The organism is Pseudomonas sp. A25(2017) (genome assembly GCF_002001065.1).
GTDB lineage: Bacteria > Pseudomonadota > Gammaproteobacteria > Pseudomonadales > Pseudomonadaceae > Aquipseudomonas > Aquipseudomonas kilonensis.
On record NZ_MUOA01000121.1, the window covers coordinates 111,955 to 167,607 of the forward strand.

The window sequence follows — 55,653 nt, forward strand, 5'->3', positions numbered from 1 at the left end:
GGGGCGGGTGGCGGTGGGGACCATGGCATTACCTTTGATGGGGGGAGGGCATAAAGCGGTGTCGCACAGTCTGGTCTGCGCTGCGTCGGGGCGGTGTGAATGTTGGGTGAAAAACTCGTCAATGCCCGCGCAGTCCTGTTCCTTGGCTCACTCGACTTATGTGGGAGCGGGCTTGCTCGCGAAAGCGTCGGTACATTCAACATTGATGGCGGCTGGGCCACCGCATTCGCGAGCAAGCCCGCTCCCACATAAGCATGTGCTGTCACAGCGGATACAACCCTAGCCGTGAGCCAGACTTGGCCGTAAGCTGCGCGGGCCAAGATGGCCGTTAACTGTGTACGCAGAGGTGCCCATGCGAATTCTATTGGTCGAAGACAACCGCGACATCCTGGCCAACCTGGCCGATTACCTGGAGCTCAAGGGCTACACCGTCGATTGTGCCCAGGACGGTTTGTCAGGATTGCACCTGGCCGCGACCGAACACTACGACCTGATCGTGCTCGACATCATGCTGCCGGGCATCGACGGCTATACCTTGTGCCAGCGCCTGCGCGAAGACGCCCGGCGCGATACGCCGGTGATCATGCTCACCGCCCGGGATCAGTTGGACGATCGTCTGCAGGGCTTCAAGTCCGGGGCCGATGACTACCTGATCAAACCGTTTGCCCTGTCAGAACTGGCCGCGCGGATCGAAGCCGTGATGCGTCGGGCCCAGGGCGGTGGCCGCCGAGCCTTGCAGGTCGGCGATCTGAGCTACGACCTCGATACCCTGGAAGTGACGCGTGAAGGCAAGCTGCTCAAGCTCAACCCCGTAGGCCTCAAGCTGCTGGCGGTATTGATGCAGAAAAGCCCTCACGTGTTGCGCCGCGAAATCCTTGAAGAGGCGTTGTGGGGCGATGATTGCCCGGACAGCGACAGCCTGCGCAGTCACGTCCATCAATTGCGCCAGGTGATCGACAAACCGTTCGACAAACCGTTGCTGCACACCGTACACGGCGTCGGCTATCGCCTGGCCGAGGGCCGCGATGGAGTTTAAGCAGAGCCTTGCCCAACGGATCATCATCGCCTTTGCGCTGATGAGCGCATTGGTGGCTGGCGCATTCGCCATGGGCATCGTGGCGACGGTCCATCTGGTGGAAGAGAAACTGATTTCCGCCGGGCTTGGCGGCGATCTGCAACGCTTGCTGCTGATGGACAGTGTCTCGGACTGGAACCACCGGCCGGAACCCGACCAACTGTTTTATTTCAGCGGCGGCCCTGGTGACTTCGAGTTGCCCAAGGACCTGCGCCATCTGGAGCGTGGTTTCCACGAGGTGTTTCGCGGGCAGTTGTCCTATCACGCCATGGTCGAGATCGTTGATGGGCGGCACTACGTGTTGCTGCAGGACCAGAGTGACTTCGAGGAGCGCGAGCGGGTACTGTTCGCCGTGGTGTTGGTGGGCTTTGTGCTCAGCCTGGCACTGGCGGTATTTTTGGGCTGGGTCCTGGCACGCCGGGTGATGGCGCCAGTGGTCCGCCTGGCGCGGCAAGTGCGCCATCGCGACCAGCTCCTGGGTCTGGCTCCTCCGCTGGCCCCGGATTATGCCGCCGATGAAGTGGGTGAACTGGCCGTGGCATTCGACGCCACATTGGGGCGCTTGCGCCAGGCCTTGACCCGCGAGCGTTTGTTTACCAGCGACGTGAGCCACGAGTTGCGCACACCGTTGATGGTCCTGGCGACCTCCTGTGAGTTGTTGCTGGGAAATCCGGCACTGGACCCGCGCGGACGTACCCAGGTCGAGCGCATCAATCGAGCCAGTGAAGAGATGCGCGAGTTGGTGCAGACCTTCCTGATGCTCGCCAGGGCCGAACGCGAAGACAACGGCATGTCGCCTCGGCTGCCCCTGGGGCTGGTGGCCGAGAACCTCCTCGGCGTGTGGCGCGTGCCCATCGAATCCAAAGGCCTGACGCTGATCTTCGATCCCGGGCAAACCGTCGACACCCTGTATAACGCCACGTTCCTGACTGCCGTGATGGGCAATTTGCTACGCAACGCCCTGCACTACACCGATCAGGGGTTCATCCGCCTTTCGCTGACCGCCACCGGTTTCGTGGTCGAGGACAGTGGCGTAGGCATTCCCGAGGAGAAGCGCGAGGCGATGTTCGAGCCGTTCGTGCGCGGCAGTGAAAAGCGCGGCGAGGGATTGGGATTGGGGTTGTCCCTGGTGCAGCGCATTTGCGAGAACCAGGGCTGGACAGTGAGCCTCAGTACGATGGAGCCCAACGGTTGCCATTTCGAGGTGGAACTGAACCCAAGGGGCTAAGCGTAGGTATGGAAAAGTCTTTTAAACAATAGGGCATTTACGTGACGTTGTTTTCACAAAGACATGACATCCCGTTTCATAAAGTGGGGCCGATCATTCATGGAGCCTCTGGAGAAGTGTCGCCGGCGCCTGACTGCCCGGTGGGCGGCCTCCCATGACATGAAACAGCTGCGGCGCCATTCGTCGTTCAGCGATGTTGATTGGAAAAAACTCGTCTACTTTTATGAGGCGGCGTTTGGCAGCGCTATCAAGGGTTTATAGCGATGAAACTAGAAATTGCTAGAGGTTTGTTTTTAGTCGGAGCCCTGGCAGTTGCATCGATGGCGGTGGCTGTGTGGGAACAGCCGCGCTCGCAGATCCTCAGTGCTTCGAATGCTGATGCGCATTGTCCTTTGCCCCGCGTGGCAAAGACCAGCGAGGCGATCCAACCGAACGATGATCTGCTGCTGTTCATGTTCAGCCTGTCCCAGGGGATGAGGCCGCAAAGTTAAAGCCCTGAAACCAAGATAAAGGTCTCCCTTGTGCGAGGCCTTTATTATTTTGGTGGACTGTCAAATCAACCATTGTGGCGAGGGGATCTATCCCCGTTGGATTGTGGGAGCAAAGCTTGCTCGCGAAACGGCCGCCCCGATTCCTGGAAGACCGCACCGCCTTCATCGCGGGCAAGCCTTGCTCCCACACTATCCCTCGCCACAGGTGTCTATTTCAGGCCTTGTCCGGCTTGGCCAGCAGCGTGTAGACGCAAGGCAGCACGAACAACGTGAACAAGGTGCCAATCGACATCCCGGTTGCGATCACCATGCCGATGTCGAAGCGGCTCACCGCCCCGGCGCCTGTGGCGAAGATGAGCGGCACCATGCCGAACACCATCGCCGCAGTGGTCATCAGCACTGGCCGCAGACGAATCGACGCGGCTTGTTCCACCGCTTCACGCGGTGTCAGGTTCTGTTCCCTGCGCAACTGGTTGGCGAACTCGACAATCAGGATCCCGTGCTTGCTGATCAGGCCAATCAGCGTCACCAGGCCCACCTGGGTATAGATGTTCATGCTCGACCAGCCGAGGAACAGCGGGATCAAGGCTCCGCAAATGGACAGCGGCACGGTCACCAGGATCACCAGCGGGTCCCGGAAGCTTTCGAACTGCGCGGCCAGCACCAGGAAGATGATCGCCAGGGCCAGGGCAAAGGTCACCCACAACGCACTGCCTTCCTGTACGAACTGGCGCGAAGCCCCTGCATAATCGAAGGCGAACCCCACCGGCGCTTCCTCGCGGGCGATCTGGCGGACGGTCTCGATGGCCTCGCCCATGCTCACGATAGGGAAGCCCGAGATCGTCACCGCATTGAGCTGCTGGAACTGGTTCAGTTGTCGTGGTCGCGCCCGGTCGCTGACCTTGATCAGGGTCGATAGCGGTAGCGATTCACCCTTGGCATTTTTTACGTAGTAGTTGTTCAACCAGTCCGGGTTGTCCCGGAAGGGACGTTCGACCTGGGCAATGACCTTGTAGCTGCGTCCCTCGAGGGTGAAGCGGTTGATCTCGGCTTCACCCAGCAGTGTTGCCAGGGTACCGCCCAGGTCCTGCATCGAAACGCCCATCTGGGCGGCCTTGGCGCGATCGATATCCACCACGACTTCGGGCTTGTCGAACGCCAGGTCAATGTCCATGAAGGCGAACTTGCCGGATTCCAATGCGCGCTTTTTGACCCGGTCGGCAACCTCCAGCAGCGTCGCATAATCCTTCGGCGAGTTGATGACGAACGCAAATGGCAAGCCTTCGCCGGTGCCCGGCAGCGAGGGCAGGTTGAAACCGAAGATCTGCAAGCCAGGCACGCTTTCCAGCTTGGCCTGGACCTCTGGCAGGATTTCCATCTGGGTGCGGCTGCGTTCGTTCCAGGGCTTGAGCAGGAAGCCACCGATGCCCGACTGCACGCCGTTGTAGCCGTTGATCTGGAACGAGGAGTAGTACTCCGGGAACTCCTTGAAGATGGTAATGAAGTGATCGGTGTACGTGTTCAGGTAGTCGAGGTTGGTGGGTTGCGGAGCGGTGGCCATCATGAAGATGATGCCCTGGTCTTCGTCGGGAGCCAGTTCGGACTTGGTGAACATGATCAACACCGGGATCAGCAGCAGCACGATCACCGCGAACACCAGGACCACCGGCCGGGTATTGAGCGTGCCGTGAAGCATGCGCTGGTAACGGCGCTTCAAGCGTTCGAACACCATGTCCAGCCGATGGGCCAGCCCCGAGGGGTTCTCATCGTGGCGCAGGAGCAGGGCGCACATCATCGGTGACAAGGTCAGGGCGACGATCCCGGAGATCACCACCGCCCCGGCCAGGGTCAATGCGAACTCCTTGAACAAAGCGCCCGTCAGGCCCTCGAGCAGACCGATCGGCGCGTACACCGCCGCCAGGGTGATGGTCATCGAGACCACCGGCATGGCGATTTCCCGGGCACCTTCTATCGCCGCATCGAACGGGGTCTTGCCTTCCTCGATGTGCCGGTGAATGTTCTCCACCACCACAATGGCGTCGTCCACCACCAGACCGATGGCGAGCACCATGGCCAGCAGGGTCAGGAGGTTCATCGAGTAGCCCATCAACTGCATGAAGAACATCACGCCGATCATCGACAGCGGGATGGTCACCACCGGGATGACCACCGAACGCAGGGCACCGAGGAACAGGAACACCACGACAATGACAATCAGCACCGCCTCGAACAGGGTTTTCACCACTTCGTCGATGGAGGCCTGGATGAACAGGGTGGCGTCGTAGGCGATCTCGGCCTTGAGGTTGGTCGGGAGCTGGGCCTCCATGTCCGGCATGATCTTGCGCACTTCCTTGATCACATCCAGCGGGTTCGCACCGGGCGTGGCCTTGATCCCGATGTACACCGAGGGCGTGCCACCAAAGGAGCTGATGGTGTCGTAGTTCTCGGCGCCCATTTCCACGCGAGCCACGTCCCGCAGCAACACGCGGCTGTCGCCGTCGGTCTTGAGCGGGATCGCGCCGAAGGCCTCGGCGGACTTGAGTTCGGTGTTGGCGTTGATGCTGGTGACGACGTATTCGCCTTTCACTTCACCGGCAGCGGAGAGGAAGTTGTGCTGGCGTACGGCGTTGGTCACGTCGGCGGCAGTCAGGCCGAAACCGGCGAGCTTGACCGGGTCCAGCCACAGGCGCATGGCGAAGACCTGGTTGCCGAGGATCTCCGCCTCAGCCATGCCTGGCAGGGTCGCCAGTTTGGGCTGGATCACCCGTGACAGGTAGTCGGTGATCTGCGGGTTGTTCAGTTCCTTGCTGAAGAAGCTGATGTACATCAGTGCCGAGGCATCGGCGGCTTCGCGGCTGAGGACCGGGTCCTCGGCGTCCTGGGGCAGTTGGTTCTTGACCTCGTTGGCCTTGGCCAGCAGTTCGGTAAAAAGCCGGTCGCTGTTGGAGCCGATGCGGGCATAGACCGAAATCACCGAGAAATTCTGGCGGCTGACCGAGGTCATGTAGTCGATGCCCTCGGCACTGGCCAGGCTCTGCTGCATCGGCTGGGTGATGTAGCCCTGGATGGTCTCGGCGTTGGCCCCGGGGTAGGCGGTGGTCACCGTGATCAGGGCGTTCTCCATTTGCGGATACTGGCGCAGGGGCAGCTTGCTCCAGGCCTGGAAGCCCAGCAGCACGATCAACAGGCTGACCACGGTGGCGAGCACCGGACGGCGGATGAATGGATCGGTAAAGGCCATGGGGGTTCCTTGATCAGTCCGCGCGCGGCGGGCTGTTCTGTTCGGTCAGGGTCTTGTCGTCGCTGATGGCGATCGGCGTACCGTTATCGAGCTTGAGCTGGCCGGCGGTCACGACTTGCTCGCCGCTCTGCACGCCTTTGGTAACCAATACCTGCCCGTCGCGGCGCTCGCCGGTTTCTACGAAACGCCGTTCGGCGATCAGGACCGGCTGGCCCTTGTCGCCTTTCTCGACATTGCCGTCGGTGCCTTTCTTTTGGGTCACCACGTACATGGAGTTGCCGTAGAGCGTGTAGGTCACGGCGCTTTCCGGCACGACGATTCCGTCGGCCACGTCCGGCAGGATCACCTCCAGGTTGGCGAACATGCCTGGCAGCAGCTTGCCGTCGGGGTTGGCCAGGGTGGCACGTACCAATACGTTGCGGGTGCTGTCTTCGACCTTGGGGTTGATCGCGCTGATGGTGGCGACGAAGTTCTGCCCGGGGTAGGCCGAGACGCTGACGTTGACCGGCTGGGCAACGGCGAGCCTGGGCACGGTTTGTTCAGGGACGTAGAAGTCCACGTAAAGGCTGCTGAGGTCCTGCAGGGTGGCGATCACCGTGCCGCTGGCCAGGTAGTCGCCGACATCCACCTGGCGAATGCCGATGGTGCCGCTGAACGGCGCCAGGATGTGTTTCTTGGCCAGCGAAGCCTTGAGCTGATTGACCGTGGCCTGGTTCTTTTTCAGTTGCGCCGAGAGCCGGTCGAACTCGCCCTTGGAGATCGCCTGGCTGCCCACCAGTTGTCGGCCGCGACCAAAATCCAGTTGCGACAGGCCAAGGTCGGCCTCGGCGGTTGCCAGCAGGGCGCTTTCGACTTCGCTGTCCAGTTGCAGGAGCGGCTGGCCAGCCTTGACCTTCTGCCCGGACTGGAACTGCAGCTTCTGCACGGTCCCGGCGATTTCCAGGCTCAGGTCCACGCCTTGCAGCGCCTTGAGGCTGCCAACGGTGGGCAGGCGAGCTTGCCAGGGTTGCCGGGCGGCCGTGGCCACGGCCACGCTGACCGGTGGTTTGGGTGCAGAAAACATCTGGATCTGCTGGTAGACGGAGAAGGCCTTGTAGCCGGCGAGCAACAGCACCACCAGCAGGACAACACCCAACATGATCAGCATGCGGCGTCGCAGCATGTTCCACTTCCTTGGAAAAGAGCTGAGAGAAAATACAGATAGGCGGGCACATTACCCTGAGTGTGCGGGCTATTCCAGATGCTGGCGGGCTGGAGGTGCGTGGGATTTTTCCGAAAAATCAGGGCGCTCGGCCCCGAGGGGCTTCGCTCCCTGGCTCAGGCCAGATGCAAATGGTTGTCCCAGAGCCCTGCCGGCAGATCCAGAGGCTTTGCAACCAGTTGTGTCTGTCGGCAATCGTAATAGCGGCAACGCCCTTGGCCCGACGTCACGACAAAACCGTCGGCCACCGCGCCCACGCCGGCACAGTCCGGCAGCGGCGCATCCAGGCGGACTTCGCCACTGTCCAGGTCCCAGATGAAGAAGCGATTGCCACGGGGGGCGGTCAGGGCCACCAGGCGCAGGTCGCTGTGCACGGCGACGCTGGCGGTGTAGTGCCCCATGGCCTGCAATTGCTCTTCAGGCACTGGGAACGCCTGGAACGGCTGCCCCGGCCGCTTGATCGCCAGCAGTTGCGACGACTCGTGGGCAGCGCCCATGAACTGCTGGCCGGAGACGATGGTGCCGTCGCTGGCGATGCCCAGGTGGCGCACGCTGTTCATCGATTGGGCGAGGGTTTCCTTGCTCAGCAGGGTGCCATCGCGCTGCATCAGCACCAGACTCGGCTCCATGGCGTCGAGGTTCATTTCGACCCGGCTTTCGGCCTCGGTGCGAATGCCGCCGTTGGCGACCACCAGCGTTTCGCCATCGGGCATCCATGACACCTGGTGCGGACCGATGCCATGGGTGGACATCTCGCCGCTGTGTACCAGTCGTTCGCCTTCGAAACGGTACACGCCCAACAGGCCGCGTCCCGGGTCGGTGGTGTCGTTCTCGGTGGCGTACAGCCATTCGCCGCTTTTGTGGATCACCGCGTGGCCGTAGAAATGCCGGTTCGGCAACGAAGTGATGGTTTGCAGCAGCGTCCCGTCGCGCAGGTCGATCAGGTAGCTTTCGGTACCTGGACGACGGGCGACGAACAGCGCAATCGGCTGTGTCGGATGATTGATGATGTCATGGCAACGCTGGCCGACCTGGGTGGCGAACACCCGCGTGCCGTCCAGCCGATAGCCGACGGCGTAGTGCTTGCCGTCGCCATCGTCCCGTGCCGAAAGCAGGAGTGGGTGCTTGTCCTTTTGCTTGAACAGCGTCCAGCCGCCCAGGGTGACGGCGCCGAGCAGCAAGCTGCCCAGTGCCAGAACCTGACGTCGAAACATGATCAGTCACCGTCGTTGGCATTGAAGCCCAGTTGAATGCCCAGCGCCTTGGCCAATTCGCCTTCGTGCAGGCGATGGACGACGTTGAGGCTGTCATACAAATCGTTGAGTTGCTGGCGCCCGGCATCGTCGTTGAGCATTTCGGTCAGCGAGCGCTGGCTGCTGGCGAACAATTTCAACGAGGCATCGTAGGCGGCATCGATCTTGTCGGCCAGTGGCTTCTGGTCGCTTGGCAGCAAGCCGCGCAGGCCCTTGTTGTCCACGCCCGCCCAGACGGTCCTGGCCGCGCTCAGGCTGGCCTCCAGGCCTTGCAACGACGACTGGCTGCGCCAGGCATCGGCCTGGAACGGTTGGGGCACGCCTTTGCTCTGGCGGCCCATCGGTGTGCCGAGCTTTTTCTTCAGCGTGTCCAGGGCGGTGACTTGGACACGCAGCAGGTCAGCGATGGCCTCGTGGGAATCGGCGTAGCGCTGGTTGGGGAATTTGCTCATCTGGGCGAGCATGCCGTCGTTGGTGTTCCAGCCCGACAGGATCTCTTCGGCCAGTTGCTTCTGGCGTTCGCCGATGGCGGTGAGCAGCGGGCAGTACTTGGCTTTTTGCGCACTGTCGGCCATGTCGATCCTGGCGTCGAACAGCAGGTATTCGTAGGCCGAGAGGCCCTGGACCACGACGCTGGACTTGGCCAGGCCGGCGGCGTCGATCTGTGGCTGGCTATTGACCAGTTGCTCGACTTGACGGCCCACCAGGTTTTTCTTGTCCGGCCAGAACTGCACCTGCCAGGCGCGGTTGCCCTCGGCCAGTGGGCCGATCAGCAGCGGCTGCAGCTCGGCCCAGGCTCTTTGCGCCTTGAGAAAATCGGCGCGGGCGGTTTCCAGGTTTTCCTTGCCTTGGCAGAACGCCAGGGCGCTGGTCGCCAGTTGCCGGTCGGCATCCACCCAGCGGCTGTAGGTCGGCAGGATCACTTGCTTGGCGATGGCGGCCGAGGTAACGGCTTGCGGATCCTGGGGCGAACAGGCGCCAAGGGCGATGGCGGCGAGGCTGGTGAACAACAGCTTGGGACGGAACATGTTGTGCTCCCACTTCTGGAAAAGGTGTTTAAAGGGAATTCAGGAAGGCCAGCAACGCAGCGCGCTGTTCGACATTGAACGATAAGACCTGTCGCTGCGCCGCTTGTGCTTCGCCGCCATGCCACAGCACGGCTTCGAGCAGGTTGCGGGCCCGACCGTCATGCAGGAACTGGGTGTGGCCGTTGACGGTTTCGGTCAGGCCTATGCCCCACAGCGGCGGGGTTCGCCAGTCACGGCCGCTGGCCTTGAATTCGCTGCGGTTGTCCGCCAGGCCTTCGCCCATGTCGTGTAACAGCAGGTCGGTGTAAGGGCGGATGACCTGGTTCGCCAACTCTGGTTCGGCGGCGTTGGCGGCGGTGGTGTATTTCGGTGTGTGGCAGGACTGGCAACCGGCCTGGAAAAACAGATTCTTGCCCGCCAGTACCTGGGGTGAATTCACCTCGCGACGGGCCGGTACGGCGAGGTTGCGGCTATAGAACAGCACCAGTCGCAGGATGTTGTCGCTGACTTCCGGTTCGCCGTCCGGGCCATTACCGCTGGGGGCGCGCTGGCAATCGAGCTGGGTCTGGGTGCAGTCGTCAAAGGGCCGCAGGCTTGTTGTCAGGCCCATGTCACCGGAGAACGCGTGGACATTCTGTTGGTTGAGGTTGGGCTGCCCGGCCTTCCAGCCGAAGCGTCCCAGGACGGTTTTTTGCTGGGCATCGTCCCAGACCTGGTTGGGACGCCCGGCAATGCCATTTTTCTCCCGGGCCTGGGCCTCGGCGTTTGCCAGGATGGCTTCGTCAGGGATGGCTTCGAGCAGTCCCAGGCCGATCATCGGCGGGGCGACGCGGGCGGAAAAGCGCGTGTCCGGGTGCATCGGTCCATAGGCCAGTTGGGTGATCTGCAGGTTCGGCTTGCGCAGTTCCACGACGGTACCGTCCTTGAAACGCACCGGGACCGATGTGTAATCAACCCGCACCTTGGCTTCGGGGGCGACGCCGGGCACGGACATGTCCTGCAACTGCCCGCCGTAAACCGGTTCCGGCACGACTCCCAATTGCTCGATGACCTTGGCGTAAGGCGGCGCGTCGGGGATCGACAGGCGTACCAGCATCGATACCGCGGTGCTCGCGTCCGGCGCGGGCGGGTGGCCGCGACCGTCCTTGATGTGGCAGTTCTGGCAGGCGTTGGTGTTGAACAAAGGCCCGAGGCCGTCGCGGGCGGTGGTGGTCGAGGGAGCGATCACCCAGGGGCTGCGGAAAAAACTGTTGCCGACGCTGAAATCCACGCGCCGTGAGGGCGGCAGGTTGGCCGAGGGCAGGGAAAAGGCGTTCTGATCCGTCTTGCGTACCGTCGCAGCGCCACCGGAACGGGCTTCACCGGGTTCGGCCTGGGTAAAACGCGGGGCATCATCGCAGGCGCTCAGGCCCAGGGCCATGAACAGCGCACATAAACGAAGAGGCAACGACGGCATCGGGCGTCCTGGGAGATGAGTGAAAACGAGGGCGCAAAGTCTAACAGGGCGGGGCAGTTTGAATAAGAGGAATTATCGTTTGGTTTGATGAGAGCTGCTTTGATCAGAGGGCCACTCAAGGATGGTCTGACCCATTGTGGCGAGGGGATTTAGCGAAACGTCGCACCGCCCCGCTGGGGTGCGGAGCGCCCCCAAATGTGTCTGCCACCGCGGTGTATCAGATAAAACCAGGGGGCTGCTGCGCAGCCCAGCGGGGATAAATCCCCTCGCCACAGGGGGTATTTGCAACGCTTACGGTTGGACGACAGCCCCCGGCACCAACGGCAACTCCAGCGTCGCGATGAACCCGCCGCCAGGATGATTACCCAGCACCAGCGTGCCGCCATGGCGTTCGGCGGCACGGCGTGCGATGGCCAGGCCCAGTCCGTGACCGGCGGCGGTCTGGCCGGGGGCGCGGTAGAACGGCTCGGCCAATTGCCCCAGGTGTTCGGCCTCCACGCCAGGCCCGTGGTCGCGCACGCTGATCATGATCCGTTCGCCCTGGCGCGCCGCGCGCATTTCGATCGATTGCCCGGCCGGATTGAAGCGCTGGGCGTTGCGCAGCAGGTTGTCCACCGCTCGCTCGATCATGGTTGGCCAGCCCTTGAGGGTCAGGTCCGCCTCGGTTTCGAGCTGCACGGTTTGTTCCGGTGAGGCCAGTTGCGCATCTTTTTGCAGGGTGACCAGCAAGCCGTTGAGTTCCACCTCTTCGGCGCTGGCGTTGTCGGCATCGACCCGGGCCAACACCAGGATTTCGCTGATCAGTGCTTCCAGGCGATCGCATTCGCGGGTCAGGCGCGGCCAGAGCTTCTCACGCTCCTCAGGACTGGCCCGTTCAGCCAATGCCAGGGCAATGCGCAGCCGGGCCAGGGGCGAGCGCAGTTCGTGGGAGACGTCGCGCAGCAGTTGTCGCTGGCTGGTGATCAAGCTTTGCAGGCGCGCGCCCATGCGGTTGAAGTCAGTGGCCAGTACGCCGAACTCATCCCGCCGGTTGGCCAGCTTGGCGAGGCTGTTCTGCTGATAGGTGGCCTGGCCCAGGTCATGCACCGCGCCGCGCAGGCGACTCAGCGGGCGGGTGATGGACAGCGTCACCAACAGGCTGAACAAGGTCAGCACCACCAGCGCGATCCCCAGCGCACTGAGGGGCCAGAGCAGGCTGTCGCGGTGCCAGGCGTCCAGTTCGGGATGGGGGATGCGGTAGATGAACAGGTAGGTGTCGCCGGTTTTGGCGCTGGTGAATTCGTCGGTCAGGCGTCGCCAGGGCAGGCGTCGGTCGTTGTTGTTCTGCCGGGCCTCGAAGGCCGCGGCGCGATGGGGGAAGGTGCCGCGCACCACCGGGTCGCCGCTTTCATTGAACACCTGGACGTCGACGTGGTACTGACGCTTGCGCTGTTGCAGGATGTCCTGGGCGGCGTCCTCGCCCTGGCTTTCGTAGGTTTGCGTCCACTCTTCGGGCAGGGTGTTGAGGCCCGGGTGGCGGCTGAGGATCCAGGCGTCCTGGTTGAGCATGTGGCCCATCAAGAGTGAAAGCCCTGCAACCAGAGCGATGGCCAGCCAGAAACTGGCCAGGATGCGCCAGAACAATGAACGCACGGTAAATCCTCGAAAACAAAGAAAGCCCAACGGCGACTTGCCGTTGGGCTAGGGGCTTCAGTGCATTATTGCGCTTTTTGCGGCTGTTGCGCTTTCCAGGCCTTGAACTCAGCCCACTCGGCGCGACGCTCGGCCTGTTTCTTCTGGATCGCGTCGAACTCTTTCTGCTGTTCAGGCTTCAGCAGCCCGCGGATCTGGGCATCGATCTTCTGATGCCGGGCTTGCATTTCGTCCTGCATGGCTTTCTGGTCGGCTGGCAACAGCTTGGCCAGGTACTTGTCTACCAGCTCGCGTTGTTCGTGGCGCTGTTCGCCCATGATCCGGCGAATCTGCTGGCGCTGTTCGCGGCTCAGGTCCAGTTGGCTGTACGGGCCTTTGTCGTGCATCTGGCCGCCGTGGCGTGGGCCGTCCATTGGTCCCATCGGGCCGGCGCCTTCGGGCATGGCCATGGCGACGGTCGGCAGGGCGGCAGCGAACATCAGAGCGATAAGGGTCTTGCGCATGGTGTGTCTCCTTGTCTCATTCCCGGTCAGTTCCGGATGAGTGCAGATTACGGAGATCAAGGTCAGCGGCGGTCAGGGGAGGGTAAAGCTTGGGTAAAGACGGTTTGGTGCGGACCTGACAAATCTGCAGGGCCGAACACTAAACCCTGTGGGAGCAAGGCTTGCCCGCGATGAAGATAACGCGGTCTCTGAGGGAACCGAGGCGCCTGCATCGCGAGCAAGCTTTGCTCCCACAGCCCAGCGGGGCGGCGCCACAAGGGATCAGTGTCGTGCTTAGAGGCTGTAGTAATAGCCCCGGCTACGCAGCGCCACGATGCGCGGGCGGCCGTCGGGGTGGGGGCCGATTTTCTTGCGCAGGTTGCTCACGTGCATATCGAGGCTGCGGTCGTACAGGGTCAGCTTGCGGCCCAGGGCGATCTGCGCCAGTTCCTGCTTGTCCAGCGGTTCGCCCGGCTGCTTGAGCAACGCTTCGAGCAGGCGGCTTTCGGAAACGGTGAGGGTCTGTTCCTGTTCATCGATGCTGACCACGCCACGCACCGGGCTGAAAGTCAGGTCACCCAGCTCGATCTGGCTGGACACCGCCGTCGGGTGGCTGCGGCGTAGCACGGCGCGCAGGCGGGCGGTCAGTTCGCGGGGGTCGCAGGGCTTGGCCAGGTAGTCATCGGCGCCCAGTTCCAGGCCGAGGATACGGTCCAGCGGTTCTCCCCGGGCCGACAGCATCAGCACCGGCAGCTCCGGGTGATCGTTGCGCAATTGCTTGAGCAGTTCCAGGCCACTGCCGTCGGGCAGCATCACGTCCAGTACCACGGCTGCCGGGGAGGTTTCGGCCAGGGCCTTGCGGGCACTTTGGCCATCGTGACAGGCCCGGACCTGAAAACCTTCCTGGCTCAACCAGCTTACGAGGAGCTCACACAGCTCCTGGTCATCGTCTATCAGTAACAGCTCGCTCATGACTCACTCAATTTAGCCATTGCCGACGTTGTCTACGTCCACCGCTGGCAAAGATACCGCACAGCAGGGCCAATAGCGCTACCCCGGCACCAATGACAAACCATTGCTGTTGATCGGTCAACAGGCGTGGCAGCGGGCTTGCCTGGGCTTCCTTGAGTTGCAGCTTCAGTCGCTGGTTTTCCTGGCGCAGCCTGGCCAGCAATGCGCTCTCGCGTGCACTGTCAGCGCTTTGCAATTGCTTGCTCAGTTCTTCACGCTGGCGTTCGCTGTCTTTCAAGCGTTGCTGCAGTTCGGCGATCTGGCCACCGGCGCTCAGGGACAAGGGCGCCGAATGACTGCCCTCGGTGCTCTCCTGGCCATGGGCGGGTGCCCCGATCGTCAACGTGACCAATAACAGGCACAACGGACCTTTGCGCATTGCAACTCCTGAATTCCAATCGAGATTAGACAGGTTGTCGGCAGGCAAATGAGAAAGATGAGCAACTGGGGGCAATGAGCCCTGAAGGCTCATCGCGCCAGGGGGATTTACGGCATGACTTGCTTGAATGGCTTGACCACGACATTGGCATAGACGCCGGCCACAACGAACGGGTCGGCCTCGGCCCACTGCTGCGCAGCGGCCAGGGAGTCGAACTCGACCACCATCAGGCTGCCACTGAAACCCGCGGCGCCCGGGTCATTGCTGTCCACCGCCGGATGCGGGCCGGCCAGCACTACGCGGCCTTCGTCCTGGAGTTTTTGCAGGCGCTCCAGGTGCGCGGGACGAGCGGCCTGGCGTTTTTCCAGGGAGTTGGCGACGTCGGTAGCAATGATTGCGTAGAGCATGTCAGTCCTCGGTTTTTGGCGTGGTGGGGTCGGCATCATGCAGATGACGGGACAGGTAGATACCCTGGCCAATCAGGAACAACAGCGTCATGCCCAGGCTACCGAAGACCTTGAAGTCGACCCAGTACTCCTGGAACGTGAACGCAACGAACAGGTTGGCGGCGCCGCAGAACAGGAAAAACGCGATCCAGGCGATGTTCAACCGGGTCCAGATCAGTTCCGGCAGGTTGATGGCATGGCCCATGATGCGCTTGATCAGCAGGCGGTCACCGATGAAGTGGCTGCCGATGAAAGCGAGGGCGAACAGCCAGTTGACCACCGGGGCCTTCCATTTGAGGAAGGTTTCGCTGTGGAAGGCCAGGGTCAGGCTGCCGAACACGAGGCAGGCGATCAGGGTCAGCCACTGGCTCTTCTCCAGCTTGCGCTGGGACACGAACAGTGCGCCGTAGACCACCAGGGAGCTGATGATCAGCACTGCCGTGGCGCTGTAAATACCGCCTACAGTCAAGGAATGACCGGCGAAGTCGACGGCCCGGGGATCAAGTTTGTAGACGATGAAAAACAGCAGGAGCGGGATGAAGTCGATGAATTGTTTCACAGTGGCAGCCAGAAGCAGGATGTGGCGGCATAATAACAAACATCCTTGGCCGCGATAGGGCCAGCTGATTTGAGGTAACAAACTCTCGTGAATGTTGATTTGCACTGCCATAGCACGGCCTCCGATGGCGCCCTGGCGCCTGCGGTTCTGGTGGCGCGGGCGTTCGAGCACGGCGTGCGAGTCCTGGCCCTGACCGATCACGACACCCTCGAAGGCCTCGACGAGGCCCGCAGTGCCGCCACGGCGCTGGGCATGCAGCTGGTCAATGGGGTCGAGCTGTCCTGTACCTGGGGCGGGGCGACCATCCATGTGCTGGGCTACGGCTTTGATGTGAATGCGCCGGCGTTGGTCCAGGCCATTGCACAACTGCGCGACGGGCGCTGGCTGCGTTCCGAAGAGATCAGCCGCAAGCTGGCCCTCAAGGGCATGCCCGGTGCGCTGGACGGCGCGCGGCAGATCCAGCAGGCACTGGGCGACAGTGGCAACGCACCGGCTCGGCCACACTTTGCCGACTGGATGGTGCGCGAAGGGTTCGTCAAGGACCGCGCCGAAGCGTTCCGCAAATGGCTGGGGGCCGGCAAGCTGGGGGACGTCAAGCAGCACTGGCCAACGCTGGAAGAAACCGTCGGCACCCTGCGGGCTGCTGGCGCCTGGGTCAGCCTGGCACATCCATGGCACTATGACTTCACTCGCAGCAAGCGCCGCCGTCTGGTCGCCGACTATATTCAAGCGGGGGGCCATGCCATTGAGGTGGTCAACGGCCATCAGCCTGCCGAGCAGGTTGGCAGCCTGGCGATCCTGGCCCGTGAGTTCGGCCTGCTGGTCACCGCCGGCAGTGATTTCCATGGCCCTGGGGGCTGGTCCGAGATCGGCGAATACCGCCCGTTGCCGGAAGATCTGCCACCACTCTGGTGTAGATTCAAACATGATCCCGTTACCGCCGCCGTCTGAACAGGTAGAACACGTGAGTCAATTTTTCCAGATTCATCCGGAAAACCCGCAAGCGCGCCTGATCAAACAGGCCGTGGAGATCATTCGTGGCGGTGGCGTGGTGGTCTATCCCACCGACTCGTCCTACGCCATCGGTTGCCAGATCGGCGACAAGAATGCCGTGGAGCGTGTCAGACGCCTGCGTCAACTGGACGACAAGCACAACTTCGCGCTCATCTGCAGCGACCTGTCGCAGTTGGGCCTGTTCGCCAAGATCGACACCGGCACCTTCCGCCTGCTCAAGGCGCATTCACCGGGGCCGTACACCTTCATTCTCAATGCCACGCGGGAAGTCCCGCGGCTGTTGCTGCACCCGAAAAAACGCACCATCGGCCTGCGGGTGCCGAGCCATCCCATTGCCCTGGCGCTGCTGGCGGAACTGGGTGAGCCGCTGATGAGCGTGACGCTGATCATGCCCGGCGAGACCGATCCGCTGACCGATCCCTATGAAATGCGCCAGATCCTCGAGCATCAGGTGGACCTGATCATCGACGGCGGTTTCGGCGGCATGTCGGCGTCTACGGTGATCAATCTGGCCGATGGCGAGCCCCAGGTGGTGCGCGTCGGTTGTGGCGATCCGACGCCGTTCATGGTCGAGGCCTGAATGTCCGCCGTGGAAACCGCCGTGGACAGTGCAGACAGCCAGGCCGGCGCACAGCAGGAGTTGCCGTTCGCCATGGTCTATGGCCAGGCGGTCATGGAAATGCCCCTGGACCTGTACATTCCGCCCGATGCGCTGGAAGTGTTTCTCGAAGCCTTCGAGGGTCCGCTTGACCTGCTGCTGTACCTGATCCGCAAACAGAACATCAACATCCTCGACATCCCCGTGGCGGAAATCACCCGCCAGTACATGGGCTACGTCGAGTTGATGCAGTCGGTGCGCCTGGAACTGGCGGCCGAGTACCTGGTGATGGCGGCCATGCTCGCCGAGATCAAATCGCGGATGTTGCTGCCGCGCTCGGCGGAGGTCGAACAGGAAGAAGACGATCCGCGGGCCGAGCTGATCCGACGCTTGCAGGAGTACGAACGCTTCAAGGCCGCAGCCGAAGGCCTCGATGGTTTGAACCGGGTCGGGCGCGACGTGGTGGTGCCCAAGCTCGATGCCCCCGAGGCACGGGCGCGCAAGTTGCTGCCGGATGTGAGCCTGGAAGAGTTGCTGATGTCCATGGCCGAGGTCCTGCGCCGGGGCGATATGTTTGAAAGTCACCAGGTTAGCCGCGAAGCGTTGTCCACCCGCGAGCGCATGAGCGATGTGCTGGAGCGGCTCAAGGGCGGCGGTTTCGTGCCGTTCGTCGAGCTGTTCACCGCCGAGGAAGGACGCTTAGGGGTGGTGGTGACGTTTATGGCGGTCCTGGAATTGGTCAAGGAATCCTTGGTCGAGCTGGTGCAGAATGAGCCGTTCGCAGCGATCCACGTGCGGGCACGAGCCGAATAACGAGCAAATCAATGAATCTGACTGAACCCCGCGAGCTGGCCCCCTTGCTTGAAGCTTTCCTGTTGGCCTCGGGAAAGCCGCAATCAATGGAGCGCTTGTTCGAACTTTTCGAAGAAGGCGAGCGGCCTGAGCCGGCCGTATTCAAGAAAGCCCTGACGCTGTTGGGCAAGTCCTGCGAGGGGCGGGCCTTCGAACTCAAGGAAGTGGCGTCCGGTTATCGCCTGCAGATCCGTGAGAAGTTTGCGCCATGGGTCGGGCGCCTGTGGGAGGAGCGGCCGCAGCGCTACTCCCGCGCCATGCTCGAAACCATGGCATTGATTGCCTATCGCCAACCGATCACCCGCGGCGAGATCGAAGATGTGCGCGGCGTGGCGGTCAACAGCCATATCGTCAAGACGCTGTTGGAGCGCGAGTGGATCCGCGTCGTCGGCTATCGCGATGTGCCGGGCAAACCGGCGATGTTCGCCACCACCAAGGCCTTTCTCGATCACTTCAACCTGAAGAACCTGGATGACCTGCCGCCGCTGGCCGAACTGCGGGAGCTGGAACCCGAACCGATGCTGGAGTTCGACGACGCCCCGGTGCCCCAGGGTCTGCAGGAATTGGCCGATGCCAGTGCCGAGCCTGAGGAACCGAAGGAAGAGACCAGTTTCCACTCGTTGTTGCTGGAGCTGGACACCATGGAGGAGGGCTTGAAGACCGATTTCGATGACCTGCTGCGTGAGGGGCCGGGGCCTGAGGGGGAGTCGGATGAGTTGCCGGAGCCTGACAGCGAGTCGGAACCTGAGCCAGAGCCAGAGCCAGAGCCTGAGCCTGAGCCCGAGCCCGAGCCCGAGCCCGAGCCGGAAGAAGACATCCTCGGTGTTGCCGAAGCCCGGGAAAAACTGCTGGCCGCCGTCGCCGCCCTCCAACCGCCGGAACCCGAACTGAGTGACGAAGAAGCCGAAGCCCGCGCCCTGGCCGAAGCGATCGAAAACGAACGGCGCCAGTTCGACGATTGATTCAACTGGTTTGCAAACACTGGCTGATCCACCGCCGTCCCCTGTGGGAGCCGAGCTTGCTCGCGATGACGGAGGAACATTCAGTATCAATGCAGGCTGACCCACCGCCATCGCGAGCAAGCTCGGCTCCCACAGGGGGCCTTCATTAAGTCGGGAGCCACCGGTCGGCGGAAAAAGCGCCGGGCGTTCGTCGATCAGCTAGTCTCTGATGCGCAATCGCCTTAACAGGCGTATGATTCGCGACCCTTTGGCGATCCCTTCGTCGAAGACCCGTTTTCAAAGCGTCAGGCCAAGCCTGACCCGACCACACCGGGAGGTGCCCAGAATGAAAGACCTAGACCAGAACGACAGCCAGGAAATCGGCCCCGCAGGCGAGAAGCTGCAAAAAGTCCTCGCCCGTATCGGCGTCGGTTCGCGCCGTGACGTGGAAGCCTGGATCACCCAGGGCCGGATCAAGGTCAACGGCAAAGATGCCACCTTGGGCCTGCGTGTCGACATGCACGACGCCATCACCATCGATGGCAAGGTGATCAAGCGCGAAGAGGCCGCCGAAACGGTGCGCCGCGTGATCATGTACAACAAACCCGACGGCGAGATCTGCACCCGTGACGACCCGGAAGGCCGTCCGACGGTGTTCGACAAGATGCCGCGTCCCAAAGAAGGCCGCTGGATCAACATCGGTCGCCTGGACATCAACACCACCGGTTTGCTGATGTTCACCACCGACGGTGAACTGGCCAACCGCTTGATGCACCCGTCCTACGAGATGGACCGCGAATACGCCGTGCGTGTGCGTGGCGAAGTTGACGACGAGATGATCGAGCGTCTCAAGGCCGGCGTTGTGCTGGAAGACGGCCCGGCGCGTTTCACCGACATCAAGCAGGCGCCTGGCGGCGAAGGTTTCAACCACTGGTACCACTGCGTGGTGATGGAAGGCCGTAACCGTGAAGTGCGGCGTTTGTGGGAATCCCAGGGGCTGGTGGTCAGCCGCCTGAAGCGCGTGCGTTTCGGCCCGGTGTTCCTCAACTCCGACCTGCCGATGGGCCGCTGGCGTGAAATGAGCCAGTACGAAGTCGACATCCTGGCGGCCGAAGTGGGCCTCAAGCCGGTGGCAATGCCGCAGATGACCGCCAAGAGCAAGGACAAGCTGGAGCGGATGCAGCGTAAATCCTCGCGCCCGATGGGCAAGACCGAGCGCGTGCGTACGCTGCGTCCGGCTGCTGAAGGTGCGCCGACTGGCCCGCGTCCTTCGCGCGAGCCGCAGATCGAAGGCGAACGCCCGGCCCGCAAGCCTGCACCCCGTCAGGACGGCGAGCGGGGTCCACGCACGCCGCGTCCGGCCAATGGTCGCACTGAGCGCGGCGAAGGTCGCGGTGCCCCGGCTGGTCGCGGTACGCCAGTCGCCGATCGCCCGGTCGACACCAAGCGCCCGGCCAAGCCAGCGCCGAAAAAACGCCCGGGTATCATCCTGGCCGACCGCGATGCGCCATCGGGTAAACGCCGTGGTGCACCGGCAGGTTCGGGACAGCGTCCGGGGTTTGGGCGTCGTAAGCCGGAGTGATCGGCGAGCGTCCATGAAAAAAAAGCCAACTTTCGAGTTGGCTTTTTTTTGCCTGGCTTTAGTGATGTGGTGCCGGTGAGTCCGCCATCGCGAGCAGGCTCGCTCCCACAGTTGAATGGGGAGGTTCACAGATTCGGCGCCTGGCTCAGATTTTCTGTGGGAGCGAGCTCGCTCGCGATGGCGGCGGTCCAGTCAACATCACCTTTTCAAGCAGACCGCTATCGCGAGCAAGCTCGCTCCCACAATGGAACGGTGCCGACCACAGATCTCCCATTCACTAAAAATCAACTGTGGGAGCGAGCCTGCTCGCGAAGAGGCCAGTAGCCTCGCAGCCACCTCTAAAGCACAAACCGCCCATCAAACATCGGCTCATTATCCAGCGCCAACATCCCCTTCTCGAAAATCAGATCCAGGTGATGGCTGCCCTTGGCCCCGCCGCCGAGCCCCAGGTGCAGGCCGCAATGCCGTTCTTCGAAACCGGCATTGCGGGCGTACAGGCTCTTGACCCCTTCGTTGGTGCCAATCCCCAGTTCCTCGATGCGGCGGTTGGACGGGTTGGCGTCCAGGTATTTGTTGAAGTCGTGCTCCAGGCCCGGTACGTCGGTGGCGATTTTCTGGATGGTGGAGTCTTCGATCCACAGCTCCAGCGGCGATTGCAGCACGCCGTATTTACGCGCGAACGGGATGGTGCTCAGGAAGGTGCCGACGAAATTCACTCGGCCATTGATGGTGTCGCTGTGGGTGGCGATTTCGCCGGGGGCCAGGTCGTAGTTGCCGAGGCCGTTGATGTCGGTCCATTTTTTCACGCCGCCCAGGGCAGTGTCGAAATACGAACCGTGGTCATCCTGGAAACTCAAGGTCGTCGCCTGGGACATGCGCCGGATCAGGTGACTGTTGAGCCCGGCGATACGCTGGGGAATCACGCTGAAGGTGTCGTAGAAGTAGTCGCCGTAGTCCTTGAACAGCAGTGATTTCTTCCAGTTGTCGGCCATCACGCCTTGCAGCGCGCGGACAAAGTCCGGGCCGTCGGGGCGAGGGTTGGGCAAGGTGGAAGAGTCGTAGAAGAAAATATACAGATCGCTGTCGGCTATGGCCTTGGACTGGCGCTCCGTGGGTTCAAGGTCCAGGCGCATGGCGCTGAACCGGAAGGGCGAGCCGCTGCCCGCCTGCTCGGCAATGGCGCCGGTCAGCGCTTCGTAGTCAGCGGTATGGCCGAGCAACACCTTGGCGGGCTGGATGCCGACCAGGGCGGGATGGTGTTCGAGGTAGTAAAGGAAATGTGAGATGGCTCGTTGTGTGTCCATGCTTTTTCTTCCCTGACAAGTTCATTTAACGTCCCTGACAGCCGGCAACTAGTGGCGGAGTCGACCGGCCGGATCGCCTCCGCCGGGCGGTGCCTACAGAGGCCACATCGCCGTGCCGAACGGAACGACGGCGTCGGCCTGCATCATTTCAACGGCGGCTTCATGGGTTGGGGCTTCAAACCATTCGTCCAGTTGCAGTTCGGTTTCCAAGTCTTTGTCCAGTGCTTGCATAGTGAATCTCCTAGATGACTTTTACGGAAATTTGCGGCTCGATTCGGCGAATGGAAACAGGCCGGCAACGGCACCGCAGAACTTGTCGGCACGATGCCTTGGCAAGTCGGTGAAAACCTAGTCGAGGGCTTTTTGGATTGCAAAAAAATAATTTTTATTTTTTCGTATGAACTTTTTGTTCCATTTTTAGCGACGACATTACTCATTCAAAAACAGCCGCCTGGGTGTTTTTTTAAATAGGTAGCTACCTACCGTCAATTTGCAGTCAGCCTACGGAAATTTCCTCTTTGGAAAGTTTGCGTTACGCACCGTAAAGGAATACTGACGATTTTTGCCTTGTGAACGGGCCGCTGTCGGCGTTTCGGGTGGCTGTAAGAAAAAGCTGCCGAGGGCCCCGGTTTGACGCGTTTTTTGATACTTCGCAGCGCTTGTTTCAGGCCAACGGGAAGGGTCAGATGCGGGCCATACCTGAAGTGCAGGGGGAGACGCTGATCCGGTGGTGTCTGGCAGCAGGAGGGCCGCAGTGTACAATGCGCGGCGTTTTACTGTGACCCTTCGCGTACCCACGCATTTTCAAGGTTATCCGCCTTGTTCACTCCGCCACGCCACAAACGTGTCGGGTTCGATTTCGTCACAGATAAAAACAAATAGGTGACGCATGACCGCTGTAGAAAATACCCATTCGGGCGAGCTGAAGCGCGGCCTGAAAAATCGCCACATTCAACTGATCGCCCTCGGTGGCGCGATCGGTACCGGCCTGTTCCTCGGCTCGGCGGGGGTGCTGAAATCAGCCGGCCCGTCGATGATCCTGGGCTACGCCATCTGCGGCTTCATCGCCTTCATGATCATGCGCCAGTTGGGCGAAATGATCGTCGAAGAGCCGGTGGCCGGTTCCTTCAGCCACTTTGCCCATAAGTACTGGGGCGGTTTCGCCGGGTTCCTGTCGGGTTGGAACTGCTGGATTCTCTACATCCTGGTGGGCATGTCCGAACTGACTGCAGTCGGCAAGTACATCCATTACTGGGCCCCGGACATTCCGACCTGGGTGTCCGCGGCGGCGTTTTTCATCCTGATCAACGTCATCAACCTGGCCAACGTCAAAGTCTTTGGCGAGGCCGAGTTCTGGTTCGCGATCATCAAGGTCGTGGCGATTGTCGGCATGATTGCCCTGGGCAGCTATTTGCTGGTCAGTGGCGACGGCGGGCCGCAAGCGTCGGTGACCAACCTGTGGTCCCACGGTGGGTTTTTCCCCAACGGCGTCAGCGGGCTGGTGATGGCCATGGCGATCATCATGTTCTCCTTCGGTGGCCTGGAAATGCTCGGTTTCACCGCCGCCGAGGCCGACAAACCGAAAACCGTGATTCCCAAGGCCATCAACCAGGTGATCTACCGGATTCTGATTTTCTACATCGGTGCGCTCGTGGTGCTGTTGTCCCTGACCCCTTGGGACAGCCTGCTGACCACACTCAACGCTTCCGGCGACGCCTACAGCGGCAGCCCGTTCGTGCAGGTGTTCTCGATGCTGGGTAGCAACACCGCGGCGCATATCCTCAACTTCGTCGTGCTGACCGCCGCGCTGTCGGTGTACAACAGCGGCACCTATTGCAACAGCCGCATGTTGCTGGGCATGGCCGAGCAGGGCGATGCACCCAAGGCCTTGTCCAAGATCGACAAGCGCGGCGTGCCGGTGCGTTCGATCCTCGCCTCGGCGGCGGTCACGCTGGTGGCGGTGCTGTTGAATTACCTGATCCCGCAACATGCGCTGGAGTTGCTGATGTCGCTGGTGGTCGCGACCCTGGTGATCAACTGGGCAATGATCAGCTACTCGCACTTCAAGTTCCGCCAGCACATGAACCAGACCCACCAGACGCCGCTGTTCAAGGCGCTGTGGTACCCGTACGGCAACTACCTCTGCCTGGCGTTCGTAGTGTTCATCCTGGGCGTGATGTTGTTGATCCCGGGCATCCAGGTATCGGTCTATGCGATTCCGGTGTGGGTGGTGTTCATGTGGGTGTGCTACGTGATCAAGAACAAGCGCAGTGCCCGGCATGAACTGGCGGTGGCGGCTGCTGCCAAGTAAGCGAGCCTGAAATACAACAAACCCGGCCAAGTGCCGGGTTTGTCGTTTCAGGCAAGACACAAATCCTGTGGAAGCAAGAACTCTGGAAGCAAGAACTCTGGGAACAAGGTCTGTGGGAGCAAGGCTTGCCCGCGATGGCATCGCCTCGGTCCATCAGCTGCACCGAGGTGACTGCATCGCGGGCAAGCCTTGCTCCCACAGACCAATTCCACAGACCAATTCCACAGACCAATTCCACAGACCAATTCCACAGACCAATTCCACAGATCAGTTCCACAGACCAGTTCCACAGGTCAGGCTCTCGCAATCTTCATTCCAGCTGTTTCGGGTATCCTGTGGGTCCTGATACCGGACACTTTCCATGCTGGTCATTTCCAACACCGTGCACATCCCGGACGCCGAGATCGAGCTGACGGCCATCCGCGCCCAGGGGGCAGGGGGGCAGAACGTCAACAAGGTCTCCAGCGCCGTGCACTTGCGCTTCGACATTCCGGCCTCGTCGCTGCCCGAGTTCTACAAGGAGCGGCTGCTGGCGCTGCGCGACAGTCGCATTACCAGCGACGGTGTATTGATCATCAAGGCCCAGCAATACCGCACGCAGGAACAGAACCGGGCCGATGCCCTGGAGCGCCTGAGCGAACTGATCCTCAGCGCCACCAAGGTCGAAAAGAAGCGCCGTCCGACCAAACCGACCCTGGGTTCGAAAAAGCGTCGCCTGGAATCCAAGACCAAGCGCGGCTCGATCAAGGCCGGGCGCGGCAAGGTGGACTTCTAGCTTTTCTCCCGTTCCTGGCGATGCCTCGGCGCCTGTCGGTACAGGTAGACGCTCAATGCCAACCCGCCCAGGGCCGCGAGTGCGGCGAACAGAAAGATCGAGGCAAAGCCGAAGCCGGCGGCAATCGCACCGGCCAGCGGTCCGGTGATTCCCAGCGACAAATCAATGAACAGTGAATAAGCGCCCACCGCCGCCCCGCGGCTGGAGGCCGGCACCAGGTTGACCGCTTCCACGCCCAGCGCCGGAAACACCAGGGAAAAGCCGAAGCCGCTCAACGCCGCGCCCGCCAGGGCCCAGTGGGCATCCGGTGCGAGCCACAACAGCAACAGGCCCAGGGTTTCCACCGACAGGCAGGCAATCGCCACGCGAAAGCCGCCCAGACGGTTGATCAGGTTGCCGAACAGCAGGCGCGCGCCGATGAAGCTGGCGCCGAACAGGCTCAGGCACAGCACGGCGTTGTCCCAGTGCTGGGTGGCGTAGTACAGGGTGATGAAGGTCGCGATGGTGCCAAACCCGATGGAACCCAGGGCCAGGCCGCAGCCGTGTGGCAGCACACGTCCCAGTACGTGCATGAACGGCAGGCGTTCGCCAGTGACGATGGGCGCGGCGGTTTTGCGCCAGGCCAATGCCAACCCCAGCAAACCGAGCAAGATAATGCTCACGCCCATGCTCCACAGCCCCAGCGCATTGACCAGCCACACCCCCAGCGGTGCGCCGATCGCCAGCGCGCCGTAACTGGCGATACCGTTCCAGGAAATCACTTTGGCGGTATTCGCCGCGCCGACTCGGCCGATGCCCCAGCCAATCGAACCCGAACCGACCAGGCTTTCCGCGCTGCCGAGCACCAGGCGACCGATCAGCAGGCTGATCAGACTGAACGTGGGCAGGTGGGACGTCCAGGCAGACACCAGCATGAACACACCGCTCAGCCCGCAGCCGGCGAGGCCGAACATCACCGCGCGCTTGCTCCCCAGGTTATCGATGATTCGCCCGGCGTAAGGACGACTGAGCAGGGTGGCCAGGTATTGCACGCTGATCACCAACCCGGCGATCACCGCGCCGAAGCCCAGTTCGCCGTGGACGAACCCGGGCAGCACGGCCAGGGGAATGCCGATATTCAGATAGCCGATGAAGGTGAACAGGACGATGGAAACGACTTGCAGCGTGACCGCCAGGGGGCGCTGGGAATCTGACATGGGGTAAAGGTCCACGGAGCAGCAGGATAGATAGGCTGCTTATGGTAACGGTGACCGTGGGGTCAGGGCGGGGAAAAGTAAAACTATTTGCCCAACGGTGGTTCAGCTGCCGTTCTCACCGCTGACCAGGCGTGTGGTCACCAGTGCGGCGATGGCGTTTTCTTCGCTGCCAAAGCGCGCCAGCAGGGCCGCTTGTTTCTCGGCAGGAAGGCGGGTCCAGATCTCGACCATTTTTTCGGCAGTGCCGATCAGCACGCTGGCCTGGGCTTCGCTGAAGGGAGGGGTGTCATCGGTCATGGAGGGCTCGGGATTCAGGCAGTGTGGAAAGCGCATTTTAGCGCTTTCCACACGGTCTGGTGGTGCGGGTCAATCAGTCTTCGCTGTCGGCCTGGCGGCGTTCAGTGGCTTCTTTGGGCTCGGGTTGCTGGGCGTCTGGTTGCCCTGCGGCTCGTAGCGTGGTCGTCTGCTCAGTGTCGTGCAGGCTTGGGAAGGGGAGATTAGGGATCTCGTGCATATCGCGCTCCTCGCAAAGTCTGTGGATAGATCTGGTAGATCCGCGCTTTTACAAAGCCTGGGCAGGATACAGCAGGAGAAATGACAAAAAGACTTTTAAATCCCGTTGGGCCGACAAAAGGGATTGTCTAGACACGTCATGTTCAATAGTCACGTCGCTTGCGAAATGCCCAGCGGCCGGCAATTAGCGTGAAGGTTGCCACCAGCGCCACCAGGATCCAGAAGCCTTCGGGATCGCCGGCAAGCGGCACGCCACCGACGTTCATGCCAAAGAAACCGGCAATGATGTTGATGGGCAACGCCAATACCGTGACCACCGTCAGGGTGAACAGGGTGCGGTTGCTTTGTTCGTTGAGGTTGGCGGCGATTTCTTCCTGGAGCAGCTTGATCCGTTCGCTCAACGCGGTGAGATCGTTGATGATCAGGGCGAACTCCTCGGTGGATTTGCGCAGCTCCTTGACGTCTTCTTTCTGCAACCATTGCGGCGGGCGGTTGAGCAGACGTAGCAATGAACCCGGCTCCAAGGCCAGCAAGCGCTGCAAGCGCACCAGCACCCGGCGGTTGCTGCCCAGCTCGGCGCGGTTGGTGGACAGGCGCGAGGACAGCAACTGATCTTCGACCTGATCGACGCTCAGGCTGGTCTTGCGCACGATCTGGGTCAGCACTTCGCCCTGGTCGCGCAGCAAGTGCACGAGTAATTCCACTGGCGAGCGAAAGCACTCGCCGGCCTTCACCGACGAGCGCAGCTTGTCGACCGAGTGCAGGGGTTGCAGCCGCGCGCTGACGATCAATCGACTGTGCACGCAAACCCACAATGTGGAGACATCCGAGGACACCATGTTGCTGAGGTTGAACACGACATCGTTCACCACGGCCAGCAACGCCGAGTCGACATGCTCGATGCGGGTCGAGCGCGAGCCTTCGTGCAAGGCTTCGAAAAACTCCTGGGGCAGGGCCAGGTGACCTTTCATCCAGCGCTCGCACGCAGCGTGGGCCAGGTTCAAGTGCAGCCAGAGGAACTCATCCGAGTCTTGCGGGTGTTGCAGGCTCCGTAAGGCCTGGGCCGAATCGATCTCCTGCCCGCGTTCGCCGGGGCGGAAACGGAACCCGTAAAGCAGGCCGAACAGGTCCGGATCACGGTGGCTTTGATCGATGCTGTGGTTCATGAAGTCTCGCTGGCGGGAAGTGCCTGTGGCGGCTACAGGTTCACTTGGCCGCCATCTTCGCAAGCTTTCTTGATGGTTTTGTGACAGTTCCATTCGCGCCGCCAAGCTGGCGCTACCGGCCGTCGCCAAGGTTCAAGAATGCCCCGCGCAGGCCGATGGTATGTGCATATCCCCCCGTATTCGGGTTGCAACGCGGTGTGTTGCGGACATGGAGGTCGGGACGTCGTTCCTGTTCTCCTTGCTTAGAGATTGCTCCCCATGATTCTACAAAAATCCCTTCGAGCTCAGATTCTCGCCCTGTTGAGCGGCAGCCTGCTGGCGATATTGCTGATCGCCCTGGCGTCCTTTCATTTCCTTTCCAATGGTGTCCAGAACTATCGCAACCTGATCGATGGGCCGTTGCGTGCCTCGCAGTTGATTGACGAGGCCAACCTGCAGTTCAAGGTGCAGGTGCAGGAATGGAAAAACGTCCTGCTGCGCGGCAAGCAGCCGGCGGACCTGGATAAATACTGGAAGCAGTTCGAGGAGCGTCAGCGTGATGTCCAAGGCCTCCTTGGTGAGTTGAGCGGGCGTGAAGGCGTGCCGGCGCCGATCAAGACGCGTATCGAGACCCTGCGCGATGAACATCGTCAGTTGGGCGTCGCTTACCAAAAGGGCCGTGATGCATTTGTCGCCTCCGGTGGCGATGCGGCGGCGGGTGATGCGGCGGTCAAGGGCGTGGACCGTGCGGCCAGTGAGCAAATGAGCGCGCTGGTGGTGGAGCTGCGCAAGCTGGGCACCGAGCAATCGACGCTGATCAGTGCCGGTGCCGATCGCACGATTATGCTGGGCACCGTGATCATGCTGGTGTCGGGCGTGCTGATCGGGTTGTTCAGTCTGTGGCTGGTCAATCGCAACCTGGTTCAGCCGATCCGTAACCTGATCGACTACGTGACCCGACTCAGTCAGGGGCGTTTCGCCGAGCGTGTGACGAGCAACCGTCAGGACGAGCTGGGCAATCTGGCGGTAGCGGCCAACACGTTGCGTGATTTCCTTGCCGAAACCTTTACCCGCCTGCAACGCAGTGCCACGGAACTGGACAGTGCCAGCGGTGAACTCAACTCCATCGCCAGCCTGATGAGCCAGGGCACCAGCGAGCAATTCGAACGCACCGATCAGGTGGCGACGGCGATGAACGAAATGTCCGCCACGGCCCAGGAAGTGGCCCGTCATGCCGCCGACGCGGCGCAGGCGGCCGATGACGCCGATCAATCGGCGCAACAGGGCGGGAAGGTCATGCAGGGGACCATCCACACCATCACCCGGATGCGCGGCGAGATCGCCAACACAGCCACGGTCATCCGTCAGTTGGAAACCGACAGCGGGCGCATCGGCAAGGTGTTGGAGGTGATCCGCGGGATCGCCGAACAGACCAACCTGCTGGCCCTCAATGCTGCCATTGAGGCCGCGCGGGCGGGGGAGGCGGGGCGCGGTTTCGCGGTAGTCGCCGATGAGGTACGCAGCCTGGCCCAGCGCACGGCCTCGTCGATCATCGAGATCAACCAGATTATCCAGACTGTACAAACGGGTGCGGTGGACGCGGCCCATGCCATTGAGAGCGGGCAGTCGCGCAGTGAAGAAAGTGTGGAGCAAGTGACCCAGGCCGGTGTGATGCTCGAACGCATCACCCAGGCTGTCGAAGCGATTCGCGACATGAATCGCCAGATCGCCACTGCAGCCGAAGAGCAGACTTCCGTGGCCGAAGACATTTCCCGCAACCTGACTGAAATCACCTGCATTGCCAGCACTAACCAGGACAATGTGCAGCGCACCGAAGCGGCCAGTCGGGATTTGCACGGTTTGTCAGGACAGTTGAATGAAGTGACGGCGCGGTTGAGTGCCTGACGGTCGTTCGCGACAGGTATTGATAAACGCAAAAGAGCCGCGCAACCCTAAGGTTGCGCGGCTCTTTTTTTGCTGATGGATCAAGTGTCTTGCTTGTTGCTCAAGACTTTGCCGGTGGTGGCATCGAAATCAACATCAAACTCTTTGCCATCGGCGGTTTTCAATTCGACTTCATATTCATAACCGTTGAAGTGGTTATCCAGGTCGGTGTCGGTGATGGTCGCGCCCGGGTGCAACTTCAGGGCTTCTTCGTTCATCGATTCAAGGGACTTGATCTTGCCTTCCTTGACCAGTTGAGGAATCTGATCGACGCGAACATCCGCCTGGGCCAGGCCAGCGGTGAGGGTCAGGGCGGCAGCGGTAAACAGGGCAGTCAACGTTTTCATAGGTCTTTCCTTGGTGTCGTTAAAGGGTGATTCGTTTAAGTGGGCTCAGATTATCTGTGGCAACTTAATTCACCCTTAATTCGGAAAACTTGCAGCGACTGCACCGACCCGGTCCTGATCTTTCAGTAACCGTTCTTCTCCAATAGTTGCGCCACACCGCCTGTTTCGGGACGCTTGAAGTACTTGAGCAACTCACTGGCCCGATTGGTGAAAATGCCATCCACGCCGGCATCCATCACTTTCTTGAAGTCCACCGGCTCATCAACAGTGTAGACATGCACCAGCAGACCCTGGTCATGGGTGTACTGGTTCATCCACGGCTGCACCAGGTCCGCGTAACTCTGGCTGCCGCCATGGGTCAACGCCGCGGATGGCCCGGTACCTATGGCGCCCTGGGCCTTGGCGTACTGAATCCATTTTTCGAATTCAGCATTGTCCTTGGGTTCCTGCTTGGCGTAATAGGCGGCCTTGTCCGTTTCGCCGGACTCGGCAAAAGGCACCTTGGACTGGGGCTCGATGTTGCCTTCGCCCACCCACAACAGCAGGATCTTCGGCACCTTCGGCATCTCTTTGTGCAGCAGTTCGAGGCTGCTCTTTTCAAAGGTCTGCAAGACCACTTTGCCTTTGCCCTGGCCGACCCCCGTGGCCCGCTTGGCCAGTTTCGACCCGGCCGGGCTCAGCCAGCCGCGGTCCTGCAGTTTGTCCTTCAGGTCGCGCTCGATGCCGGGGAACAGCTTCGGCGCCTTGGTTTCGATGTACAGCCCGGGTTTTTGCTGCGGGTTGCCCTCGGCGATATTGATCACTTCATCGAGGGTCAGGATTTTCAGGCCGGCGAACGAAGGGCGCGCGCGGTCCGGGTAAGCGGTGTTGAACCAACTGCCGGCATCGAGGGTTTTGAGCTCTGCCATGGTGAATTCGTTGGCGGTGCTGCCCTTGCGCTCGGGGAATTTGACCGCGACATCCGTGGTGCGCAGCAGGCTGTCGTCATGCAGGACGAACAACACGCCGTCCTTGCTGCGTTGCAGGTCCAGTTCCAGGTAGTCGGCGCCCAGGTCGCGGGCCAGCTTGTAGGCGGCAGCGGTGGATTCCGGCGCGTCGAACGAGGCGCCGCGGTGGGCGATCACAGCGGGGTGCGGAATGCCCTGGAGGGCTGCCAAGGCCTTGGGGTTCGGGGCCTCGGACGCTTGGGCCTGGCCGAAGCCGAGCAACAGGCTCAGCATCAAGGCGGTGCGGGTGAAGGTGACAGGCATACTCGAAATCCTTTCGTGATTTGCAAAGACCTCTCTTTTAACAATTGAACGCATTCGGCGCTATCGCTAGACCGACATAATCTTTCTCGAAGCAGATTTTTTCCTCGCCTTTGGCTGCTATGCAGACCGTTTGTCTCAGCGGATTTTTTCTGGCATCGAAAGGGGCGAGCGCCTGCGGCGACTTTCTAAATATTTACAAGACACTTCCTGGTCCGCAGCGATTAGCTCGCAGAAACTGCCGTGAATAGCTGTAGTTTCCCGGTTTGTCTGACGTGGCTAAAAACAAGCAATACGCCTTAACAGTTCTAACGGTGTCTCTGTTGTTTTCGGCTCTTACCATGAGCAGCAGAGCGAAACGGCTCGCTCGTATTCTCCATATCAAGGACTAACATGACTATACGATGCACATTGTGGATGGCTAAGCTCGGATTTTTATCGTTGATCGCGTGCGCTGTCCACGCCCAGGCGAAAACAACGGAAGATGCCGGGCAGGCGTATGAGTACTTGAGCGTCACGGAACTCAATCAACGATTGACTGACAATCAGCTTACTTCAGTGGAACTGGTGAATTATCTGAACAACCGGATCCAGGCGCTGGATAAAGAAGGCCCCCATCTCAAGGCTGTCCTTGAACTGAATCCCCAAGCCTTGGCAGATGCCGCGTTACGCGACGGTGAACGTGCGAGCGGTAACGTTCGAAGTCCATTGCACGGTATACCTATATTAATCAAAGACAATATCAACACGGCGGACCAGATGCAGACTTCCGCCGGCTCACTGGCGATGGTAGGGGTGCCGGCCGCGCAAGATGCGTTCGTCATCGAGCAGCTACGCGACGCCGGCGCCATTATCCTGGGCAAAGCGAACATGAGCGAATGGGCTGGCATGAGGGACTCGGGAGCGCCGCGGGGTTGGAGCGGCCGAGGTGGACAAGGACTCAACCCCCACGTGTTAAGCGCAGGTACCTGTGGCTCCAGCTCCGGCTCGGCTGCCGGCCTGGCTGCAGGTTTTGCGCCGATTTCGGTGGGCACCGAGACCAATGGCTCGATCATCTGCCCATCCGCCGCCAATGGGGTCGTTGGTTTCAAACCCAGTCTTGGGTTAGTGAGTCGCTCGGGTGTCATTCCAATTACCCGGCGGCAGGATACCCCGGGGCCGATGGCCCGCACGGTTTACGATGTCGCTTTGCTATTGAACCAGTTGGCAGGCACCGACCCCACCGACCCACCTACCGTGGATGCTCCGCAAGGCACCGATTACACCAGCGCTTTAACGACCGAGGCGTTGCAAGGGAAACGGATTGGCGTGGTTTTGGATGAGGGACAAAGATTCAGTGGTACTTTTCCATTGTTACCCCCCGTTATAAGGACCCTGGATCGTTCGCAATGTGATTTAGGTAACGGGATGGTGCACGACCTCAGCCCTCAATTTTGCGCAGCACTGAAAACCGTTCAGGGTAATGGAGCTACTCTGGTCCCGGTGACTTTAAGTTTGCCGGATATTAGTAATTATTTTCAGGTGATGATGGCGGGGATGAAGCTCGAATTGCAGGCTTACTTGAATACGCGTAGCGGTTTGCCAATTGCGACTATTGACCATTTGATTGATTTCAACGAGCGAAATCCGGTGCAAGAGAACTATGGCCAGCGGATGCTTGAGCAAATCAATGCGCAAACGTTGAATGAAGAGGAAATCAATGCTCTATGGCAGCTGATACAAGTCAGTTTTAAAAATATGATTGACACACAATTCCGCGATCACACGCTGGATGCCATGGTGGCTGACCTTGACGGTATAGCCCAGCCGAGTACGGCAATTGCTGGCTATCCTATTATCACCGTACCGACCGGTGTGGAGCAGAGCGGTGAGCCAACTTCTATATTGTTTATCGGTTCCATGTGGGGAGACGCCGGGTTGTTGGGGTTTGCCTATGCCTATGAGCAAGCCTCATTAGAACTGGTCCATCCAATCTTCAGGCCATAACGAGGTATCAACCTGATGGTCCGGGCCGGTCGAGCTCCTTTCGACTCTGCCCGGTTCATCAAGCTCGATTAATCGAAACTGCGACGGATACCTCTGTTGTGATGCTTTTCAAGCAGGTCTACGGTAATCTCGGTCGCACCAGTTTCCCCGGCAGAGGGAGACCTTAAATTCTGTGTTCGCTTGTCCTGCGTGTAAACCATCGATCAGACGTCCCGAGGGACGTATCCATGAGGTTTACCATGCGCACCACTTCGACATTCATCTGCCAGGCCGCCGACCAGCTCAAGGGTTTTGTTGGCCTGAACCGCAAGACCGGCCAATACATCGTGCGGTTCAGCGAAGACGCTTTCGGCATGGACGTGGCCGACGACGGCATTATCCCCACCTGCGAATTTGTCTGGGCCCCTGTGGCAGACGGCACCATGGCCTTGAGTCGCGAGCGCATCCAGTTGCTGCTGGACCAGAACATCGACGAGCGGATCAATCTTTGCGAACCTTTGCGGGTGTACATGGCCCGCAGCGACCTGCCGGAAATCGTCGCGGTGCGGCAGTTGGTGACAGGCTGAGCCTCAATCTTGAACTGAACAGAAACCCTGTGGGAGCGGGCTTGCTCGCGATAGCGGCGGCACATTCAACATCGCTGCAAGCTGACCCACCGCCATCGCGAGCAAGCTCGGCTCCCACAGGGGATTTGTGGTGAAGGCGGGATCTGTGAACACCCGAGATTCAGTGTGGGAGCAAGGCTTGCTCGCGATAGCGGCGGCACATTCAACATCGCTGCAAGCTGACCCAGCGCTATCGCGAGCAAGCTCGGCTCCCACAGGGGATTTGTGGTGAAGGCAGGATCTGTGAACACCCGAGATTCAGTGTGGGAGCAAGGCTTGCTCGCGATAGCGGCGGCACATTCAACATCGCTGCAAGCTGACCCATCGCCATCGCCATCGCCATCGCGAGCAAGCTCAGCTCCCACAGGGGATTTGTGGTGAAGGCGGGATCTGTGAACACCCCGAGATTCAGTGTGGGAGCGAGCTTGCTCGCGATAGCGGCGGCACATTCAACATCGCTGCAAGCTGACCCACCGCCATCGCGAGCAAGCTCGGCTCCCACAGGGGATTTTTGGTGAAGGCAGGATCTGTGAATACCCGAGATTCAGTGTGGGAGCGGGCTTGCTCGCGATAGCGGCGGCACATTCAACATCGCTGCAAGCTGACCCACCGCTATCGCGAGCAAGCTCAGCTCCCACAGGGGATTTTTGGTGAAGGCGGGATCTGTGAACACCCGAGATTCAGTGTGGGAGCAAGGCTTGCTCGCGATAGCGGCGGCACATTCAACATCGCTGCAAGCTGACCCACCGCCATCGCGAGCAAGCTCGGCTCCCACAGGGGATTTGTGGTGAAGGCGGGATCTGTGAACACCCGAGATTCAGTGTGGGAGCAAGGCTTGCTCGCGATAGCGGCGGCACATTCAACATCGCTGCAAGCTGACCCACCGCTATCGCGAGCAAGCTCAGCTCCCACAGGGGATTTGTGGTGAAGGCGGGATCTGTGAACACCCGAGATTCAGTGTGGGAGCGGGCTTGCCCGCGATGGCGGTCGGCACATTCAACATCGCTGCAAGCTGACCCATCGCCATCGCGAGCAAGCTCAGCTCCCACAGGGGATTTGTGGTGAAGGCGGGATCTGTGAACACCCCGAGATTCAGTGTGGGAGCAAGGCTTGCCCGCGATGACGGCGGCACATTCAACATCGCTGCAAGCTGACCCACCGCTATCGCGAGCAAGCTCAGCTCCCACAGGGGATTTTTGGTGAAGGCGGGATCTGTGAACACTCCGAGATTCAGTGTGGGAGCAAGGCTTGCCCGCGATGGCGGCGGCACATTCAACATCGCTGCAAGCTGACCCACCGCTATCGCGAGCAAGCTCGCTCCCACAGGGGATTTTTGGTGAAGGCGGGATCTGTGAACACTCCGAGATTCAGTGTGGGAGCAAGGCTTGCCCGCGATGGCGGCGGCACATTCAACATCAGCTGCAAGCTGACCCACCGCTTTCGCGAGCAAGCTCGCTCCCACAGGTTTTGTATCCTGGCATCAGGTTTGGCGTTGGAAGGCGTAGTCCCGTTCGACCTTGCACACCCTCGTATGGCAATGGGTATACCAGGTGGAGCGGCCGCGCTCGCGGATCGCGCTGTGTTCAGGATGCTGCTTCCAGGCCAGGGTTGCAGCTTCATCGCTCCAATAGGACACGGTAATCCCCAAACCATCGTCGCCACGGGCTGATTCGACGCCTAAAAATCCGGGCTGCTCCCGGGCAAGGGCCAGCATGCGTTCGGCGGCTTCGGCGTAGCCTTGGTCCCCCTCGGTGCGCAGGGAGGTGAATATCACCGCGTAGTAGTGGGCGCTCATGACGCTTTCCTGGCGCAGGCTTCGACAAACGCACTGACCAGCGGCGGCACGCGCCCTTCCAGTGCGGCACGTTCGGGCTGAAACAGCGTGGCGACAAAGAACGGATGGTCTTGCAGCTCCACCGCTCGCAGGCCGCCGGCCGAGTCCCGGGCCACGGCGTGCAGGCGTTGATTGAGCAAGTCCTCTTCAAAGTCCGAGTTGACCCCGAAGCGGCAATGGTAGCCCTCGAATACCCTCTGGCGACCATAGGCCTTGGCAATCAACGAGCCCGCATCGAGCTGCAGGCTGTCGATGGTTTCGACCAAGGCACAGCTCAGCGGCGTCAGCAGTGCCCGTTCAGCCTCTGGATCGGTTTCGCCATGGGCGGCGTCGGCCCACCCCATCACGTTGCGGGCGTATTCCAGCACGGCATGTTGAAAACCACCGCAGGTGCCCAGGAAAGGGCGACGCTGTTCGCGGGCAAAACGAATCGCTTGCAAGGCGCCGGCTTCGTTTTGGTAGGGGCTGCCCGGTACGCACCAGATACCGTCGAAGTCCTCCAGCACTGTGTTGTCGGCGATGAGCGGCGTTGCCAGCCATTGGACGCGAATGTCATGGCCGGCTTGCCCAGCGGCCAGCTCAAGTGCGATGGGGATCGCGCGGTGAGCGGTGATGTGTGGGTCGTGGTCGCCGACCAGGGCGATGTGTAAAGGACGCTGTTTTTCCATGAGAGACTCGCCGCTTGTTGATTCCTGGTCGCCACTATAGATTGGCGTTCACGCAATCAATATTGGCGTTTATCCAAGTGATCAATGCAGCAGCGCACTATCGTCTGGACTATCCCGACCTGTCCCTGATCCTCGCACTGGTCCGTGGCGGCTCACTGGCCCGGGCCGCTCGATTGCTGCAGGTGGACGTGTCCACGGTGTTTCGTTCGGTACGTCGGCTGGAGGCGGCCCTGGGCCAGCCCTTGTTCGAAAAAAGCCGTTCCGGGTACTTGCCCACGAGCCTGGCCCAGGCACTGGCCGAGCAAGCCGAGCGCGCCGAACAGGCCTTGGAGGCGGCGCGGGTGGGGGTGGAGCAGGGCGGCGCGGTCATCAGCGGGACGGTACGCCTGACATGCAGCGACTCAGTCCTGCAAGCGTTGCTGCTGCCTGCGCTGGCGCGCTTCATGCCCGCTTACCCGGCGTTGACCCTTGAGCTGAGCACCTCGAACGACTTCGCCAACCTGAGCCGCCGCGATGCCGACATTGCGTTACGCCTGACCCGTACGCCGCCGGAACACCTGGTTGGTCGAAACCTGGGCAATGTGGCTTACCGGGTATGTGTCAGTGCCACGTATCTGCGCTCGGCGGATGCGAATGACCTGGCGTCCATGACCTGGATCGCACCGGACGATTTCCTCCCGGATCACCCCACCGTAGCCTGGCGCCGCCAGCATCTCCCCGGCGTGGTGCCCGCCTATCGCTGCAACAGCATGCTCTCGGTCACCGAACTGGTGCGAGCCGGCTTGGGTGTGGCGGCGCTGCCGGACTTTCTGATCGATGAACACCAGGGCCTGATGCCCCTTGGCGAACCGCTGGAGGGGTATGACACAGCCCTGTGGCTCCTGACCCGCCCCGACTGCCGGGCCTTGCGCTCGGTGGTGACCTTGTTCGATGAGCTGGGGCGCAATCTGCGCGGGCGCTGAGTTTTAACGGCGAGGGCATACATGGCTCAATGGATGGCGCTTCCCCAACGGTTATAGTGCCTTGAGCACCAGCCCTTGGCCGAGAACATCACGATGACGAAGTCTTCCCAACCCACACCTTCCGCGCCCGTTGACCACCTGCGTTTTCACCGCCCTCACGCGCATCTGGCGCCGACCTTTGGCAATGACCGCTTTGCGCTGAGAGCGGAGGCGTTCGCGCGTTTTTTCGGGACGCCGATGTTCCTCGGCGCGCAAACCTTGATCGTGCTGCTATGGATCAGCCTGAACCTGGTGGGGGTCTTTCATTTCGATGCCTACCCGTTCATTTTGCTGAACCTGGCGTTCAGCCTGCAGTCGGCCTATGCCGCGCCGCTGATTTTGCTGGCGCAAACCCGCCAGGCCGCTCGGGACAAAGCCCAGGCGGAAGCCGATGCCCTGCATCGTGAAGCCTTGGCCATCGCCAACAGCGAGCGCCAGGCCCAGGCCGCGCAGAATACGGCGCAGTTGCTCGAATTGTTGGAGCAGAACACCCGCCTGACGGAAATGACCAAGGCATTGACCGAGCGTATCGACAACTTGACCACTGAAATGCACCAGAAGGTCGTGCATAACCCGTCGGTGCAGTAGCCCTTCATTCCGGGATTTCTTGATCAGGTTTGGTAACGGCTCAGGAACATGTCGAGGGCCGATTCGATCACCTGGGCCTGCTCATCCTGGGTCAGGCTGGGTTGCCCCATCGAAACCTGCGGCCAGAAGGCGAACGTCTTGAGCAGCCCATGCATTTGCTGGGCGGCAAATGCCGGCTCCACGGGTTTCAACCGGCCATCGGCCTGGGCTTGGCGAATCCAGGTCGTCAGGCCTTCTTCCCGCTGGCCCATGCGCGACACCATGTCCTGGGCTCGCTCGGGGGAATGAATGGTGGCGGCGATGGCGATGCGCGCCAGGTCGAGGAAGTTCTCGTCCGCCAGCATGTGCAGTTTGGCTTGCAGCAACGTTTGCAGTTGCTCCCGCAGCGGCTTTTGCGAGCTGTAGGGCATGTCCTGCTCTGCGGTAATGCTGTTCCATAACCGATTCAGAATTTCGGCAAACAATTCTTCCTTGCTCGGAAAATGGTTATACACCGTGCGCTTCGATACGCCGGCAGTCGCCGCGATCTTGTCCATGCTGGTGATCTCGAAACCGCTGCTACGGAATTCAGCAATCGCGGCCTGGAGAATGGCTTCGCGTTTTCGCTCGGTAAGGCGCTGCGGTACGGTCATGGGCAATTCGTCGGTTGAGATGAGAGAACTTACACTCGGCAGTTTACTTGCTCCCGGGATTCATGCAATCTAGAAACTACACCGAGTGGTGTAGTTTTGAGTCAAGCGGCTGAGCGTGCATGCAACGGCCATCCAGCGTCCCACAACGGCGAAGCGCAATTGCGCCGACGCCCTTGGAGTTATCGCACCATGACCATTCCCTCTCTTTCGACCGACAATCCGTCCGCCCATGACGCATCCCGGCATGAACAGGGCAAGTATCGCAATCATGCCTTCACCCCTAGGGAAGGTTTTGGCACTACCCTGCGCATCATCTGGAACATGATCTTCCACAAGCCGCGCACCACTCGGCCTTCGGGCGCCATCGAGGTTCAAGCGCTGACGCGCGCCGCGCTGCTGGCGGCGCCGAACAACAGCGTATTCCGTCTCGGCCATTCCACCCTATTGCTCAAGCTGCGGGATAAATTCTGGCTGACAGACCCGGTGTTCTCCGAGCGCGCCTCACCCGTGCAATGGGCCGGCCCGAAGCGTTTTCATCAGCCGCCCATCAGCCTGGAAGAATTGCCGCCGATCGAAGCGGTGATCCTGTCCCATGACCATTACGACCACCTCGATCATCAGGCCATCCTCAAGCTGGCGGCCAAGACCCGCCACTTCCTGGCGCCCCTTGGCGTGGGCGACACCCTGATCAAATGGGGCGTTGACGCCAACAAGGTGCGTCAACTGGATTGGTGGCAAAGTACCGAGGTGGACGGTATCGAGTTCGTTGCCACGCCCTCCCAGCACTTTTCCGGGCGCGGCCTGTTCGACAGCAACAGCACCTTGTGGGCCTCGTGGGTGATGATCGATGGCGCTACGCGAATTTTCTTCAGCGGCGACACTGGCTACTTCGAGGGTTTCAAACGCATCGGCGAGCGATATGGCCCCTTTGACCTGACGCTGATGGAAACCGGCGCCTATGACGTCGATTGGCCCCACGTCCACATGCAGCCAGAGCAGACCCTACAGGCTCATATCGATCTCAAGGGCCGTTGGCTGCTGCCGATCCACAACGGTACGTTCGACCTGGCGATGCATGCCTGGTATGAACCCTTCGATCGCATCCTGGCCCTGGCCTGGGAACGCAATGTTCACATTGCCACGCCGCAAATGGGCGAAGCATTCACCCTGACGCAGCCGCAACGTGGCCGCGCCTGGTGGCTGGACGTGGAGCCCTCGGCGTACCAGGACCAGGCCGGTATCGCCTAGCACTCACAGGATTGGCGTTATTCAATCATGGCGTAATCGGAGCGCCCCATCGGGTCCGGCGTCGCGCCCTTGATGTTCATGCCGCGCCCCGGTGCGAAGCCGGGGAAGAACACCAGGCCCTCGGCCTCCAGGCGAAACGCCAGGGCCAGGCGAGTGACATCGAGCAACTCGCCGCCGGCCTCGAAACGGCGGATGGCCTGGACCGAGACGCCGGATTGACGGGACAGCTCCTCGACACTCCAACCCAGCATGGCTCGCGCCTGTGCACTGTGAGCAGGGGTGAATTGATAGACAGCGATGCGTTCCAGGGTGGTTTTGATTGCGAGAGAGGCCATGGGGGGCTCCAAAGCTGTGGGATTAAAAAATACTGTGTTTTTGTACAGTTGTTTTGAATCCCGATCAATCTCATTTTTTTGATCAATGACCGGCGGTCCTCTCCAGCCAGGCGCTCGGGGCGTGACCCAGTACGCGACGAAACATCGTGGAGAATGCCGCGGGGCTGTCGTAGCCCAGGTCCAGGGCGATTCGGGTCACTGAATGGCCGACGGCCAACCGGGACAATGCCGACATCACGCAGGCTTGTTGTCGCCATTGGCTGAAACTTAACCCGGTTTGCTGGCTGAACAGGCGATTGAACGAGCGCAAGCTGATAGGCAACTGCGCCGCCCATTGCAGGGGCGAGACGTGGGCGTCCGGGTGTTTCAGAAATGCCTGGCACAGGTCGAGCAGGCGCGGGTCTTGGGGCAGCGGAAGGTGCAGGGGCAGATGGGTGCTGCGCAGCAACTCGTGCAGCAGCAGATCGATCAGCGCACCATCGCGTCCAGCCTCGTCGTAGTTCAGCGCAAGCTCCACGGCTTCCATCAGCAACTGGCGCATCAGCGGCGACACGCTGATGACCTGGCAACGGGCGTCCATGGCCGTTACCGCAGCCGGTTCGATATACAAACTTCGCGTGCTGACGCCCAGCATCAGCACCTCATGGGCAACCCCGGGCGGGATCCACACTGCCCGTTGCGGCGGCACCACCCAATTGCCGTCTGCCGTGCTGACCTGCATGACTCCGGTGGCGCCGTAGAGCAACTGCGCACGCCGGTGGGTATGGCGCGGCAATCGATGGCCGTCGGGGTAATCCGTGCCAATAGCCACCACTGGCCGTGGGGTGTCGTCCAGCAGGTCAATCGAAACATTGCGCATCGAGCGGTATCCAACAATTGGCGTAAACACAAACATTATTGGCCTACTTGCTGAGGCAGGCCAAGCCCCATCGCTCTATCGTCGGCCTCTCTCAATTTATGGATGCTGCGCGATGTTCTACCTCTTGCTGGCACTTTTCGGTTGCATGACTGGCGTCACTGCTGTGCTGTTCGGCTTCGGCGGCGGATTCGTCGTGGTGCCCTTGCTATACCGCATGCTCACCGCCAGCCACGGCGCTGACGACCCTATCGGCCAATCGGCGATGCATATTGCCGTGGCCACCTCGACCTGCGTGATGATCGTCAACGCGCTGATCGCCACCGCCAAGCATCACCGCGCCGGTAACCTCATTCGCCACTACGTGTGGCCGTTGGGCGGCTTCATCGGCCTGGGCGCTATCGTTGGAGCCGTTGCCGCGATGTGGGCGAGTAGCGAAGTCATTCGCTATGCCTTCATCGTTTACCTGGGCGTGACCATTCTGGACTGCTTGCTCAGGCGCGGTTTTCTGACACAGTCTGACGCTGTAGTCCCACGGCGGTTGGGTAGGGCAGAGGTCTCGGCAGGCGGAATCAGCATCGGCGCCATCGCCACTTTTCTAGGCGTGGGTGGCAGCGTCATGACGGTGCCGTTATTGCGTCGTTGCGGGCTGAACATGTCGCGCGCGACGTCCATGGCTAACCCGCTGAGTTTGCCGGTTGCGGTGGTCGGGACGTTGACTTACATGGCCATGGCCGGGTTTATCGAGTTTGATTTGGGGCCGTGGTTTGTGGGGTATGTGGATTTGCAGGCGTTTGCGGTTTTGACACTGGGCTCGTTAGTGGGGATTCGATTAGCTACGCCATGGATCGGGCGGATACCGGATCGATTTCACGCCGGGGTTTATATCGGATTGTTGATCGTCGTGATGTTGGGCATATCGGTGCGGTAAGTTGCTGCGTGGCATTGCTCAACATTTTGTGGGAGAGGGGGGCATATCGATTCTATGAGGCTGATTCGTCATACTTCGCGCCACTCATTTCGTGAGCTGACGCTCGCTTTTTCCAGGAAGATTCCATGTTCAAAGGACTGTTGCTCCTCGCATCCAGCGCCGTGTGCCTTATCGCGCTCTGTTCGACAGCCAGTGCCGATGGTGGTAGTGGCGTCTTTACCGGCACCTTGGGCAAGATGCCGATTGTGCTGGGACTCAACACTGCTCAAGAGGACGAGGTCATCGGTCGTTATTTCTATGAGAAATACCATCGTGACTTGGGATTGAGCGGCTCGCTGCAAGGAAAGACCCTGACGATGGTCGAGGGCGGTACCCGTTACGACGACGGCCAATCGCTGCCAACCCTGACGCTGCAAAAAACGGCCAACGGCTGGCAGGGTGAATGGAAAAGTCTCAAGGGCAAGGTTCTGCCCGTGCAGTTGACCGAAGCCACGCTCCCTGCACCCGGAGCTGATCTTCCCCCCGTTATCGCCGAGCTGCGAAAAAGTGACCCTTATGAGTATCTCCGTCTGCTGGGCTTGAAACTCAAACCGGGCAAGAAAGAATCTTTCATGGGCCATGACTTGCAATGGTGGACGGAGCCACAATCCGGTATTTCCATGTTCAGCGTCGAGTCCGGCTACTCGAAAGACGAACTACAACGGGTCAATCGGCAATTGTTGGGACGGCTCTGGACCGAAGTCATCAGCTACCACGGCTGTCTGTTGCAGGGCGCGGATAATGCCGAGTTCGACCAAGGTGTCGCGCCCAAATTCCTATCGCCCGATGTGATCAGCCTGAACATTTCCACAAGTTACTACTGCGGCGGCGTGCATCCGGATTTTGGCAATTCGCCGCTCAATCTCGATGCTCACACCGGCCACAGTTTGTCGCTGGAAGATGTGCTCTGGGTTGGCACAGGCAAGCCACCGCTGTACGCCGGCCACAACGACGCGGGTGATGCTCCGTTGACCGATGGAGAGAGCCAGGCGCGATACACTTACCAACGCGAGGTATTCGCGCCATGGCTGATCAAGCAATTCACCACGCTGTACCCCGACGAGATGCTGAAGCCAACGGATGAAGACAGCTGCGACTACACCGATGAAGGCGTCTGGGGATATTCCAATTGGTACTTCACCGAAAAAGGTTTGTACCTGGGACCGTTCTTCGTCCGCGCGCAACGCGTTTGTGATGACCCCGGCTGGTCGGTGCTGCCGTACGCAGTCGTAAAACAACACCCCGGTGCGGTCAAACTTCAATTGCCCGGGACTGGTGACTAACCCTCAGCCAACCCGGGCGCTTCCCGAATAACGAAGTGATCCAGGTTCTCGATATTGGCACTGAACACCCCGAACGTCTGTTCGGGGTTCTTCTTGCTCGGTACCTGTTTCAACTCCGGCGTCACGCCATAAAAGAAGCAATACAACGGCGCGTCACTGTCGACGGCATGCTTGATCTCTTCCAGGAACGCTTTGCGCTTGCGGTAGTTATCGATCAGCTTCTTGCTCAGGTAAACGTTGACCGAGTAAGGCTTCTTCTTCGCCTCGTCCGGTTGCTTGAACCAGACCTTGGGTTCGAAATCGATGCGAAAGCTTTGCGTGTAATCCTTGATCTCCTTGATCTTGCCCCAGTAAATCAAGCCCTTGTTGTCCTGCAAATACTCGATCTTCTTGAAGAACGATCCATAGGGCGCCGTGTGCTCGCCAATCTTCAACAGCTTGCGCTTGAGCAGGTCCTTGTCCGCGAAGTTCGACACAAAACACTCCACCGGGTGGGCGAAGACACTGGTCTTGTCGGGTGTCGAATCCTGGGCGCAATGAACGTCATCACCGTGGGACGATAGGGTAGGCGACGTAGGCCGAGTCGCTGCTTCAACGTCCTTCGACGGATCGGACGGCTTGCGCACGTACTGACGCCGAGTCAGCAACAGCTCCGACGGAAAATGCTCCTCGCGGTCGTCATCCGTTTGTGCCTCAACACTCTCCGCACCCAACCCCGGCGTTTTCGGACTGACATAAGGGCAGCCCTCGATATGCTGGGTAGTCGGTTGATTCTTGAAATGTGGCGTGCGGATGTAATTGACGTTCTTGGCGTTGAACGTCGTCAGCCGATTGTCCTCATCAAACGCCACCCGACAGGCATCGTTGGGGCACTGAAAGCGCTCCTTGGCCGAATCGAAGGCCATGGTCTCGTCGAAATTCAGATCCCGAACGTCATAGATCGAAAGCTTGGCATCAAGGCTGAGGCAATAGGCGGTATCGAATTTCATCGGGGCTCGGGTCCATGAGAGGAAGTGTATTAATACCGAAGGACGCGGCGGGCTGCACCCAAAGTTTCAACACACCACAAAACCTGTGGGAGCGAGCTTGCTCACGATTCCCAAACCCAACCCAACCATCAAGCCTGCCACCCACCTGCGCCCTGACACCAACCTGTGGCGAGGGGATTTATCCCCGCTGGGCTGCGAAGCAGCCCCGGTTTTACGGCCCCAAACTTGTATGAATCGGTATCATAATGCCGGTTATAGCCCGACCTTTCAGATAACCGGCAATATATTGCCGGAAGCAGTAAATGGGAAACTTCGATGAAAGAGAGCACCGGTGAACGGCACAGGGAAATCATTAGAGTGGTGATCACCAAGGCCGGCAAGCCTTATCTGGAGGCGCGCAAGCCTGGGCGGTTGAAGGGAAAGATTCGGATGCCGGCGGACTTTGACCGCACCCCCGAGGACATCATCGAGGGTTTTGAGGGCCGGCTCTGAGTGCAGACGAGTCTTCCTGATCTGAGATTTCAGCAGGCACCTCAGCCATGCAGGCCTCGTCAAACTCTCGCATGGTGGCCTTGTCGATAGCACCGATTTTCAGCAGTGCTTCGGCCGAACTGTGAATCGACTCGAAGGCTTCACTTTTTATTTTTTTCGTCATTACATTTCCCCATATGTTCTTTTTCGTCTAACAGAAACTGGACGTTTCCTGAAGCCACTATTCCACACCGCCATAGCCGTGGGAGCCTGCCTGCGATTTTCAAGACAACGCAGCAACCAAGCACTACACCAATCTGTGATTTGACAACCGTGGCGAGGGAGCTTGCTCCCGCTGGGCTGCGTAGCAGCCCCAATTCCATATCACCAACAAAAAACCGCCGCCCGAACACGGACGGCAGCTAATGATTGAATGCTCAAAACCCTCGCAAAACCCGAGAAGCTTTCCGCCACCAGGATTCATGCTGGCTAAACGGATCATCCACCAGCACCGCCGGCATATCCCGCAAGCGAATCCATGGCTCATCCTGCCAGTGCAGCATGCAGAGCGACATCTTCGGCCAATCCAGCACGCTCAACGTAGGCCGTTCCACCTTGTGCGAGTAGTGTTCATCCCGCAGGGTCGGCACCACCTGATGCGTGATCCACTCACGCAGCAATCGATACTCAGGGCAGTAGTGATAAACCAGCAACGCATAAACGCCCGATTCGCTCAGCATCAGACGCTCTTCAGTCAAACCGTGGACATGCACGAGCATCATCCGACGTTGGTCAGGGTCAAGCTTGCGGGTCATGCGTTCATCGAGGTGCTTGCTCATAAAACGCCCCAAATCCGAGGCGCTGAACCAAGCTTGGTTTTCAACCAAGAGGGTATGCAGATGGAGGTTGTGACGGGTGAAAACCGCCGGAATGTAAGCATCAGGCATGATGGGGCTCCGAGGTATACGGAGAGCAGAGCAGCGTTCTTGTGGGCATAACCACCTCTACGTTCGAAGGTTAGCGGCGCGAGCCCGACGTAGAGGATGTAAGAGAAATCCCAACTAGCTATTTTCTCCACACAGAGTTGCAAATGTCCTTAGACAGTACGCGGTTCTATGTTTGGCGATTAGCTACTACGTTGGGCGTTTCTTAGGCACCTGCGACTAAGATAGGTAACGAGACGATACGGCGTCAATGCGGAAAGATTCTGAGTTTTTCGTAGGGTAAAGGTAGTGTGCCGGTCCCAGAGTTAAACGCAGTTTTGGTCCTGTAGAAATACAAAAACCCCGTTTTCACGGGGTTTTTAGTTACGCGTGGAGCCTAGGATTTTTCTTTCAAATCAATCCCAGCTCAAAGCCCCACCCGTCTGATACTCAATCACGCGCGTCTCAAAGAAGTTCTTCTCTTTCTTCAAGTCCATGATCTCGCTCATCCAAGGGAACGGGTTAGTCGTCCCTGGATATTCTTCCTTAAGACCAATCTGCGACAGGCGACGGTTAGCGATGAACTTGAGGTAGTCCTCCATCATCGCCGCGTTCATGCCCAGTACGCCGCGAGGCATGGTGTCGCGGGCGTATTCGATCTCCAGTTGGGTCCCTTGCAGGATCATCTGGGTCGCTTCTTCCTTCATCTCGGCATCCCACAGGTGTGGGTTTTCGATTTTGATCTGGTTGATCACATCGATACCGAAGTTCAGGTGCATGGATTCGTCGCGCAGGATGTACTGGAACTGCTCGGCGACGCCGGTCATTTTGTTGCGGCGGCCCATGGAGAGGATCTGGGTGAAGCCGCAGTAGAAGAAGATGCCTTCCAGGACGCAGTAGTAAGCGATCAGGTTGCGCAGCAGCTCTTTGTCGGTGTCCGGGGTGCCGGTTTCGAACTTCGGATCGGAGATCGAACGGGTGTATTTCAGGCCCCAGGCGGCTTTTTTCGCGACCGATGGGATCTCGTGGTACATGTTGAAGATCTCGCCTTCATCCATGGCCAGCGATTCGATGCAGTACTGGTAGGCGTGGGTGTGGATCGCCTCTTCGAACGCCTGGCGCAGGATGTACTGGCGGCATTCCGGGTTGGTGATCAGGCGGTACACGGCCAGGACCAGATTGTTGGCAACCAGGGAGTCGGCGGTGGAGAAGAAGCCCAGGTTGCGCATCACGATGCGGCGTTCGTCGTCGGTCAGGCCTTCCGGGTCTTTCCAGAGGGCGATGTCGGCGGTCATGTTGACTTCTTGCGGCATCCAGTGGTTTGCGCAGCCGTCCAGGTACTTCTGCCAGGCCCAGTCGTATTTGAACGGCACGAGCTGGTTGAGGTCGGCGCGGCAGTTGATCATGCGCTTTTCATCGACGGCGACACGGGCGGCGGCGCCTTCGAGTTCGGCGAGGCCTTCGGCGACGTCGAGTTTGTCGAGGGCGGCCTTGGCGCGAATGATCGCGGCCGAGTCGCTGGCTGTCACGGCCCGCGCTTCGAGGGCGGCGGCACCGCCAGCGCTGTCGAGGCGGTCCATGTTGGCTTCAGAAGCGTGGCCGGCGTTGGCGCCTTTTACAGCGACTTCGCCGCTGTCTTCTTTGTCGAATTCGTCCCAGCTCAGCATGACGTGTCGTCTCCTGCGTGAGGGCCAGATGCCCGATGAAGGCCTAACTGGCCGCGGTGGATCTTGGAAAAATCGTTTGTTGCAGCAGCTGACGCAGGCAATAAACAGAAAAATGTACGGGTCATTCCGGAGCGGCTGTGAACGCGAGGAGGCGATTGGCCTCTGCGTGGGCTCCAGGCTGGCGTGATCCCCTGTAAGGGAATATTGCAGGCCCGTTTAAGGCGGCATTATAAGGACTTTTTTGCCTACGTGCTGCGGCGAAATAGCTCACAGAAGGGGTAGCGGGTGGTATATCCGCGTGGGAGTGAGGGTTTACAAGGCTTTGGCCGCTGAAGATTTTTTTTGCATGGATCGTATCGCGGTTTTTTTTGATCAAAAAACGAGCGTTTTTTGCGGGTTTGCACTACATGTTGTGTTTGCGGAGGGTTTTCGGCGGTTCTAGACACAACCAGGCCCGGTCGAAACCGGGCCGTGGAAAATGTCAGTAATGATCAACCGATGCGGGCTGAACGGGTGCGATCGTAGCCATCGGCGGCAACGGTAGCAGAGCCGGTGCGGTCGTAGCCGTCTTGCGCGACAGTGGCGGAGCCGGTGTGGTCGTAGCCGTCTTCAGCGACGGCGCTACCGGTGCGATCAAACCCGTCGGCGGCGAAGGTATTGGCGGCCAGTACGGACAGGGTCAGGGCCAGGATCAGATGGGTTTTCATGGTGGTTGCTCCAAATTCCTTTATCAAGTCAGTCAGCCGTTGGAGCAGTCGTTGCCCATGACGCTGTAGCGCAGGATGTGGCGTTGGCCCTTGGAATCGTCGTACTCCATCTTCGCCGGGACCACTTCGCAGACGTTCGGGATGGCGCTCATGGAGATGACTTTGGCGATGTCCAGGTGGGTGGAGTAGGTGTACTCCTCAATGGCCGGTTTTTGCTGTGCAACATCGGTCGGGAGCTCGTCTGCCATCGCGGTGGCGCAAAGGCTGCCGAGGACCAGAACCCATAAAGCTTTCATCTGTATTTCACCTTTTTAAAGTCGAGTGGGGTCACGCAACCTTTTTGGGGTTGCGTGTGGAGCTGATGTTGGAAGTTGGATTAACGGCCTTCGTGGGGGCTGTGTTGCGCTAATCGTGTTTGCCGGTTGGCGAGGTGGATTTTAGAAGGTGAGGGTGGGGGTAAACAGACTCGGTTTTGATAAACACTGTTGGTTGATCTGGTAATAATCGACTGGGAGTCGGTGGCTGTCTGTTACATCTGTGTTGGACTTACCGCCGTCTTCGCGAGCAAGCCCGCTCCCACAGGGGATCTGTGTCGGACACAAAATAGGTGTTCACTGAAATTCAACTGTGGGAGCGGGCTTGCTCGCGAAAGCGGTGTGCCAGTCAATATCAATGCAAGCTGATCCACCGCCATCGCGAGCAAGCTCGGCTCCCACTAGTACCGACATTTTGTAGGGACTTGTTACTACCATCGTCGAATGGTTCTATAGGCCCGCCCCGGGCTACAACGGGATCATACAAAAACAACTATTCACCGAGGTAAGAAAGATGAGTGCGGCTTCTGTGTATCCCGTTCGTCCCGAGGTTGCGGCCAATACGCTGACTGACGAGGCGACCTACAAGGCCATGTACCAGCAGTCGGTCGTCAACCCGGACGGCTTCTGGCGCGAGCAGGCCAAGCGCCTCGATTGGATCAAGCCTTTCACCACGGTGAAGCAGACGTCCTTCGACGATCACCACGTCGACATCAAGTGGTTCGCCGACGGCACCCTGAACGTTTCCTACAACTGCCTCGACCGTCACCTGGCCGAGCGCGGCGATCAGATTGCGATTATCTGGGAGGGCGATGACCCTGCCGAGAGCCGCAACATCACCTATCGCGAGCTGCATGAAGAAGTCTGCAAGTTCGCCAACGCCCTGCGCGGCCAAGACGTGCACCGCGGCGATGTGGTGACCATCTACATGCCGATGATCCCTGAAGCCGTGGTCGCGATGCTGGCCTGTGCCCGGATCGGTGCGATTCACTCGGTGGTGTTCGGCGGTTTCTCGCCTGAAGCGCTGGCCGGTCGGATCATCGACTGCAAATCCAAAGTGGTGATCACCGCCGACGAAGGCGTTCGCGCCGGCAAGAAGATCCCGCTCAAGGCCAACGTCGATGACGCGCTGACCAACCCGGAAACCAGCAGCATCCAGAAAGTCATCGTCTGCAAGCGCACCGGTGGCGGCATCAAGTGGAACCAGCACCGTGACATCTGGTACGAAGACCTGATGAAAGTGGCCGGCACCGTTTGCGCGCCGAAGGAAATGGGTGCCGAGGAAGCGCTGTTCATCCTCTACACCTCCGGCTCCACCGGCAAGCCCAAGGGCGTGCAACACACCACGGCCGGCTACTTGCTGTACGCGGCGCTGACCCATGAGCGGGTGTTCGACTACAAGCCGGGCGAGGTGTACTGGTGCACCGCCGACGTGGGTTGGGTCACTGGCCACAGCTATATCGTCTACGGCCCGCTGGCCAATGGCGCGACCACGCTGCTGTTCGAAGGCGTACCGAACTACCCGGACATCACCCGGGTGGCCAAGGTCATCGACAAGCACAAGGTCAACATCCTCTACACCGCGCCGACCGCGATCCGCGCGATGATGGCCTCGGGCACCGCCGCCGTCGAAGGTGCTGACGGCAGCAGCCTGCGCCTGTTGGGTTCGGTGGGTGAGCCAATCAACCCGGAAGCCTGGGGCTGGTACTACAAGAATGTCGGCAAGGAACGCTGCCCTATCGTCGACACCTGGTGGCAGACCGAAACCGGTGGCGTGCTGATCAGCCCACTGCCAGGCGCCACGGCATTGAAGCCAGGTTCGGCCACGCGTCCGTTCTTCGGTGTGGTGCCGGCGTTGGTGGACAACCTGGGCAACCTGATCGAAGGCGCCGCCGAAGGCAACCTGGTGATCCTCGATTCGTGGCCAGGCCAGGCGCGTACGCTGTACGGCGACCATGACCGTTTTGTCGACACCTACTTCAAGACGTTCAGCGGCATGTACTTCACCGGCGACGGCGCTCGTCGCGACGAGGATGGCTACTACTGGATCACCGGTCGGGTGGATGACGTGCTCAACGTGTCCGGTCACCGCATGGGCACGGCCGAGATCGAGAGCGCCATGGTCGCCCACCCGAAAGTCGCCGAAGCGGCGGTGGTCGGTGTGCCGCACGACATCAAGGGGCAGGGCATCTATGTCTATGTCACCCTCAATGCCGGCGAAGAAACCAGCGAGGCCCTGCGCCTGGAACTGAAGAACTGGGTGCGCAAGGAGATCGGTCCGATTGCTTCGCCGGATGTGATCCAGTGGGCGCCGGGGCTGCCGAAAACCCGCTCCGGCAAGATCATGCGCCGCATCCTGCGCAAGATCGCCACGGCGGAGTACGACGGGTTGGGTGATATCTCCACCCTGGCCGACCCGGGTGTGGTGGCGCACCTGATCGAGACGCACAAGACGATGAACGTTGCCTGAGGGTAACCCGTAAAACCGAAAAGCCCCGCCCGGCAGTGCCGAGCGGGGCTTTTTTATGAGGCTTTTGTGGGAGCAAGGCTTGCCCGCGATGAAGGCGATGCGGTCTTGCAGAAATCGAGGCGTCTGTTTCGCGAGCAAGCTTTGCTCCCACAAAGCCTTGTTTCTAAACCTCTGCGCCGGGATAAGTCCTCTGCCAAAGTGTTTTGTGTTCGGCTGGCATGGTCTGCGAATAAATATCGGCGTTTAAAGTAGGAAGTGTCTGAACGTTACCGATGTTTCGAAATGTGTAACCAAAGGCGCCACAACGGGGCGATGTGAAACGCGAGGCCCCGTTATAGGGCGGTTCCAGGCGTCTGCCCAAATAAGCCGACACGCTGTGCTTGCCGGATTAGAAGGGTTTGCGAATAATGGGCCCGCTATTTGCAGCATAGATCGGTTTCCCTTCTTTTGCTCGTGCATGAATTTGCGGGGCTGTCAATGCGCTCGAACAGCTTTCTCGGTGCTTCTGTAATTTGTTGTCGCATTGAAGAAATATCGGCTTCGGGCCTGTCGTTAGAATGCCGATCACTCGCTCGTCGTGGCTCGTGTTGAATAAAACGTGAGCTTCCTAGGACGCAGCACCAAAGTTCGTTTCACCCATTCGCATATTGGGCTGTTGCTCACTCTGCCGTTTTTGCCCTTTACCGATGGAGTCCCAAGATGAAGAAACTTGTGCTGCTTGGCGCCCTGGCACTGTCCGTGCTGTCCCTGCCGACCTTCGCTGATGAGAAGCCCCTGAAGATTGGTATCGAAGCGGCTTACCCTCCGTTCGCCTCGAAAGCCCCGGATGGCAGCATCGTCGGTTTCGACTACGACATCGGCAATGCGCTGTGCGAAGAGATGAAGGTCAAGTGCGTGTGGGTCGAGCAAGAGTTCGACGGCCTGATCCCGGCGCTCAAGGTCCGCAAGATCGACGCGATCCTGTCGTCCATGTCGATCACCGAAGATCGCAAGAAATCGGTTGATTTCACCAACAAGTACTACAACACCCCGGCCCGTCTGGTGATGAAGGCCGGTACCCAGGTCAGCGACAACCTGGCCGAGCTCAAGGGCAAGAACATCGGCGTGCAACGTGGTTCGATCCACGAGCGTTTCGCCCGTGAAGTGTTGGCTCCGCTGGGTGCCGAGATCAAGCCATACGGTTCGCAGAACGAGATTTACCTGGACGTGTCCGCTGGTCGTCTCGACGGCACCGTGGCAGACGCTACGCTGTTGGATGACGGCTTCCTCAAGACCGATGCTGGCAAGGGCTTCGCATTTGTAGGTCCAGCCTTTACCGACGAAAAATACTTCGGCGACGGTATCGGTATCGCGGTTCGCAAGGGCGATGCCCTGAAAGACAAGATCAATGGCGCGATCACTGCCATTCGCGCGAACGGCAAGTACAAGCAAATCCAGGACAAATACTTCGCTTTCGACATCTACGGCAAGTAACAACGTCCCGCCACTCGTGCGAAATGGCGCAAGCAACAGGATCTCTGCGGTTTGCGCCATTTTTTCATCCCACTTTCGAGGACCTGAATCATGTTGAAAGGCTACGGGGCTGTCATCCTCGATGGCGCATGGTTGACGCTTGAGCTCGCCTTGTCGTCCATGGCCCTGGCCATCGTCCTGGGGTTGATCGGCGTTGCGTTGCGCCTCTCTCCGGTGCGCTGGCTGGCGTGGCTGGGCGACTTGTATTCCACGGTCATTCGCGGCATTCCCGACCTGGTGCTGATCCTGCTGATTTTCTACGGCGGCCAGGACCTGCTCAACCGCGTGGCACCGATGCTCGGCTATGACGACTACATCGACCTGAACCCGCTGGCGGCCGGTATCGGCACCCTGGGCTTCATCTTCGGTGCCTACCTGTCGGAAACCTTCCGCGGCGCGTTCATGGCGATCCCCAAGGGGCAGGCCGAGGCCGGCATGGCGTACGGCATGAACGGGTTCCAGGTGTTTTTCCGGGTGCTGGTGCCGCAGATGATTCGCCTGGCGATTCCGGGCTTCACCAACAACTGGCTGGTGCTGACCAAGGCTACCGCGCTGATTTCGGTGGTGGGCCTGCAAGACATGATGTTCAAGGCCAAGCAGGCGGCAGATGCCACGCGCGAGCCTTTCACCTTCTTCCTCGCAGTGGCGGCGATGTACCTGGTGATCACCAGTGTCTCGTTGCTGGCGTTGCGTCACCTTGAGAAGCGCTACTCGGTAGGCGTAAGGGCGGCTGATCTATGATCTTCGACTACAACGTCATCTATGAAGCCTTGCCGCTGTACTTCAGTGGCTTGTTGACCACCCTGAAGCTGTTGGCCCTGTCGCTGTTCTTCGGCCTGCTGGCGGCGTTGCCCCTGGGGCTGATGCGGGTGTCCAAGCAGCCGGCGGTCAACATGACGGCCTGGCTCTACACCTACGTGATCCGCGGCACGCCGATGCTGGTCCAGCTGTTCCTGATCTACTACGGGCTGGCGCAGTTCGCGATCGTTCGTGAAAGCTTCCTCTGGCCGTGGCTGTCCAGTGCGACCTTCTGTGCGTGCCTGGCGTTCGCTATCAACACCAGCGCCTACACCGCCGAAATCATCGCCGGCAGCCTGCGGGCCACGCCCAACGGTGAGATCGAAGCGGCCAAGGCCATGGGCATGTCGCGCTACAAGCTGTATCGCCGGATCCTGCTGCCATCGGCCTTGCGTCGGGCGCTGCCGCAATACAGCAACGAAGTGATCATGATGTTGCAGACCACCAGCCTGGCATCCATCGTGACCCTGATCGACATCACCGGTGCCGCGCGCACGGTGAACGCGCAGTACTACTTGCCGTTCGAGGCCTACATCACGGCCGGCGTTTTCTACCTGTGCCTGACCTTCATCCTGGTGCGCCTGTTCAAACTGGCCGAGCGCCGCTGGCTGGGTTACCTGGCCCCGCGCAAGCACTGATAACGCATCGATCCGATCGACTGCTCAACGACTGACGTTTTGTGAGAACCGACCGCATGTACAAGCTTGAAGTCCAAGACCTGCATAAACGCTATGGCAGTCACGAAGTGCTCAAGGGCGTGTCCCTGAAAGCCGCCGCTGGCGATGTGATCAGCATCATCGGCTCCAGTGGCTCCGGCAAGAGTACTTTCCTGCGTTGCATCAACCTGCTTGAGCAACCCCATGCCGGCAAGATCCTGCTCAACAATGAAGAGTTGAAGCTGGTCGCCGGCAAGGACGGCGCGTTGAAGGCCGCGGACCCCAAGCAACTGCAGCGCATGCGTTCGCGACTGTCGATGGTGTTCCAGCATTTCAACCTGTGGTCCCACATGACTGCGCTGGAAAATATCATGGAAGCGCCGGTGCATGTACTGGGCGTGGCCAAGGCTGAAGCGCGGGAAAAGGCCGAGCACTACCTGAACAAGGTTGGCGTGGCCCATCGCAAGGACGCCTACCCGGGCCATATGTCCGGCGGCGAGCAGCAGCGTGTGGCGATTGCCCGTGCGCTGGCGATGGAGCCGGAGGTGATGCTGTTCGACGAGCCGACCTCGGCTCTGGACCCGGAACTGGTAGGTGACGTGCTCAAGGTGATGCAGGCCCTGGCCCTGGAAGGCCGGACCATGGTGGTGGTGACCCATGAAATGGGCTTTGCCCGTGAAGTGTCGAACCAACTGGTGTTCTTGCACAAAGGCATCGTCGAAGAAAGCGGCAACCCGCGCGAAGTGCTGGTCAATCCGCAATCTGAGCGCCTGCAACAATTTCTTTCGGGCAGCCTCAAGTAATCGCTCCCGTGACGCACCTGATTTGGGTCATGCTGCGCACCGCGCGCCAGATGGTCTAATTTGGTTGCAGCCGCTTTTGGCTTTAACACTGTTTTCGCTTCGGATTGCCCGCCATGACTGCCCATCGAATAGGTTTCCTGATTTGGCCCAGCACTAAAGCCTTGACGCTGGCGCTGGCCGAGGAGGCCTTGCGTGTTGCTCAGCGGGTGCATCCGGATGTGGTCTACGAACTGTCGTTCTTGCAGGCCGAGCCGCCGGCCGACGGTGCCTGGCAGCTGCCGGGCGAGCCCTGGGCCGGCAAGCTCGAGGGCTTCCAGAAGCTGTTCCTGCTGGCCGATGAGCCACCGACTGCATTGGCCTCGCCACTGAGCAGCGCCCTCAAGCAACTGGTGCGTGCCGGTTGTGTGATTGGCGGTTTGTCTGCCGGTGTCTATCCCCTGGCTCAACTGGGTTTGCTCGACGGTTACCGTGCCGCCGTGCACTGGCGCTGGCAGGACGATTTCTCCGAGCGCTTCCCCAAGGTCATCGCCACCAGCCATCTGTTTGACTGGGACCGCGATCGCCTGAGCGCTTGCGGCGGCATGTCGGTGCTCGACCTGTTGCTGGCGGTGCTGGCTCGCGATCACGGCGCGGAACTGGCCGGCGCGGTGTCGGAAGAATTGGTGGTCGAGCGCATTCGCGAGGGCGGCGAGCGTCAGCGCATCCCGTTGCAGAACCGCCTTGGCTCCAGCCATCCAAAGCTCACCCAGGCGGTGCTGCTGATGGAGGCCAACATCGAAGAGCCGCTGACCACCGACGAAATCGCCCAGCATGTCTGTGTATCCCGTCGGCAGCTGGAGCGAATCTTCAAGCAATACCTCAATCGCGTGCCTAGCCAGTATTACCTGGAGCTGCGCCTGAACAAGGCGCGGCAGATGCTGATGCAGACCAGCAAATCCATCATCCAGATCGGCCTGTCCTGCGGCTTCTCCTCAGGGCCGCACTTCTCCAGCGCCTACCGCAACTTCTTCGGCGCCACACCGCGGGAAGACCGCAACCAGCGACGCAGCAGCAGCCCGTTCGAATTGTCCTCGGTGCCGTCCGAGC

The 55,653-nt window shown here is 60.2% G+C and carries 56 protein-coding genes and 2 pseudogenes (2 of these 58 cut by a window edge); 26 read left to right on the plus strand and 32 right to left on the minus strand.

What is annotated here, in order from left to right; genetic code table 11:
* Positions 1-24, minus strand: the beginning of a protein-coding gene (locus tag B0E42_RS27830) for a phosphatase PAP2 family protein (RefSeq protein WP_077508570.1). Its footprint begins 720 nt before the window's first position; the window shows 24 of its 744 coding nt (coding positions 1-24); its start codon is at positions 22-24; its stop codon lies off the left edge, out of view.
* Between the two features lie 328 nt (positions 25-352).
* Between B0E42_RS27830 and colR the strand changes: the two genes are divergently transcribed.
* The 4 genes and pseudogenes from colR to B0E42_RS27850 all read left to right on the plus strand — a co-directional run bounded on the left by colR (position 353) and on the right by B0E42_RS27850 (position 2,794).
* A complete protein-coding gene (colR, locus tag B0E42_RS27835) occupies positions 353-1,036 on the plus strand; it encodes a two-component system response regulator ColR (RefSeq protein WP_014339860.1) in 684 nt (227 codons plus the stop codon).
* Complete coding sequence (locus tag B0E42_RS27840; protein WP_018613109.1) at positions 1,026-2,303, plus strand: HAMP domain-containing sensor histidine kinase; 1,278 nt, start codon at positions 1,026-1,028, stop codon at positions 2,301-2,303. Before colR ends, B0E42_RS27840 begins: the two co-directional genes overlap by 11 nt.
* 108 nt (positions 2,304-2,411) lie before the next feature.
* Positions 2,412-2,564: pseudogene (locus B0E42_RS31620) on the plus strand (lipopolysaccharide kinase InaA family protein); the annotation flags it as partial.
* Positions 2,565-2,566: 2 nt separating this feature from the next.
* Positions 2,567-2,794 (plus strand): hypothetical protein, encoded by a 228-nt coding sequence (locus tag B0E42_RS27850; RefSeq protein ID WP_033062899.1) that lies wholly within the window; start codon positions 2,567-2,569, stop codon positions 2,792-2,794.
* 214 nt (positions 2,795-3,008) lie between these two features.
* Here the strand turns inward: B0E42_RS27850 and B0E42_RS27860 are convergent, their stop codons facing one another.
* The 11 genes from B0E42_RS27860 to B0E42_RS27910 form a co-directional block, all read right to left on the minus strand.
* Complete coding sequence (locus B0E42_RS27860; protein ID WP_077508574.1) at positions 3,009-6,035, minus strand: multidrug efflux RND transporter permease subunit; 3,027 nt, start codon at positions 6,033-6,035, stop codon at positions 3,009-3,011.
* 13 nt (positions 6,036-6,048) lie between these two features.
* Positions 6,049-7,197 carry an efflux RND transporter periplasmic adaptor subunit gene (locus B0E42_RS27865; protein WP_077508576.1) on the minus strand — a complete coding sequence of 383 codons (1,149 nt, stop codon included), beginning with the start codon at positions 7,195-7,197 and terminating at the stop codon, positions 6,049-6,051.
* A 155-nt stretch (positions 7,198-7,352) separates the two neighbouring features.
* On the minus strand, positions 7,353-8,450 hold the full coding sequence (locus B0E42_RS27870) for a DUF1513 domain-containing protein (RefSeq protein WP_077508578.1): 1,098 nt from the start codon (positions 8,448-8,450) through the stop codon (positions 7,353-7,355).
* Positions 8,451-8,452: 2 nt separating this feature from the next.
* Positions 8,453-9,517: an imelysin family protein gene (locus B0E42_RS27875; protein WP_053181249.1), complete on the minus strand. Its 1,065-nt coding sequence runs from the start codon at positions 9,515-9,517 to the stop codon at positions 8,453-8,455.
* Between the two features lie 28 nt (positions 9,518-9,545).
* A complete protein-coding gene (locus B0E42_RS27880; protein ID WP_077508580.1) occupies positions 9,546-10,973 on the minus strand; it encodes a di-heme oxidoredictase family protein in 1,428 nt (475 codons plus the stop codon).
* A gap of 291 nt (positions 10,974-11,264) precedes the next feature.
* Positions 11,265-12,605, minus strand: a complete 1,341-nt coding sequence (locus tag B0E42_RS27885) for a HAMP domain-containing sensor histidine kinase (protein WP_053181246.1) — start codon at positions 12,603-12,605, stop codon at positions 11,265-11,267.
* A gap of 65 nt (positions 12,606-12,670) precedes the next feature.
* Positions 12,671-13,108 carry a Spy/CpxP family protein refolding chaperone gene (locus tag B0E42_RS27890; RefSeq protein ID WP_077508583.1) on the minus strand — a complete coding sequence of 146 codons (438 nt, stop codon included), beginning with the start codon at positions 13,106-13,108 and terminating at the stop codon, positions 12,671-12,673.
* A 273-nt stretch (positions 13,109-13,381) separates the two neighbouring features.
* Entirely contained in the window at positions 13,382-14,059 is a 678-nt protein-coding gene (locus tag B0E42_RS27895) for a response regulator transcription factor (protein ID WP_024617299.1), read from the minus strand.
* Between the two features lie 7 nt (positions 14,060-14,066).
* Positions 14,067-14,477 carry a hypothetical protein gene (locus B0E42_RS27900; protein ID WP_018605012.1) on the minus strand — a complete coding sequence of 137 codons (411 nt, stop codon included), beginning with the start codon at positions 14,475-14,477 and terminating at the stop codon, positions 14,067-14,069.
* A 107-nt stretch (positions 14,478-14,584) separates the two neighbouring features.
* Positions 14,585-14,884, minus strand: coding sequence for a YciI family protein (locus tag B0E42_RS27905; RefSeq protein ID WP_018605011.1), 300 nt, complete (start codon positions 14,882-14,884; stop codon positions 14,585-14,587).
* A 1-nt stretch (position 14,885) separates the two neighbouring features.
* Positions 14,886-15,482 (minus strand): septation protein A, encoded by a 597-nt coding sequence (locus tag B0E42_RS27910; RefSeq protein WP_003204874.1) that lies wholly within the window; start codon positions 15,480-15,482, stop codon positions 14,886-14,888.
* Between the two features lie 87 nt (positions 15,483-15,569).
* On the opposite strand from B0E42_RS27910, the gene B0E42_RS27915 reads away from it, so the two are divergent.
* From B0E42_RS27915 to rluB, 5 genes are all read left to right on the plus strand, one after another.
* Complete coding sequence (locus B0E42_RS27915; protein ID WP_018605009.1) at positions 15,570-16,433, plus strand: PHP domain-containing protein; 864 nt, start codon at positions 15,570-15,572, stop codon at positions 16,431-16,433.
* A gap of 13 nt (positions 16,434-16,446) precedes the next feature.
* The gene (locus tag B0E42_RS27920) at positions 16,447-17,076 is read left to right on the plus strand and encodes an L-threonylcarbamoyladenylate synthase (RefSeq protein ID WP_139353234.1); all 630 of its coding nucleotides are present in this window, start codon (positions 16,447-16,449) and stop codon (positions 17,074-17,076) included.
* Between the two features lie 132 nt (positions 17,077-17,208).
* Complete coding sequence (locus tag B0E42_RS27925; RefSeq protein WP_162843740.1) at positions 17,209-17,907, plus strand: ScpA family protein; 699 nt, start codon at positions 17,209-17,211, stop codon at positions 17,905-17,907.
* Positions 17,908-17,918: 11 nt separating this feature from the next.
* Positions 17,919-18,908: an SMC-Scp complex subunit ScpB gene (scpB, locus tag B0E42_RS27930; RefSeq protein ID WP_077508587.1), complete on the plus strand. Its 990-nt coding sequence runs from the start codon at positions 17,919-17,921 to the stop codon at positions 18,906-18,908.
* 325 nt (positions 18,909-19,233) lie between these two features.
* On the plus strand, positions 19,234-20,469 hold the full coding sequence (rluB, locus tag B0E42_RS27935; protein WP_053181236.1) for a 23S rRNA pseudouridine(2605) synthase RluB: 1,236 nt from the start codon (positions 19,234-19,236) through the stop codon (positions 20,467-20,469).
* A 338-nt stretch (positions 20,470-20,807) separates the two neighbouring features.
* Here rluB and B0E42_RS27940 read toward each other — a convergent pair whose 3' ends face one another.
* On the minus strand, positions 20,808-21,773 hold the full coding sequence (locus B0E42_RS27940; protein WP_077508589.1) for a leucyl aminopeptidase: 966 nt from the start codon (positions 21,771-21,773) through the stop codon (positions 20,808-20,810).
* A gap of 93 nt (positions 21,774-21,866) precedes the next feature.
* A complete protein-coding gene (locus B0E42_RS31240; RefSeq protein WP_003178782.1) occupies positions 21,867-22,004 on the minus strand; it encodes a hypothetical protein in 138 nt (45 codons plus the stop codon).
* Between the two features lie 658 nt (positions 22,005-22,662).
* Between B0E42_RS31240 and B0E42_RS27945 the strand changes: the two genes are divergently transcribed.
* Both B0E42_RS27945 and arfB read left to right on the plus strand, forming a co-directional pair.
* Positions 22,663-24,084 (plus strand): amino acid permease, encoded by a 1,422-nt coding sequence (locus B0E42_RS27945; protein WP_053189734.1) that lies wholly within the window; start codon positions 22,663-22,665, stop codon positions 24,082-24,084.
* A 361-nt stretch (positions 24,085-24,445) separates the two neighbouring features.
* On the plus strand, positions 24,446-24,859 hold the full coding sequence (gene arfB, locus B0E42_RS27950) for an alternative ribosome rescue aminoacyl-tRNA hydrolase ArfB (RefSeq protein ID WP_053189733.1): 414 nt from the start codon (positions 24,446-24,448) through the stop codon (positions 24,857-24,859).
* Here arfB and B0E42_RS27955 read toward each other — a convergent pair.
* The 4 genes from B0E42_RS27955 to B0E42_RS27965 form a co-directional block, all read right to left on the minus strand.
* Positions 24,856-26,055: an MFS transporter gene (locus B0E42_RS27955; RefSeq protein WP_018604541.1), complete on the minus strand. Its 1,200-nt coding sequence runs from the start codon at positions 26,053-26,055 to the stop codon at positions 24,856-24,858. The genes arfB and B0E42_RS27955 overlap by 4 nt on opposite strands.
* Before the next feature lie 102 nt (positions 26,056-26,157).
* On the minus strand, positions 26,158-26,388 hold the full coding sequence (locus B0E42_RS27960) for a hypothetical protein (protein WP_003204855.1): 231 nt from the start codon (positions 26,386-26,388) through the stop codon (positions 26,158-26,160).
* A 37-nt stretch (positions 26,389-26,425) separates the two neighbouring features.
* Positions 26,426-26,569 carry a hypothetical protein gene (locus B0E42_RS31245; RefSeq protein WP_018604545.1) on the minus strand — a complete coding sequence of 48 codons (144 nt, stop codon included), beginning with the start codon at positions 26,567-26,569 and terminating at the stop codon, positions 26,426-26,428.
* Positions 26,570-26,711: 142 nt separating this feature from the next.
* Positions 26,712-27,734: a transporter gene (locus B0E42_RS27965; protein ID WP_018604547.1), complete on the minus strand. Its 1,023-nt coding sequence runs from the start codon at positions 27,732-27,734 to the stop codon at positions 26,712-26,714.
* 258 nt (positions 27,735-27,992) lie between these two features.
* On the opposite strand from B0E42_RS27965, the gene B0E42_RS27970 reads away from it, so the two are divergent.
* A complete protein-coding gene (locus B0E42_RS27970; RefSeq protein WP_018604549.1) occupies positions 27,993-29,618 on the plus strand; it encodes a methyl-accepting chemotaxis protein in 1,626 nt (541 codons plus the stop codon).
* Between the two features lie 80 nt (positions 29,619-29,698).
* Here B0E42_RS27970 and B0E42_RS27975 read toward each other — a convergent pair whose 3' ends face one another.
* Complete coding sequence (locus tag B0E42_RS27975; protein ID WP_018604552.1) at positions 29,699-30,004, minus strand: PepSY domain-containing protein; 306 nt, start codon at positions 30,002-30,004, stop codon at positions 29,699-29,701.
* 122 nt (positions 30,005-30,126) lie between these two features.
* Positions 30,127-31,254, minus strand: coding sequence for a glycerophosphodiester phosphodiesterase (locus B0E42_RS27980; RefSeq protein WP_077508591.1), 1,128 nt, complete (start codon positions 31,252-31,254; stop codon positions 30,127-30,129).
* Between the two features lie 414 nt (positions 31,255-31,668).
* Between B0E42_RS27980 and B0E42_RS27985 the strand changes: the two genes are divergently transcribed.
* Both B0E42_RS27985 and B0E42_RS27990 read left to right on the plus strand, forming a co-directional pair.
* On the plus strand, positions 31,669-33,237 hold the full coding sequence (locus B0E42_RS27985; protein WP_256578364.1) for an amidase family protein: 1,569 nt from the start codon (positions 31,669-31,671) through the stop codon (positions 33,235-33,237).
* A 239-nt stretch (positions 33,238-33,476) separates the two neighbouring features.
* Entirely contained in the window at positions 33,477-33,803 is a 327-nt protein-coding gene (locus B0E42_RS27990; protein ID WP_018604557.1) for a DUF2025 family protein, read from the plus strand.
* Positions 33,804-34,743: 940 nt separating this feature from the next.
* Here B0E42_RS27990 and B0E42_RS31310 read toward each other — a convergent pair.
* The 3 genes from B0E42_RS31310 to B0E42_RS28005 form a co-directional block, all read right to left on the minus strand.
* On the minus strand, positions 34,744-35,154 hold the full coding sequence (locus tag B0E42_RS31310; protein WP_177345118.1) for a hypothetical protein: 411 nt from the start codon (positions 35,152-35,154) through the stop codon (positions 34,744-34,746).
* Between the two features lie 168 nt (positions 35,155-35,322).
* Positions 35,323-35,637 (minus strand): antibiotic biosynthesis monooxygenase, encoded by a 315-nt coding sequence (locus B0E42_RS28000; protein ID WP_077508597.1) that lies wholly within the window; start codon positions 35,635-35,637, stop codon positions 35,323-35,325.
* A complete protein-coding gene (locus tag B0E42_RS28005) occupies positions 35,634-36,344 on the minus strand; it encodes a CTP synthase (RefSeq protein WP_077508599.1) in 711 nt (236 codons plus the stop codon). The genes B0E42_RS28000 and B0E42_RS28005 overlap by 4 nt, the downstream gene beginning before the upstream one ends.
* 14 nt (positions 36,345-36,358) lie before the next feature.
* Here B0E42_RS28005 and B0E42_RS28010 point away from each other — a divergent pair, with 14 nt between their 5' ends.
* Together B0E42_RS28010 and B0E42_RS28015 are read left to right on the plus strand one after the other, a co-directional pair.
* On the plus strand, positions 36,359-37,306 hold the full coding sequence (locus B0E42_RS28010) for a LysR family transcriptional regulator (RefSeq protein WP_053181217.1): 948 nt from the start codon (positions 36,359-36,361) through the stop codon (positions 37,304-37,306).
* A 93-nt stretch (positions 37,307-37,399) separates the two neighbouring features.
* Positions 37,400-37,933 carry a DUF1003 domain-containing protein gene (locus B0E42_RS28015; RefSeq protein ID WP_033062884.1) on the plus strand — a complete coding sequence of 178 codons (534 nt, stop codon included), beginning with the start codon at positions 37,400-37,402 and terminating at the stop codon, positions 37,931-37,933.
* Between the two features lie 23 nt (positions 37,934-37,956).
* On the opposite strand, the gene B0E42_RS28020 is transcribed toward B0E42_RS28015, so the two are convergent.
* Positions 37,957-38,565: a TetR/AcrR family transcriptional regulator gene (locus B0E42_RS28020; RefSeq protein ID WP_018612685.1), complete on the minus strand. Its 609-nt coding sequence runs from the start codon at positions 38,563-38,565 to the stop codon at positions 37,957-37,959.
* Positions 38,566-38,754: 189 nt separating this feature from the next.
* Between B0E42_RS28020 and B0E42_RS28025 the strand changes: the two genes are divergently transcribed.
* Complete coding sequence (locus tag B0E42_RS28025; RefSeq protein ID WP_053181214.1) at positions 38,755-39,813, plus strand: MBL fold metallo-hydrolase; 1,059 nt, start codon at positions 38,755-38,757, stop codon at positions 39,811-39,813.
* Positions 39,814-39,830: 17 nt separating this feature from the next.
* On the opposite strand, the gene B0E42_RS28030 is transcribed toward B0E42_RS28025, so the two are convergent.
* Positions 39,831-40,148, minus strand: a complete 318-nt coding sequence (locus B0E42_RS28030; protein WP_003204826.1) for a helix-turn-helix transcriptional regulator — start codon at positions 40,146-40,148, stop codon at positions 39,831-39,833.
* 82 nt (positions 40,149-40,230) lie between these two features.
* Positions 40,231-41,007 (minus strand): helix-turn-helix domain-containing protein, encoded by a 777-nt coding sequence (locus B0E42_RS28035; RefSeq protein ID WP_077508602.1) that lies wholly within the window; start codon positions 41,005-41,007, stop codon positions 40,231-40,233.
* A 112-nt stretch (positions 41,008-41,119) separates the two neighbouring features.
* Between B0E42_RS28035 and B0E42_RS28040 the strand changes: the two genes are divergently transcribed.
* Both B0E42_RS28040 and B0E42_RS28045 read left to right on the plus strand, forming a co-directional pair.
* A complete protein-coding gene (locus tag B0E42_RS28040; protein WP_077508604.1) occupies positions 41,120-41,935 on the plus strand; it encodes a sulfite exporter TauE/SafE family protein in 816 nt (271 codons plus the stop codon).
* A gap of 125 nt (positions 41,936-42,060) precedes the next feature.
* Complete coding sequence (locus tag B0E42_RS28045; protein ID WP_077508606.1) at positions 42,061-43,257, plus strand: DUF3298 domain-containing protein; 1,197 nt, start codon at positions 42,061-42,063, stop codon at positions 43,255-43,257.
* Here the strand turns inward: B0E42_RS28045 and B0E42_RS28050 are convergent.
* On the minus strand, positions 43,254-44,246 hold the full coding sequence (locus B0E42_RS28050; protein ID WP_077508608.1) for a hypothetical protein: 993 nt from the start codon (positions 44,244-44,246) through the stop codon (positions 43,254-43,256). The two genes, B0E42_RS28045 and B0E42_RS28050, sit on opposite strands and share 4 nt — an antisense overlap.
* A 315-nt stretch (positions 44,247-44,561) precedes the next feature.
* On the opposite strand from B0E42_RS28050, the gene B0E42_RS31250 reads away from it, so the two are divergent.
* Positions 44,562-44,738, plus strand: coding sequence for a hypothetical protein (locus B0E42_RS31250; protein WP_168188545.1), 177 nt, complete (start codon positions 44,562-44,564; stop codon positions 44,736-44,738).
* A 13-nt stretch (positions 44,739-44,751) separates the two neighbouring features.
* Here the strand turns inward: B0E42_RS31250 and B0E42_RS31905 are convergent.
* The 5 genes and pseudogenes from B0E42_RS31905 to B0E42_RS28075 form a co-directional block, all read right to left on the minus strand.
* Positions 44,752-44,901 (minus strand): annotated as a pseudogene (locus B0E42_RS31905) (DNA-binding protein); the annotation flags it as partial.
* Positions 44,902-45,154: 253 nt separating this feature from the next.
* Entirely contained in the window at positions 45,155-45,664 is a 510-nt protein-coding gene (locus B0E42_RS28060) for a Bro-N domain-containing protein (protein ID WP_077508612.1), read from the minus strand.
* 392 nt (positions 45,665-46,056) lie between these two features.
* Complete coding sequence (locus B0E42_RS28065; protein ID WP_018612669.1) at positions 46,057-47,307, minus strand: ribonucleotide-diphosphate reductase subunit beta; 1,251 nt, start codon at positions 47,305-47,307, stop codon at positions 46,057-46,059.
* A 491-nt stretch (positions 47,308-47,798) separates the two neighbouring features.
* Complete coding sequence (locus tag B0E42_RS28070; RefSeq protein ID WP_053181200.1) at positions 47,799-48,014, minus strand: hypothetical protein; 216 nt, start codon at positions 48,012-48,014, stop codon at positions 47,799-47,801.
* Between the two features lie 32 nt (positions 48,015-48,046).
* Positions 48,047-48,310, minus strand: a complete 264-nt coding sequence (locus B0E42_RS28075) for a DUF2790 domain-containing protein (protein WP_077508614.1) — start codon at positions 48,308-48,310, stop codon at positions 48,047-48,049.
* Between the two features lie 532 nt (positions 48,311-48,842).
* On the opposite strand from B0E42_RS28075, the gene acs reads away from it, so the two are divergent.
* From acs to B0E42_RS28105, 6 genes are all read left to right on the plus strand, one after another.
* Positions 48,843-50,798, plus strand: a complete 1,956-nt coding sequence (acs, locus tag B0E42_RS28080) for an acetate--CoA ligase (protein ID WP_018612666.1) — start codon at positions 48,843-48,845, stop codon at positions 50,796-50,798.
* 699 nt (positions 50,799-51,497) lie between these two features.
* Positions 51,498-52,271, plus strand: coding sequence for an ABC transporter substrate-binding protein (locus tag B0E42_RS28085; protein ID WP_077508616.1), 774 nt, complete (start codon positions 51,498-51,500; stop codon positions 52,269-52,271).
* A 90-nt stretch (positions 52,272-52,361) separates the two neighbouring features.
* Entirely contained in the window at positions 52,362-53,051 is a 690-nt protein-coding gene (locus B0E42_RS28090; protein WP_014339811.1) for an ABC transporter permease, read from the plus strand.
* Positions 53,048-53,746, plus strand: coding sequence for an ABC transporter permease (locus tag B0E42_RS28095; RefSeq protein ID WP_014339810.1), 699 nt, complete (start codon positions 53,048-53,050; stop codon positions 53,744-53,746). The genes B0E42_RS28090 and B0E42_RS28095 overlap by 4 nt, the downstream gene beginning before the upstream one ends.
* A gap of 56 nt (positions 53,747-53,802) precedes the next feature.
* Positions 53,803-54,567 carry an ABC transporter ATP-binding protein gene (locus B0E42_RS28100; protein WP_018612663.1) on the plus strand — a complete coding sequence of 255 codons (765 nt, stop codon included), beginning with the start codon at positions 53,803-53,805 and terminating at the stop codon, positions 54,565-54,567.
* Positions 54,568-54,680: 113 nt separating this feature from the next.
* Positions 54,681-55,653 carry the 5' portion of a GlxA family transcriptional regulator gene (locus B0E42_RS28105; protein WP_018612661.1) on the plus strand. 8 nt of this gene lie beyond the right edge of the window, so the window shows 973 of its 981 coding nt (coding positions 1-973); its start codon is at positions 54,681-54,683; its stop codon lies beyond the right edge, outside the window.

Coding starts and splice junctions, on each gene's coding strand:
- colR (WP_014339860.1), top strand. CDS start 353: ATGCGAATTCTATTGGTCGAAGACAACCGCGACATCCTGGCCAACCTG.
- B0E42_RS27840 (WP_018613109.1), top strand. CDS start 1,026: ATGGAGTTTAAGCAGAGCCTTGCCCAACGGATCATCATCGCCTTTGCG.
- B0E42_RS27850 (WP_033062899.1), top strand. CDS start 2,567: ATGAAACTAGAAATTGCTAGAGGTTTGTTTTTAGTCGGAGCCCTGGCA.
- B0E42_RS27860 (WP_077508574.1), bottom strand. CDS start 6,035: ATGGCCTTTACCGATCCATTCATCCGCCGTCCGGTGCTCGCCACCGTG.
- B0E42_RS27865 (WP_077508576.1), bottom strand. CDS start 7,197: ATGCTGCGACGCCGCATGCTGATCATGTTGGGTGTTGTCCTGCTGGTG.
- B0E42_RS27870 (WP_077508578.1), bottom strand. CDS start 8,450: ATGTTTCGACGTCAGGTTCTGGCACTGGGCAGCTTGCTGCTCGGCGCC.
- B0E42_RS27875 (WP_053181249.1), bottom strand. CDS start 9,517: ATGTTCCGTCCCAAGCTGTTGTTCACCAGCCTCGCCGCCATCGCCCTT.
- B0E42_RS27880 (WP_077508580.1), bottom strand. CDS start 10,973: ATGCCGTCGTTGCCTCTTCGTTTATGTGCGCTGTTCATGGCCCTGGGC.
- B0E42_RS27890 (WP_077508583.1), bottom strand. CDS start 13,108: ATGCGCAAGACCCTTATCGCTCTGATGTTCGCTGCCGCCCTGCCGACC.
- B0E42_RS27895 (WP_024617299.1), bottom strand. CDS start 14,059: ATGAGCGAGCTGTTACTGATAGACGATGACCAGGAGCTGTGTGAGCTC.
- B0E42_RS27900 (WP_018605012.1), bottom strand. CDS start 14,477: ATGCGCAAAGGTCCGTTGTGCCTGTTATTGGTCACGTTGACGATCGGG.
- B0E42_RS27905 (WP_018605011.1), bottom strand. CDS start 14,884: ATGCTCTACGCAATCATTGCTACCGACGTCGCCAACTCCCTGGAAAAA.
- scpB (WP_077508587.1), top strand. CDS start 17,919: ATGAATCTGACTGAACCCCGCGAGCTGGCCCCCTTGCTTGAAGCTTTC.
- rluB (WP_053181236.1), top strand. CDS start 19,234: ATGAAAGACCTAGACCAGAACGACAGCCAGGAAATCGGCCCCGCAGGC.
- B0E42_RS27940 (WP_077508589.1), bottom strand. CDS start 21,773: ATGGACACACAACGAGCCATCTCACATTTCCTTTACTACCTCGAACAC.
- B0E42_RS31240 (WP_003178782.1), bottom strand. CDS start 22,004: ATGCAAGCACTGGACAAAGACTTGGAAACCGAACTGCAACTGGACGAA.
- B0E42_RS27945 (WP_053189734.1), top strand. CDS start 22,663: ATGACCGCTGTAGAAAATACCCATTCGGGCGAGCTGAAGCGCGGCCTG.
- arfB (WP_053189733.1), top strand. CDS start 24,446: ATGCTGGTCATTTCCAACACCGTGCACATCCCGGACGCCGAGATCGAG.
- B0E42_RS27955 (WP_018604541.1), bottom strand. CDS start 26,055: ATGTCAGATTCCCAGCGCCCCCTGGCGGTCACGCTGCAAGTCGTTTCC.
- B0E42_RS27960 (WP_003204855.1), bottom strand. CDS start 26,388: ATGCGCTTTCCACACTGCCTGAATCCCGAGCCCTCCATGACCGATGAC.
- B0E42_RS31245 (WP_018604545.1), bottom strand. CDS start 26,569: ATGCACGAGATCCCTAATCTCCCCTTCCCAAGCCTGCACGACACTGAG.
- B0E42_RS27965 (WP_018604547.1), bottom strand. CDS start 27,734: ATGAACCACAGCATCGATCAAAGCCACCGTGATCCGGACCTGTTCGGC.
- B0E42_RS27970 (WP_018604549.1), top strand. CDS start 27,993: ATGATTCTACAAAAATCCCTTCGAGCTCAGATTCTCGCCCTGTTGAGC.
- B0E42_RS27975 (WP_018604552.1), bottom strand. CDS start 30,004: ATGAAAACGTTGACTGCCCTGTTTACCGCTGCCGCCCTGACCCTCACC.
- B0E42_RS27980 (WP_077508591.1), bottom strand. CDS start 31,254: ATGCCTGTCACCTTCACCCGCACCGCCTTGATGCTGAGCCTGTTGCTC.
- B0E42_RS27985 (WP_256578364.1), top strand. CDS start 31,669: ATGGCTAAGCTCGGATTTTTATCGTTGATCGCGTGCGCTGTCCACGCC.
- B0E42_RS27990 (WP_018604557.1), top strand. CDS start 33,477: ATGCGCACCACTTCGACATTCATCTGCCAGGCCGCCGACCAGCTCAAG.
- B0E42_RS28000 (WP_077508597.1), bottom strand. CDS start 35,637: ATGAGCGCCCACTACTACGCGGTGATATTCACCTCCCTGCGCACCGAG.
- B0E42_RS28005 (WP_077508599.1), bottom strand. CDS start 36,344: ATGGAAAAACAGCGTCCTTTACACATCGCCCTGGTCGGCGACCACGAC.
- B0E42_RS28015 (WP_033062884.1), top strand. CDS start 37,400: ATGACGAAGTCTTCCCAACCCACACCTTCCGCGCCCGTTGACCACCTG.
- B0E42_RS28020 (WP_018612685.1), bottom strand. CDS start 38,565: ATGACCGTACCGCAGCGCCTTACCGAGCGAAAACGCGAAGCCATTCTC.
- B0E42_RS28025 (WP_053181214.1), top strand. CDS start 38,755: ATGACCATTCCCTCTCTTTCGACCGACAATCCGTCCGCCCATGACGCA.
- B0E42_RS28030 (WP_003204826.1), bottom strand. CDS start 40,148: ATGGCCTCTCTCGCAATCAAAACCACCCTGGAACGCATCGCTGTCTAT.
- B0E42_RS28035 (WP_077508602.1), bottom strand. CDS start 41,007: ATGCGCAATGTTTCGATTGACCTGCTGGACGACACCCCACGGCCAGTG.
- B0E42_RS28040 (WP_077508604.1), top strand. CDS start 41,120: ATGTTCTACCTCTTGCTGGCACTTTTCGGTTGCATGACTGGCGTCACT.
- B0E42_RS28045 (WP_077508606.1), top strand. CDS start 42,061: ATGTTCAAAGGACTGTTGCTCCTCGCATCCAGCGCCGTGTGCCTTATC.
- B0E42_RS28050 (WP_077508608.1), bottom strand. CDS start 44,246: ATGAAATTCGATACCGCCTATTGCCTCAGCCTTGATGCCAAGCTTTCG.
- B0E42_RS31250 (WP_168188545.1), top strand. CDS start 44,562: ATGAAAGAGAGCACCGGTGAACGGCACAGGGAAATCATTAGAGTGGTG.
- B0E42_RS28060 (WP_077508612.1), bottom strand. CDS start 45,664: ATGCCTGATGCTTACATTCCGGCGGTTTTCACCCGTCACAACCTCCAT.
- B0E42_RS28065 (WP_018612669.1), bottom strand. CDS start 47,307: ATGCTGAGCTGGGACGAATTCGACAAAGAAGACAGCGGCGAAGTCGCT.
- B0E42_RS28070 (WP_053181200.1), bottom strand. CDS start 48,014: ATGAAAACCCATCTGATCCTGGCCCTGACCCTGTCCGTACTGGCCGCC.
- B0E42_RS28075 (WP_077508614.1), bottom strand. CDS start 48,310: ATGAAAGCTTTATGGGTTCTGGTCCTCGGCAGCCTTTGCGCCACCGCG.
- acs (WP_018612666.1), top strand. CDS start 48,843: ATGAGTGCGGCTTCTGTGTATCCCGTTCGTCCCGAGGTTGCGGCCAAT.
- B0E42_RS28085 (WP_077508616.1), top strand. CDS start 51,498: ATGAAGAAACTTGTGCTGCTTGGCGCCCTGGCACTGTCCGTGCTGTCC.
- B0E42_RS28090 (WP_014339811.1), top strand. CDS start 52,362: ATGTTGAAAGGCTACGGGGCTGTCATCCTCGATGGCGCATGGTTGACG.
- B0E42_RS28095 (WP_014339810.1), top strand. CDS start 53,048: ATGATCTTCGACTACAACGTCATCTATGAAGCCTTGCCGCTGTACTTC.
- B0E42_RS28100 (WP_018612663.1), top strand. CDS start 53,803: ATGTACAAGCTTGAAGTCCAAGACCTGCATAAACGCTATGGCAGTCAC.